The organism is Aeromonas sp. S13(2024) (genome assembly GCF_041402405.1).
GTDB lineage: Bacteria > Pseudomonadota > Gammaproteobacteria > Enterobacterales > Aeromonadaceae > Aeromonas > Aeromonas veronii.
This window is the reverse complement of sequence record NZ_JBGLRA010000014.1, coordinates 1-56622: the sequence shown is the minus strand read 5'-3', so window position 1 is coordinate 56622 and position 56622 is coordinate 1. Positions and strand designations below refer to the sequence as shown.

The following is a 56622-nucleotide window of genomic DNA, read 5'->3' as shown; positions in this document are numbered from 1 at the left end:
TTCATAGGAACTCCTTTCATCCCAAGGGAGGGCAGAACCACGCTACCTTGCAGGCAAGGTCACGCGGGCGAGATAAAAAAGGCCCCGCAGGGCCAACAAGACAGCCGGTAAAGGCCCGGGCCAACCCCGGGCTAAATCCAGATCATCCCGACACAGGCGGCCGTCGCCAGCCCCATGCCGAAATTGAAACGCCGCCAACCCCGGGCGGTGCGGATGATTTGCCGCACCTGGGCACCAAACAACACCCAGAACGCCCCGGTGTAGAGGCCGGTAATAAAGAAGATCACCAGCACCCAGAGCGCGGAGGGCCAGTAAGCCTCCCCCGCCAGAGTGAAACCGCTGATGGCGGAGAGCGCCATCATCCACGCCTTGGGGTTGAGCAGTTGCAGCATGGCCCCCTGATGGGCGGGAATGAGCGGCCGGTTGCCCTCGGCCGGGCCGCTGGCGGTCGCCACCTTCCACGCCAGCCAGAGCAGATACGCCGAACCGATAAGCTTGAGGCCATCGTGCAGCAGCGGCACCTTCTCGAACACCACGCCAAGCCCCAGCGCGGTGGCGAGGATCATCAGATTGATCCCCCCGACCACCCCCACCAGCAGGGGAATCGTGCGGCGAAAACCCTGCGCCGCCCCGGCGCTGGTGAGCAACATATTGTTGGGCCCCGGCGTGCCGCAGGTAACCAGGGCAAACCCCGCCAGGGGCAGTAACCAGTTCAGATCCATCTCAACCTCTTGTCGATGCAGCGCCCCCGTTATGGGGAAAGCCTTCTAATATGCAGAGCCAACCCCGTGGCGACAAGTCAGAAATGCCTCTTTCTCGGCCACCTCCCCCATCGGCGCAACACGGCTCAATACCAGAGCATCACCACGCAGAGCGCCGTCAGCAGACCGAGGGAGCCGTTGAGTCGCCGCCAGCCCCGATCCGAGCTGATCCAGTTGCTCAGCTGATGGCCGAACAGTACCCAGACAAAGCAGACCGGCAGGGCCACCAGCACAAACATGACCATCACCGCCAGCTGACTCGACCAGTAACTGGCGCCGGGCAGGCTGAACAGACTGATGGCGGAGATCCCCATCATCCACGCCTTGGGGTTGAGGAACTGAAAGCCCAGCCCCTCCAGCATGGTTAGCGGACGGGCGCGCCGGGCCGGATCCCCCGGCGCCCCGGCCACCGCGATACGCCACGCCAACCACAGCAGATAGAGGCTGCCGAAGATCTGCAAACCGAGGCGCAGCAGGGGCCAGCGCTCGAACAGCGGATAGAGCCCCAGCGCCAGCACCAGTTGCAGCACCGGCTGCCCCAATCCGACCCCAAGCAGATGTGGCAGGGTGCGCTGCACCCCGAAGTTGGCGCCGGAGGCCGTCAGCATCAGGTTGTTGGGCCCCGGTGTACCGCAGGTGAGTACGGCAAAACCGAACAGGGTGACATACCACTCCATCGTCATATTGTGACTCCTTGCCCGCCACATTGTATCGATACAATGTGTGCTATTTGGTTGTTACCAGGTTGAAATTCACGCTATATTGACAACAAATTTTGATCAATGGATTTATTGTCACCATGACAATCTGGACGCCCGACCTTACGGCCTTCGATGGCCCCCTCTACCTCAAGCTGGTCAAAGCGATCGAACAGGGGATCGTGAATGGCGAGCTGCCACCGCAGACCCGATTGCCTACCCACCGATCCCTGGCGGATCGTCTGGGTGTCACCGTCGGCACCGTCACCCGCGCCTACAGCGAGGCGGAGCGGCGCGGCCTGCTTGCCGCCCGGGTGGGCCACGGCACCTGGGTCAAGGGAGCGAACACGGATCCCGCCAATGAGTGGGTGATCCGCCAGGAGGAGGGGCACCGCATCGAGCTGTGGCAAAACCTGCCGGTACAGCTGGATCGGGCGGCCATCATTCGCCCCATGTTGGGGGAAGTGGCGGACGGGGATCTCAACGCCCTGCTCGGCTACGACAAGGAGGCGGGACGACCGGATCAGCGCCAGCTGTTTGTCGACTGGCTGGCGGAGCAAGGGGTGGCCTGCAGTGAGGATCGCCTGCTGTTCAGCCACGGCGCCCAGCACGGCATCATGCTGGCGCTGCTGGCGACCAATTGCGTGGGGGAGACCATCCTGTGCGAGGGGCTAAGCTATCCCGGTATGCTGGGCAATGCCCGCCAGCTGAAGAATCAGGTGATGGGGCTCGCGATGGACGAGGAGGGGCTGCTGCCCGAGGCGCTGGACGCCGCCTGCCGCACCCGCCGGGCCAAGCAGCTCTACCTCACCCCGACCCTGCAAAACCCTACCACCGCCATCATGAGTCTGGCGCGGCGGGAGGCCATCGTCGCCATCGCCCGTCGCCACGATCTGCTGATCATCGAGGATGACGTCAACGGCCTGCTGCCCCAGCAACCTGTGATCCCTCTGGTCAATCTGGCGCCGGAGCGGGTCATCTATCTGGGCAGTCTGGCCAAGATCGCCTGCGGCGGCCTGCGGGTGGGCTTCGTGCTGACGCCCCCTGCCCTGCGCAGCGCCTTCGCCCAGACCATGCGGCTGTCGAGCTGGATGGTGAGCCCGCTGTTGATCGAGCTCGCCTGCAAAATGGTCAGTCAGCGCCAGATCATGCCGCTGGTCGAGCAGCAGCGGGAGATCCTCAAACGCCGTGGCGAACTGCTGCGCCACCTGCTGCCTGCCGCCCGCTGGCAGCCGGGCAGCATGCACGCCTGGCTGCCGCTGCCTGAGCCCTGGCGCAGCCAGCAGTTTGCCGCTGCCGCCGACGCCCTTGACGTTGGCGTGGCGAGCGGGGAACACTTCGCCGCCGGTCAGTTTGCCGCTCCGCAGGGGGTGCGCCTGAGCCTGAGCCAACCCGCCACCGACGCCCGGGTCGGCGAAGGGCTGGCCCGTCTGGCCCAACTGCTGCAGGGGACGCCCCCCAGCAATCCCCTGCTATAGTCAGGCCAACCGACCTGACCGTCACGCTTCATCGTCATAGCCAAGGAGATGCCGTGCCCCCCATCAGAGCCACCCTGCTGCTTGCCACCCTGTTGTTGGGTGGCTGCGCCTCGTCAACGACCCACCAGCAGCTGGGGGCCGCGCTCAATGGATTGGAAGGGGAGTTGCAACGACTGGAAGAGGAGCTGGCGGCGATGAACGGCCTGCACTATCAAAAGGCGATCGATGCGCCGCTCAGTTTGCGCCGCGCACTCGGGGCGCTGCAGCCCACCCCAGAGGGGCTGGTGCCGGTGGCCAGCAAGCTGGAAGATGGGCCACTCCTTCACTATCAATACCGACTGCCAGCGGGGATGGCGAGCCTGCCCCAGGACAACCTCTGCCAGCGCTACGAGTTCGAGCTGCGTCATCTGGGCCGCCTCGGCAAGCTGGAATTGAGCTGGCTGGGGGAACAGGGCAAGGGGTCGCGGCTGATCCGCCAGAGCGACTGCCCCTTCGGGACGCAGATCCGCCCTCTGCAATAACAGGTTGCCGCCCTGAGAGGTGGCATAACCGATTGAAATAACAGCCCATAGTGCGCCTTCCAGCACACTGCTGGCTACTGTCAGCTTTTCACTCAGCGAGTGCTGTGCCTATGTTCCTCTTGGGTCTACCATAATCAACCTAATGGTTTGCTCACAGGAAGTACCTGCATGACGATACTGCTGCTCGAAGAGGATCCCCTGCTCCGTAGCGCCATCACCCGGGAACTGACCGAACAGGGGGTGCCCGCCGACCGGATCCACTACCATAGCCATCCAAACCACGAGCGCAGTGGTCTGCTGGCCCTGCTGCAACAGCACGCCTTCGACGCCATCATCTGTCAGCAGGACAAGCAGCAGGATCTTGACGGAGCCCGGCTGCTGCACGAAGCGCACTATCTCGGCCTGCTGCAACCCGGTTGCGTATTGCTGCTGCTCGATGCCGATCAGAGCGAGCAGGAGTTTCTCCCCTCGGATCTCTACTTCTCCCTCTATCTGCCCCTCCCCTTCATGACCCAGCAGCTCACCGCGGTGCTCGGCCAGCTGGTGAAGTTAAGCAGCCTGACCCGCACGCTGGCCGCCCCCATTCTGCTGCGGGAGTGGCAACTGGCTACCGCCCTCTGTGAAGACCTGCTGTTTCAACGGGAGAATCGCTCGCTGACCCCCTGGCTGGATCGACTCAAGGGCTACCTGCTGCTGCAATCAGCCGAGCGGATCACTGCCGCCCAGCACTATGCCCTCTGTGCCAACGAATATCAGGCGAGCTGGCCAAGGGCCGGGCTCTTCTACGCCATGCTGGGGCTCGGCAAATTGCAGAGCGCCCAGACCGACTTGCAGCGCCATCAGGCCAGCGTCTCGATGGCCACCCGGCTGGAGCTGCAACTCGCCAGCCAGCTGCATCAGCATCACTGGCTGGCGGCGTGGGAGACCATGGGAGAGCTGCTGCAGATCCGCCCCCATCAGCCGCGCTGGAATCAGCTGGCGATGTTACTCGGGCTGGTGCTGCAAGATGAGGAGAAGGTGCTGGAGCAGGCCAACAGCCTGACCCTGCGCCACTTCAGCGAGCAGCGCGTCCGGCTCGCCATCGACAGCTTCATGCTCAATGCCAGTCTGGCTGTGCTGTGGCACGCCCCCTCCAGCAACCGGATCCGCTCCCTGCAACAGGAGTGGGAGCACCTCAAGCGCACCGTCCACCTGCAACCCCACGAATATGAGCTGCTGCAAGCGTTGATGCTGGGGCTGGATTACCGCTTCGACGAGGCGCTGATCCTGATTGCCAACCACCAGCCGGATGAGGGGAGCGACAACCACCTCACCCTGCTGCTCGGCTTTACGGTCAGCCAGTTCTGCGGTTTGCCCCACCACGCCCAGCGCTACCTGATCCAGCTGACCCAATACCGCGTCAGGGTGGCGCCCCACCCGCTCACCCGCCAACTGTTCCACCATCTGGTGGCCGAGCTGGGCCAGCGCCTGACGGCGAGAGAACAACGGCTGAGCGAACTGCGCCAACTACGCCACAAGTCGATGCAGGCCAGCCAGTATCAGACAGCCCTGCAAGCGGGCTTGCAGCTGCTGGAGGAGTTCCCCGCCCTGCCGGGCGATGCCTGGCAACTGCTGGAGCTGCTGCAACACTGCTGGCCAGCGGGTATGGCCGCTCCCAGGGTGGCACTGCTGGTCGATACCCTGGAGCGGCGCCTCAAGCACAGCCCCGCGTTTCTCGATCAGCATGCCCAGCAGTACCAGCGCACCCTGCTGGAGATCCGTACCCACCTGCAGCCGCACCTCTCCGGTAGCGGCCCCTCCTGTCTTGTCGCAGGGCCGCCCGAGCCGTGAGGATGCTGGCGGCGTGCAAACCGGCATTGTCGGCAAAGCCAATATAGAGAGAGGGGAGCCTTGGCTCCCCTCTCTCTATGTTGGTTCTCTGTCAGCTGATGGCGATGAGCGTTGGCTCAAACCAGCGCGTCACTCTCCAGCGCCGCCTTGAGAAAATCCTTCCAGCTGATGATGCCGACCAATGCGCCATTCTCCAGCACCGGCAGGCAGGAGACCCCCTTCTCCAGCATCAACTTGACGCCATCGCGCACGGTGAGATGGGGGGCGATGGTCACGGGGTGGCGGCTCATGATCTGATGGGCCCGCTTGGTGAGGGTTTCGGTATCGCGGCTCATCTCGGCTTCGGAGTCGAGATAGGGGCTGATGGCGCGGAACAGATCCCGATCCGAGATGACCCCAACCAGCTCACCCTCCTCCAGCACCAGCAGGTGGCGAAAGTGTGCCTGCTCGAAGATATCCTTGATGACACTGAGTCGATCATCCATTGAAACGGTGGCGACCCGGGTCGTCATAATATCCCTGATATGCATGCTAACCTCCCGTAACCAAACTGGTTTCTCTGTTATGGCATGTTTTTGCAGCGCCAGCCAGTGGCCAGCCCTTCGCTACAGTGCAAATCAGCGTCATTTCACGTAAGATCCGCGCCAGTTTTTCTCCTCCATTTTGAGCAAGCAGATCCCACCCATGATAGTTGCCAGTCAAATCGAACTGATCCGCGGCGGCCGCAAGCTGCTGGACAACGCCTCTGCCACCATTCACCCCGGCCACAAGGTGGGTCTGGTGGGTAAAAACGGCTGTGGCAAGTCCACCTTTTTTGCACTGGTACGGGGCGAGCTGGCCATCGACAGCGGCACCTTCAGCCTGCCCGCTGGCTGGCAGATTGCAGGCGTCGCGCAGGAGACCCCGGCGCTGGACTGCTCCGCCCTCGAGTATGTGATCGACGGCGACAAGGAGTTCCGCTCGCTGGAAGCCCAGCTGGTGCAAGCAGAACAGGATGACAATGGTCTGCTGGTGGCCGAGCTGCACGGTCGCCTCGATACCATCGGCGCCTACAGCATTCGCGCCCGCGCCGCCGAACTGCTGCACGGCCTCGGTTTCAGCGACGAGCAACTCGGCTCGCCGGTGCGCAGCTTCTCCGGTGGCTGGCGTATGCGCCTGAACCTCGCACAGGCGCTGCTCTGCCGATCCGATCTGCTGCTGCTGGATGAACCGACCAACCACCTAGATCTCGATGCGGTGATCTGGCTGGAGAAGTGGCTCAAGGGCTATCAGGGCACGTTGGTGCTCATCTCTCACGACCGCGATTTCCTCGATTCGGTCATCAGCCGCATCATCCATATCGAGAACGGCAAGCTCAACGAATACACCGGCGGCTACTCCGACTTCGAACTGCAGCGCGCCGAACAGCTGGCCCAGCAGCAGTCGATGTACGAGAAGCAGCAGCGGGAGATGTCCCACATGCAGGCGTATGTGGACCGCTTCCGCTACAAGGCCTCCAAAGCCCGTCAGGCCCAGAGCCGCCTTAAAGCGATGGAGCGGATGGAGAAGATCCTGCCCGCCCACGCCGACTCCGAGTTCAGCTTCGAGTTTCGCGAGCCGTCTGCCCTGCCGACCCCACTCATCGCCATGGAGAACCTCTCTGCCGGTTACGGCGACAAGGTGATCCTGGAGAAGATCAAACTCAATCTGGTACCAGGTTCCCGTATCGGTCTGCTCGGTCGCAACGGCGCCGGCAAGTCCACCTTTATCAAGATGCTGTCGGGCTCCAACCCGCCGCTCTCCGGCAAGCTCGAAGTGAGCGCCGGGGTGAGCATCGGCTACTTCGCCCAGCATCAGCTGGAGACCCTGCGTCTCGACGATTCCCCGCTCGATCATCTGGCCCGCCTCGCGCCGGACAAGACCGAGCAGGAGCTGCGCAACTATCTGGGCAGCTTCGGTTTTCACGGTGACAAGGCGCTCGACAAGGTAGCCCCCTTCTCCGGTGGCGAAAAAGCACGGCTGGTACTGGCGCTGATCACCTGGCAAAAGCCGAACCTCCTGCTGCTCGATGAACCGACCAACCACCTGGATCTGGAGATGCGCCACGCCCTGACCATGGCGCTGCAAGGCTTCGAAGGGGCCATGGTAGTGGTCTCCCACGACCGTCACCTGCTGCGCACCACCACTGATGACTTCTATCTGGTGCACGGTGGCCGGGTCGAGCCGTTCGACGGCGATCTGGACGACTATCACAAGTGGCTCGGCGAGCAGGAGAAAGAGGCCAACGCCAAACCGGCCGATGGCCCCGTCTCTGCCAACTCGGCGGTGGCGCGCAAGGATCAGAAGCGGCGCGAGGCGGAGTTCCGCCAACAAACCCGTCCCCTGCGCCAGAAGCTGGAAAAGCTCGAAGCGAGCATGGAGAAGCTGCAGGGCAAGCTGGCCGACATCGAAAATCAGCTGGCCGACCCCGCCATCTACGAAGAGAGCGCTAAAACCAAGCTCTCCGAACTGCTCAAATCCCAGGGCCCCCTAAAGGAGCAGCTGGAAGAGGTGGAGCTTGAATGGATGAGCCTCTCCGAAGAGCTGGAAACCATGGAGCAAGCCTTCTTTGCGTGACGAACAGCTGATGGCCAGCGAGCGAGTCGCGGTCCACGAATTGCCGACGCCGATCGGCTTCTGGCACTGGAGCGGCAAAGTCTATGGTGAGCGCAGCCAGGATTGGCTCACCGTGCAGGAGCAGGGGGGCAACGTCAATCTTGCGCTGCTGCTGCACCGGCTCGATCAGCTCGGCATCGTGGTCGATCTCACCGACCTGCAACCGGCGCTGGTGCAGACCGAAGCGGTGCTGACCCCGTGGCGTGCCCTGCGCCAGAGCGCCAAGACGCGACTCGACGAGCAACAGTATCAGTCGATGCTGGCCCACGAGCTGGAGCTGGAGCGGCTGCAACAGGGCGTCCTGTTGCAGACCCTGCGCAGCCTCTCCCTGTTTCGCGGCAACAGCCGCAATTTGTTGAACTATCTATCGTTACTGGGTGCCCAGCAGGGCCCCCTCAGAGATCTAATATGCTGAGCTACCGCCACGCCTTTCACGCCGGCAACCATGCCGACGTGCTGAAACACGCCGTTCAGGCCCTGATCATCGAGTCCCTCAAGAAGAAGGAGAAACCCTTCATCGTGCTGGACACTCATGCCGGTGGCGGTCTTTACGACCTGCGCGGCGACTGGTCCCAGAAAAAGGCCGAGTATGCCGACGGCATCGGCCGCCTGTGGGACGAGCGGGCCCAGTGGTCTGCCATGGCCCCCTATCTTGGCGTTATCGAAGAGATGAACCAGAACGGCGAGCTGCACTACTACCCCGGCTCGCCGGAGCTCTCCCGCCGCCTCACCCGCGAGCAGGACAAGCTGGCGCTGATGGAGCTGCACAACAACGAGGTCGAAGACCTGCGCGCCAACATGGGGTACGACCCCCGCGTGGCCGTACACCACCGTGATGGCTTCGAGGGGCTGATCGCCCTGCTGCCACCGACCCCGCGCCGCGGGCTGGTGCTGATCGATCCGCCCTATGAGCTCAAAGAAGATTACTTCGCGGTGGTCGATACCCTGAAAAAGGCGCAGAAACGCTGGGCGACCGGCATCTACGCCCTCTGGTATCCCATCCTCGGGCAGGAGGCGGACAAATCCCGCGACATGCTGCGCGCCATCAAGCGCGAGAACTTCGGTAACGTGCTGGTGGCCGAGCTGGAAGTGGCCGGTCAGACTGCCAACTGGGGCATGAACGGCTCAGGCATGCTGATCATCAGCCCGCCCTGGATGCTGGACGAGCAGATTGAAGCCTTCCTCAAACCACTCTGTGCCAAGCTGGCGCAGGGCGCCGGCGCCCAGTACAAGGTGGAGTGGCTCAACAAGGCTGAGGATTAATCCCCCGCCCCTACGGCGCTCACCGAGTTCAAACGCAAAAGCCCCATCACGGGGCTTTTGCTATTGGTGCGGCCGGTGTGTGCGGCAGCCTGAACCTGCGAGCCCTATGAACGAACAGGCAGATCCTGTTTCAGCGCAACCAGCAACAGGGCCAGCAGGCCAAAGGGCGGAAACAGACAGAGCAGGGAGCAGATAAGGGTGATCAGCGCCGGATGCTCGCTCTTGCGGCGCGCCAGTCGCCAGGCGATGACGCCGACGATGACCATCAGCAACGCAATGAACTGGCCAAGCAGGGTGGCATTGATATTCATGAAAGATCCTTTTTCATGGGCAAGTGTGAAGAACCTGTACTTTATCGCCTTGGCTGCGATTGGCAACCACTGAACCGCACCGGCCACTCGCCCGTTGATAGGTTCTCTCTATTCCGGCAATAGATGAGAATAGTTTTCATTTAATCTCATTTCGGCGGATACTCTCATCATCAACAGAGGGAGCGCCATCATGAAAAAGACCATCAGCTTTGCCATCCTGCACTTCGGTGTCGCCTTTACCGTGGCCTACCTGCTGACCGGTGAACTGCTGACCGCCAGCCTGATCGCCCTGATCGAGCCCGCCGTCAACACGGTCGCCTTCTACTTTCATGACCTTGGCTGGCACAAGCTCAAGCCAAAGCACAGCCTGCAGGCCAAGACCAGCAGCTTCGCGGTGGTCCACTTCTCGGTGGCCTTCGGGGTTGCCTTCCTGCTGAGCGGCGAGCTGCTCACCGGCGGCGTGATGGCGATGATCGAACCGGCCATCAATACCGTGGTGTTCTTCTTCCACGAGCGGCTGTGGCGCGCCCGCAGTCAGCAACTGGCGCTGGCCTGATCGACCGGGCAACCCGCCTCCCCCTTTATCGCGGCCACAAAAAACCCGACATTCCGGCCAGGAGTGTCGGGTTTTTCCGTTTGGCAGCCATTCAGCAGTGCAAGTGGGCTCGGCTCCCCTGCTGCATTGCCCTGTAGAGTGTGCTGTAGTAGGCAGATATTCCCTCTTATTGCTGGTATCTATCCGATGAACAAGACCTTATTTGCCACCCTGCTGTTTACCCCTCTGCTGGCCAGTGCCGCAACCCCCTCCTTTGACTGCACCAAAGCCTCCGGGTCGGTCGAAACTCTGATCTGCAAGGATGCCGAACTGGCCGCCCTTGATAACGAACTGGCGGCCCTCTACCCCAAGGCGATTGCCGCGCTCTCTCCCGAACAGCTCAAGACCGAGCGTGCCATGCAGCGCGGCTGGATCAAGGGTCGCAACGACTGCTGGAAGGGGCAGGATCTGCGCCAGTGTGTGGAGGATAACTACCTGCTGCGGATCACCGAACTGCAGATCAGCGGCGGCCAGCTGATGGTGCCGGCACCGGTCAACTACCAGTGCGGCAAGAACGTCACTCTCTCCACCTACTTCTATAACGATGCCAAGCTGCCCGCCGCGGTGATCAACCTGAGCGAGGGCGACAAGCAGCAACAAGTGCTCGCCTATGAAGCCCCCAGCGCCAGCGGTGCCCGCTATGAAGGGCAAAATCTCACCTTCTTCACCAAAGGGGACGACGCCACGCTGGAGCGTTACGGCCAGCCAACCCTCACCTGCATGGAAAATCCGACCAAGGGCTGAGGCTCATAGGGGCGGCTCGTCTTGCCGCCCCCCACCTTGACTAGATAGCGATATCCAGCGGTTTTCCTTCCCGCACAATCCGCAACTTGAGCGACCCCGGCTTGCCTGTGCTGAGCAGTTCACGCACCTTGTCGATATCGAGGGGACGATAAGCCACCCCGTTGATCTGTTCCAGAATGTCGCCATTGGCCAGACCATAGGGGGCAAGATCCCGTTCGTCGCTGTAGTAGATCTGCAGATGCTCGCCATCAAAACGCACCCCGATATTGCGCAGGGTTGGCAGCACTTTGCGCGCCAGGCTGTCGGCGTCGTAGCAGAACATCATCCGCCCGGGCATGATCGCAAAGCGATTGAAGCGGTTAACAAAATCCAGACCCAGACCATACTGCTCATTGCTGTTTTCCGACACGCGCAGCTCACCGAGCTGGCGCTCATCAAAGTGCAGGCCGGTGAGGATATGGTCACGCCCCTCCACCATACCGCTGGCATCCACCCCTTTGCGTGGCATCGCATCTTCGCCAGAGATCGCCTTCTGGCTCGCCATAAAGTCGATAAAGGCATGGTCGGCATAGCTCTGATCGGCCCCGGTATCCAGATACATGCGCACGCTGCTCTCGCCGTGGGTCAGATACACTGCCGGTGAGCGGTTGTAGCTATCTTCATAGCCGATGCAACGCTCGAACGTGGCTGCCGACGGTGCCGTCAGCAAAGCAGTTAGCTGATGCTTGTCGCGATCAAACACCCAGTTGAAACGGCGGATGGTGTCGATCCCGAGGATGCCATCGATACGGCTGCCGAGAGACTGGGAGAAAAGATCGAGATCAATAGTTGCCCACAGCTCGCTGTCATCAATGGTGACCGACTCCAGCGAGAAGGGCTGCGGCTCAACAAAGCCAAGCTGCTCGCTGCCCAGCTGGCTCGAAAAGCTGCTCACACTGGCAAAATCAGCCTGATAGGCCCTGGGCAATTCGCTTAAGGTCAGCGCCTTGAAGCGGCTGGCCAGACGACGGTCGATAACGGTGATACTGGCCCCGGTATCGAGCAAAAACTGGTACTGCTCACCAGCTATGGTAACGGGGATCAGGGGCGCACTTTCGTAATGCACTGTCAGCACCGGGCCGGGTGCATTGCGCTTGGTGGATGAATTCGGGGCTGTGCAGCCTTGGACGACGAACAGGACCAACATGGCCAGCGCCACTTTGAACTGAGACTTCATAACTCTCCTTCCCGATAGCAGATGCCCCCGCGACGCCACCACATAATGCTATCTTGTTGATTTATAGATAAATAAGCTATTTAAGCGGGGAGTACGGACAATAACAAAGAGTTTTATGCTGGTTCAAGCCAGATATGACCATTAATATTCTATGGAGATAGTTCAAGAATGGTTGTTCACGCTATCTCGGCGCGTCATCAATCGTGGTTGAGATTTGATTAATTTATTGATCTTGCACAGAAATTCTAAATATTGAGTTTTCTCTCCACAGCGCCATGGTTAATATTGCCATTTGGCAACACTTGCCTCGTCGGAGTCTCCCATGAGCCATGCCAACCCCATCCCGTTGGTGAAACGCAGCAGACTGGAGGCTGAAATTCAGGGGCGGTAGCCATGTCAGAGCTTGCCGCATCACTGTTGTTATACACAGTCGTAATGTCGTAATACTGGAGCAAAAAGAGGAGGTCAAGCGAACGCGTTCAGCTTCAGAGACCAGTAAGTAATAGATTGATTTAAAATATAATTATTGATGCCTTGTATCAGGGCGGCGCGGAATTAGATAGAAGACACTACTAACGCGTTAGTACCGCCTTCCATCTAATCACTGTTAGAACCCTTTCAAAGCAACGGAGTATTTAATGGAAATTGGCATTTTAGATGTCCTACTTAATGGGAATAATGAAATATTCACAGGTGCATTATCGGGAGTCGTTAGTGTCCTCATTGCTTTACCTATGCTCAGGATTATTGAGAGAAGAAAGCTATTTTACTCTGAAGATTCAGGTAGGGATATTGAAGATAGAGATCGACTAAAGATACTTGAAAAAGAGGTAGTTAAACTTAGAAAAGAACTATCAAGTGACCTCCTAAAGAATGCATCTAAGCTCATAGATCAGGAAGTTTCCGCTTATTTATCTGAACACCTTGAGACAATGATAAATAAGCAGTTGAAAGATACTGGCGTTATCGAAAAGCAGTTATTTGAACAATTAGAGAGTCGTGTTAACGAGCGAATTGATAATTTTCTATCTTCAAAGTCAGATGAAGACTTTGCTGCTTCAAAACGAGAAAATCACCTCATTCATAGAAGGGAGTCTGTTGAGAGAGAACTTTATCATACAGTAGAACAAGAGAGAAAAAGTGCTGGCTTGTTGAAAAGTGTAATGATCAATCTATTTGTAATTGTTAACTTTGGATTGATCGCGTTATATCTACTAAAAGGAGCTGACATTTCTCAGTATGGTGCAATCTCATTGTCAGGCCTTTATGTGAGTCTTGCTGGTTTTATTATTTATATTTTCCGTGCTTCAAATTCGAGAACGTCAGTCCTTCTTGCTATAAAAGAAGACCTGAAAAAACAAAATTCAGCAATGGAGTACGTTGAAAACTCTAAGCAGTCAGGTTCATTAACAGCGCACGATATAGAATTTATCCGTATGCTAATGACAAACCATTCTGAAAGGGAGAAAAAAATAGATCACCCCTATGAGATAGTTCTTAAAGGTGTATCTGGTACAAATATCCAATTCAAAGGTGGGAAAATGGCTATCGCGGAGAAATCGGGTTCTAACAAGTAGTTCAAAAGAACATAAAACGCTTGGCTTGCGCTCATTCTTCTTCGCTAATTCTAGCCAAGAATTTTACGACTCTTAGCTAAGAGTTAGGCATATTTGGAGATATTCATAATGATTTATAAATATATTGGGACAAGCAGTCCAGAAGAGTCGATTAAGTTACTAGAATTTTTTGTTAATGATGGGAGTATAATGGCAAGTAATCCTAGAACTTTTAATGATCCATCAGAGTTCAAAGTTAAATATAACTTTGAAGCAGATAAAAAGACGATTCAGGAACGCTACTTTTTTGATAACCCCTCAAAATCTATTCGTGATTTTGAGAGTTGGTATAGCTCTATTGACGAAAAGAGCAAATGGTACACTGGTTATCAAACACGTCACAACCTTTTAAATGCTGCAGGAATAGTTTGTTTTACTACAGAATCTGAAAACTATTTGATGTGGTCACACTATGCAAAATCTCATACAGGTTTTTGCATAGGGTTTGATAATGAAATCTTGGATACGATAGAGGATTCTAATGCCAAGGGACCAGTCGAATATAGTGACGACGTCCCTGAATTTAAGTATTACTCACAGACAGTTGAAGATTTTTATAAAGCCGTGTTTTTTAGCAAGGCGACCTCTTGGGCGTACGAAAAGGAATTTCGAGTTGTAACTGATGGGTATGGTATCAAGAAGTTCAATAAATCATTGGTTAAAGAAATTATCATAGGCTGCAAATCTCCAATTGAGTTAGATCATTACGTTAGACAATATATCAACTCCGAGATTGCTGTTTACCAAATGATTGACTTACCAGATGCATATCAATTAAAAAAAGATAAAATGAAGCATGATCATTATGTAGAAAGGTGTGCGCTTTGATATGCCTAACAAACAATTAGAGAGTGATTCCATACGATTGGCACTTTTGTTTTTGGTTTAGTTTAGTGTTTACGGCTTTCAAATTGAGTGTTGTGGTAGCCCGTTGGTTCGATTAGCGAAGCGTAATCGGACGCTCGCGATAACAATATTTCTTGATAGTACCAATTGTCTTTAGAGACCAACTTTTATACGGACTATTTATCCACCTGTAGCTTTGCTGGTGTAACACTCCTCAAGGAGATTTATGAAGCCTGACTTAACCGGCACTCGGATTGTGCTGCGCACCATTGGCCCGCAGGATGCTGCCGATCTGTTCGAGATTTATGGCAATCCGCTGACCATGGAGTTTGCCTCTGATTCCTGCTTTACCTCTCCCACCATGGTGGCGCAGTTGATGGCGAGCGTGGTGCGGCTGGAGCAAACGGGGGAGTCGCTGGAGTGGGCGATTGTCGAGCGGAAGAGCAATAAGGTGATCGGCACCTGCGGCCTGCACAGTTTCAGTGAGGCGGGCCGCTGCTGCGAAGTGGGTTGCCTGCTCAATGCGGCCTATTGGCGCAGAGGGTTTATGTCGGAAGCGCTGGGATTGCTGTTCGCCCATGCCAGCAAACTGGGAGTCACCTGCCTCACCGCAGATATCGATGCAGATAACGTCCGCTCTATCGCCCTGTTTGAAAAACTGGGCTTCAAGGCGCATGCAGGGCGCTATCAGCGCACGCCCCCCTTTGTCTGACCCGAGACCAGAGCCACAGCCCCCTCACCTCTCAGGCCATTGTGGCAAGGCTCAGGCATAAAAAAACCGGAACCCAAGGGTTCCGGTTTTTTTCATTCCAGCCGAGGCTGGCAAACCAGCAAAATTAAGCCTGGTTTTTAACTTCTTTCAGACCGCGGAAAGGAGCTTTGGCACCCAGAGCTTCTTCGATACGGATCAGCTGGTTGTACTTGGCAACACGGTCAGAACGGCTCATGGAACCGGTCTTGATCTGGCCAGCAGCGGTACCAACAGCCAGGTCGGCGATGGTCGCGTCTTCGGTCTCACCGGAGCGGTGGGAGATGACGGCAGTGTAGCCAGCGTCTTTGGCCATCTTGATGGCAGCCAGAGTTTCGGTCAGGGAACCGATCTGGTTGAACTTGATCAGGATGGAGTTGGCGATGCCGTTGTCGATACCGCGCTTCAGGATCTTGGTGTTGGTTACGAACAGGTCGTCACCCACGATCTGGATTTTCTTGCCCAGTTCAGCAGTCTGGTAGGCGAAACCTTCCCAGTCAGATTCGTCCAGGCCATCTTCGATGGAGACGATCGGGAACTTGGTGGTCAGGTCAGCCAGGAAGTCGGAGAAACCGTTGGAGGTGAAGACACGACCTTCGCCTTTCAGGTTGTACTCTTTCTTCTCTGCGTCGTAGAACTCGGAAGCAGCGCAGTCCATAGCCAGGGTGATGTCGGTGCCCAGTTTGTAACCGGCAGCGGCAACGGCTTCAGCGATAACTTCCAGCGCTTCGGCGTTGGATTTCAGGTTCGGAGCGAAACCACCTTCGTCACCAACTGCAGTGTTGTAGCCCTTGGACTTCAGCACTTTGGCCAGGTTGTGGAACACTTCTGCGCCCATGCGAACGGCTTCTTTCAGGGTCTTGGCGCCAACCGGCTGGATCATGAACTCCTGGATGTCGACGTTGTTGTCGGCGTGCTCACCACCGTTGATGATGTTCATCATCGGCAGCGGCATGGAGTAAACACCCGGGGTGCCGTTCAGCTCGGCGATGTGGGCGTACAGCGGCATGCCTTTGGCAGCAGCGGCAGCTTTGGCGTTAGCCAGGGAAACAGCCAGGATGGCGTTGGCGCCGAACTTGGATTTGTTCTCGGTACCGTCGAGGTCGATCATGATCTGGTCAACGGTGGCCTGGTCCTTGGCATCTTTACCCAGCAGAGCTTGAGCGATCGGGCCGTTTACGGCTTCGATGGCTTTCAGCACGCCTTTACCCAGGAAACGGCTCTTGTCGCCGTCACGCAGTTCCAGCGCTTCGCGGGAACCGGTGGACGCGCCAGACGGAGCGGCTGCCATACCAACAAAACCACCTTCCAGGTGAACTTCGGCCTCAACGGTCGGGTTACCACGGGAGTCGATGATTTCACGACCGATCACTTTAACGATCTTGGACATGTGTATTTCCTCAGGTTTCGTAAAAAAACAACAAAAATATGCCAAAAAAAGCGGCTGTGGCACAGTGCCCCAACCGCATTTATTTTCAATTACTTCAAATTACGCTTCTGATACTCGCCTGCCGCCTTCACAAAACCGGCGAACAGAGCGTGGCCATCACGGGGAGTAGAGGTGAACTCCGGGTGGAACTGCGCAGCCACGAACCAGGGGTGATCCGGGATCTCGATGATTTCCACCAACTTCTTGTCGGCGGAAAGACCGGTCACTTTCAGACCTGCCGCTTCAATCTGCGGCAGCAGCTTGTTGTTTACTTCGTAACGGTGACGGTGACGCTCGTAAATGGTCGGGCTGCCGTACATCTGACGCACCTTGGAATCTTCGACCAGGTGGCAGAGCTGGGAACCCAGACGCATGGTACCGCCCAGATCAGACTTCTCGGTACGGGTCTCGATGTTGCCCTCTTCATCCACCCACTCGGTGATGAGGCCGACAACCGGGTATGCGCAATCTTTCTTGAATTCGGAGGAGTGAGCCCCTTCCATGCCCGCCACGTTGCGAGCGAATTCGATCATGGCAACCTGCATGCCGAGGCAGATACCCAAGTAGGGGATCTTGTTCTCGCGGGCATACTGGGCAGCCAGAATTTTGCCTTCCACACCGCGCTCACCGAAGCCACCCGGCACCAGGATCGCGTCCAGACCTTCCAGCAGCTCGGCGCCACGGGTCTCGATATCCTGAGAGTCGATGTACTTGATGTTGACGGAGTGACGGGTCTTGAGACCACCGTGCTTGAGCGCCTCGTTGACGGACTTGTAAGCGTCCGGCAGGGAGACGTACTTGCCGACCATACCGATGGTTACTTCACCAGTCGGGTTGGCCTCTTCGTAGATAACCTGTTCCCACTCGGACAAGTCAGCCTCTTTGCACTCCAGACCGAAACGCTCGGTGAAGTAGGAGTCCAGGTTCTGGGATTTCAGCAGCGCCGGGATCTTGTAGATGGAGTCGACGTCTTTCATGGAGATGACGGCGCGCTCGGGCACGTTGCAGAACAGGGCGATCTTGGCGCGCTCATTGGCCGGAATGGCACGGTCGGAGCGGCAGATCAGCACATCCGGCTGGATACCGATGGAGAGCAGCTCTTTAACGGAGTGCTGGGTCGGCTTGGTCTTCACTTCACCGGCAGCAGCCAGGTAAGGAACCAGCGTCAGGTGCATGAACATGGCGTTGTTGCGGCCCACTTCGGCAGCCAGCTGACGAATGGCTTCGAGGAACGGCAGGGACTCGATGTCACCTACGGTACCGCCCACTTCGACGATGGCAACCTGATGGCCTTCGGCACCGGCAATCACCCGCTCCTTGATGGCGTTGGTGATGTGCGGGATAACCTGAATGGTGGCGCCCAGATAGTCACCACGACGCTCTTTACGCAGTACGTCGGCGTAGATACGGCCGGTGGTAAAGTTGTTGCGACGGGTCATCTTGGTGCGGATGAAACGCTCGTAGTGGCCCAAATCCAGATCGGTTTCGGCCCCGTCCTCGGTTACGAACACTTCACCATGCTGGGTCGGGCTCATGGTGCCCGGATCCACGTTGATGTACGGGTCCAGTTTCATGATGGTCACATCCAGACCACGGGCTTCCAGAATGGCTGCCAGAGAAGCTGCGGCAATGCCTTTGCCGAGGGATGAAACAACGCCACCAGTAACAAAAATATATTTGGTCGTCATGCTGAACCTGAAAGAAGTTTAGGGAATTTTAAGGGGTGCTTCGGGGATGAAGCAGGACGGGGAAACAGTATACCAAAAACCCCTCTCCCAAACAATGAGCAAAAATCTATCAGGCTCACCGCCCCCCCATCTTGCGCCAAATCAACTTTGCTCGGTTTCCTTCGCCTTATCCCAGGCGGCATCGAGCTTTTCGAGGGTGCAATCGGTCATTTTCAAGCCTTCTGCGGCGATTATCTGCTCAACCTGACGAAAACGACGTTCGAACTTGGCGTTGGCACCGCGCAGCACCTGCTCCGGATCCTTGCCCAGATGACGCACCAGATTGACGGTGGCAAACAGCAGATCGCCGAGCTCGTCGCTCACCCGCGCCTCGTCCACATCGGCCATCAATGCCTCTTCCATTACCTCGTCGATCTCTTCGTGGATCTTGTCCACCACAGGCCCTAACGTCTTCCAGTCAAAACCGACAGTGGCGCAGCGTTTCTGAATTTTGGCGGCGCGGGTCAGGGCAGGCAACGCCTGCGGGATGTCGTCCAGCACGCTCTCTTTGTCGAGGGCCGCCCGCTCTTTGGCTTTTTCCGCTTCCCAGTTCGCTTTTACCGCCTGCTCGTTGGCAAGGTCTGCATCGGAAAAAACGTGGGGATGACGGCGAATGAGCTTCTCGCTCACCGTATCGACGATATCGGCAAAGTCAAACAGCCCACGCTCCTTGCCAAGCTGGGCGTAAAACACCACCTGAAACAGCAAATCCCCCAGCTCCCCTTTCAGCCCCTGCCAATCTTCGGTCTCGATGGCATCGGCCACTTCGTAGGCCTCTTCCAGGGTGTGCGGCACTATGGTCTGGAAGTCCTGTTTCAGATCCCAGGGGCAGCCGTTTTGCGGATCGCGCAGGCGAGCCATGATGTCGAGCAGTTGGGGCAGATCGTAACGTTGGGACATGGGATATTCGCTTTCAATTCGTTAAAAAAGGGTCGTAAATGCAGACCGGCCACTGGGGCCGGTCGGTTCGATATCAAAGCCGCTTGGCGCTGATCACGTCGTTAAGCTGACTGAGCTTGGCCAACGCCCGGTTGAAGGCGTTGATGTTGTAAATCTCCAGCTCCATGTCGATCTCCGCAGTCTGCTCACGCACGTTGGAGCGCGAGCGCACCCCCATCACATTGATCTTCTCGTTGGCCAGCACTGTGGTGATATCGCGCAGCAGGCCGGAGCGATCGTTGGAGATGATCCGGATGGTGAGGCCGTAACCGCCGGAGTAGTTCTCCCCCCACACCGCATCGATCAGCCGCTCGGGGTTGCGACGTGACAGCTCCTTGAGCTGCTCGCAATCTTCCCGGTGAATGGACACCCCGCGCCCCATGGTGATAAAGCCCTGAATGGAGTCCCCAGGGATCGGCTGACAGCAACGGGCGATATGGGTCATCAAATTGCCGACCCCTTCCACCACTATGTGGTCTTTGGGCTTGTGGCGCATCGGCGCATTGGCCTTCTGCTCCAGCTTCTCCAACAGGCGGCGATCTTCCTCTTCCGCCGTCGGCTTGTTGTAGCAGGTGTCGAGATAATTGAGCACCTGGTTGATGCGGATATCGCCGCTGCCGATACCGGCCAGCAGATCGTCGGTGCTCTCCAGATTGAAGCGGCGCAGCATGTTGCCCTTGTCGATCTTGGACATGCTGAGGTTGTGGCGATCCAGCTCCTTCTCGAACAGCTCGCGACCGGCCACGATATTCTTGTCCCGATCCAGTTTTCTGAACCAGGTCGCCACCTTGGCCCGCGCCCGGCTGGAGCGCAGGAAGCCGGCGTTGGGGTTCATCCAGTCGCGGCTCGGGTTCGGCTCTTTCTGGGTGATCACCTCCACCTGATCGCCGGTCTGTAGCGCGTAGGTGAACGGCACGATGCGGCCATCAATCTTGGCGCCGATGCAGCGGTGGCCGATCATGCTGTGGACGTGATAGGCAAAATCGAGCGGGGTAGCGCCTGCCGGCAGGTCGATGACATCCCCTTTCGGGGTGAAGACGTAGACTCTGTCCTCGAACACCTGACTGCGCAGATCTTCCAGCAGGGAGCCGCTCTCGGAGAGATCTTCCTGCCAGGCGAGCAGCTTGCGCAGCCACTCGATCTTGTCTTCGAAGGTGTTGGCCTTGCCGCCAGCCTGCGCCCCTTCCTTGTAACGCCAGTGCGCCGCGACGCCGAGCTCGGCATCCTGATGCATCTGGTCGGTACGGATCTGGATCTCGACGGTCTTGCCCTCAGGCCCCACCACTACGGTGTGGATCGACTGATAGCCGTTGGGTTTGGGGTTGGCGACATAGTCGTCAAACTCGCGAGGAATGTGGTGGAACTGGGTATGGACGATACCGAGCGCCGCATAGCAATCCTGCAGCCGCTTGGTCACTACCCGCACCGCGCGCACGTCGAACAACTCGTTGAACTCGAGGTGCTTCTTCTGCATCTTGCGCCAGATGCTGTAGATATGTTTCGGCCGACCGTACACCTCGGCGTCAACTCCCGCCTCTTTCAGGCCATTACGCAGGGATTGCACAAACTCGCGGATGTAGTGCTCGCGGTCGAGCCGCTTCTCGTCGAGCTGCTTGGCGATCTGCTTGTATGTATCCGGGTGCAGGTAACGGAAGGCGAGATCTTCCAGCTCCCACTTGAGCTGGCCGATGCCCAGACGGTTGGCGAGCGGCGCATAGATGTTGGTGATCTCCTGGGCCATCAGCACCCGGGTCTCTTCATCTGCTGTCTTCGCTTCCCGCAGGCAGGCGATCCGCTCCGCCAGCTTGATCACCACGGCGCGCACATCCTCGACCATGGCAAGCAACATGCGACGCACGTTGTCGACCTGCTCCGGCGAGGTTTCACTGCGATGGAGGGTTTGCAGGGAGCGGATGGCCTCCATCTCCAGCACCCCTTCCACCAGCTTGGCGATCTTGGAGCCAAAGTCCTCGTCCATCCGCTCCTGGCTGATGAGACCGGCTTCGACGAAGGGGTAAATGATGGCCGCTTTGAGGGTACCGATATCCATGCTGAGCATCTGCAGGATGCCCACCATTTCGATGCCGCGCACCAGCAGCTTGCTGGTCAGCGCCTCGTCACCGAGCGTCAGACAATACTGGTAGACGGTTCGCAGCTGATCCTTTTCACTGTCACTCAAGGAGAGCGAGCTGACCCACTCTTCCAGGGTGAAGTTGTCTTTCAAATGAATATCGCGAACCGCAACCATGGTATCAATCCTTTAAATTATCGGGCCGAAAGCTGTCACTTTCTCCCCTCATGAGATTGCCTCAAATGGGGATATCCAGCGCACTTTTCAAGGCATATTGTCCAGAAAGACAATAGAGCGCGCCAACAGGCCCTGCCGAACGACGAGGGTCTAGATTACCCCAATCACACCAGCTCAAACAGCCGCAGACATGCCAGATTACATATCCGCATCGCCGAACTGATGAGTCATTTACTCCCGTTCAAACAGCGCCATGGACTCCAGATGACCGGTGTGAGGGAACATGTCGAGCATGCCGAGGCGCACCAGACGGTAACCCCCTTTCACCAGCACCTGACTGTCCCGCGCCAGGGTGACCGGGTTACAGGAGACGTAGACCACCCGCTTGGGTGAAAGTTTCACGACGTGTCCCATCACTTCCAGCGCGCCTGGGCGAGCCGGATCCAACAGCACCAGATCAAACCCTTCCCGCGCCCAGGACATGCCGACGATGTCATCGCTCAGGTCGGCTTTGTAGAAACGGGCATTGGTGATGCCGTTGCGACGGGCGTTCTCTTCGGCCCGCTGCACCATGGCCAGTTCACCTTCCACACCCACCACTTCGCGAGCCTGACGGGCCAGCGGCAGGGTGAAGTTGCCGATACCGCAGAAGAGATCGAGCACCTTGTCATCCTTGCTCGCCCCGAGCCATGTCAGCGCCTGCTCAACCATGCTCTGGTTGATGGGGCCGTTGACCTGAATGAAATCACCGGGAGCAAATGCAAGAGACAGGCCATCCAGCGAGTAGGATGGGGAAAAATGTTGCTGCAGCGCTTCGATGCGATCATCCGCCGCCTGCAGATAGAGGTCGATCCCCTGCGCTTTTGCAAACTCCACCAGCAGGGCGCGATCCGCCTCATTGGGACGGCCGGTGTGACGCAGCAGCATCATGATCCCCTGCTCGGCCTGGATAAGCTCCGCATGACCCAGCTCGCGCTGGCTCTTGAGGCGATTGAGGCACTCACGCAGCGGGGCAATCAGCGCAGAGAGCGGCTCGGCCAGCACAGGGCAACTGTCGATCTCCACCAGATCGTTGCTGTTGCGGCGGCGGAAACCGACCCGGGTGCAGCGACCATTCTTGTCAAATTTGATGGCCAGACGACAGACCCGGCGGTAGGCGCGATCTTCACCGGTCAGTACCGGCTCCAGCGCCGGCGCCTTGATGTTGCCCAACCGCTCGAACAGGCTGACCAGTCCCGCCGCCTTGGCGGCTTGCTGATCGGCAACCGACATGTGCTGGGCACTGCAACCGCCGCACTCGCGATAGTGGCCGCAAAAGGGAGCGATACGATTAGCCGCCGGGGTCACCACCTGTTGCAAGGCGGCGTGACCATACTGCTTTTTCTCTTCGGTGATGCGTGCCTTGACGGTCTCGCCGGGCAGCGCCCCTTCGACGAAGATCGCCTTGCCCTGATGGCGACCGATACCGACGCAGTGGTGATCGAGGGTGTCTATCGTAAATTCAATGCGTTGGAGCTGGGTGGACTTCTTTTGGGGCTTGAAAAACTGGGCCATAAAACTTGGTGCCTATAGGTGGCTATGTCATGATTGTGGAATCTGCTGCCGGGTATTGTCCCACAAGAATAATAGTATGACCAAATACGGCCACAGAGCCCGTGTATTGCCATCAACCCTATCGCCAACCCTGTTCACTGGTGGCCTGTTCGTATGACCAAATATGGCCTGAGAGCACGCGTTCTCGCCTTCACCATCCTGCCAACCCTGATCATCGGTGGCCTGATGGCCGGTTACTTCACCTTCCACCGCTACCAGCAGCTGGAAAACAACCTCATTGATCAGGGGATCAACATTATCGAACCGCTGGCGATCGCCAGTGAATACGGGATGACCCAGCACAGCCGAGAATCCCTCAAGCGGCTCATTGGCCTGACCCATCGCAAGAACTCCCCCTTTATCAAGTCCATCGCGGTTTTCACCCAGGACAACCAGCTGTTCGTCACCTCGAACTACCACCGGGATTTCACCCGGCTCAGGCTGCCCGATGGCGAGCCAATTCCGGATCTGACCAGCGTGACGTTTCAGGGGGATGACATCATTTTGCGCACCCCGATCCAGGCTGAAACCAGTCTGGATGGCTTCCCGCTACCCAGCGATGTAGAGCCGCCGATGATCGGCTACATCTCGATGCAGATGGCGACCGACAGGGCCATGTTGCTGCAGTACCGCGACACCTTCTTTGCGGTGATCATGGTGCTCATCGGGGTGGCCTTCAGTACCCTGTTTGGCTTCCGGCTGGTCAAGAGCGTGACCCAGCCCATCACCAACATGGTGCAGGCGGTGCACAAGATCCGGGAGGGGCGGCTCGATACCCGGGTCAGCGGCCAGCTCACCGGCGAGCTGGATATGCTGAAAAATGGCATCAACGCCATGGCCAAGGCGCTCTCCGAATATCACGAAGAGATGCAGCAGAATATCGATCAGGCCACCTCTGACTTGCGTGAAACCCTGGAGCAGATCGAGATCCAGAACGTCGAACTAGACATGGCCAAGAAACGGGCGCAGGAGGCGGCGCGGGTCAAGTCGGAGTTTCTGGCCAACATGTCCCACGAGCTGCGCACTCCGCTCAACGGGGTCATCGGTTTTACCCGCCAGCTGCTGAAAACCAGCCTGACCCCGAGCCAGACCGACTACATGCAGACTATCGAGAAGTCGGCGCGCAACCTGCTTGGCATCATCAACGACATCCTCGACTTCTCGAAGCTGGAAGCGGGCAAGCTGCAGCTGGAGCATATCCCGTTCAGCCTGCGCGACACCCTCAACGAGACCATGCACCTGCTCGGCCCCAGCGCCCACGACAAGCAGCTGGAGCTCTCCCTGCGGGTGGATGCCAATGTGCCGGACTACCTCACCGGCGACCCCATGCGTCTGCAACAGGTGCTGACCAACCTCACCGGCAACGCCATCAAGTTCACCGAGCAAGGCAACGTGGATGTCCATATCGAGCAGACCGGCAGTGGCAACCACAAGGTGAGGCTCAACGTCCAGATCCGCGATACCGGCATCGGCATCTCCCAAGAGCAGCAACATCAGCTGTTCCAGGCTTTCAATCAGGCCGACTCCTCCATCTCCCGCCGTTATGGCGGCACAGGCCTGGGCCTCGTTATCACCCAGAAGCTGGTGCAGCAGATGGGCGGCCAGATCCGCTTTGAATCGGAGCTCGGCAAGGGCTCCATCTTCTCGTTCAGTCTGGATGTGGAGGTCTCACCCCTGCCCCAGACCGATCAACTGCCGCTGGATCGGATCCGTGGCAAACGGCTCTGGCTGCTGGAACCGGATCCCTTCGCGCAAGCCTCTCTGCTCGCCCTGCTGGCGGAATGGCACCTCGACGTGCACCCACTGACCAGCGATGATCCCTGGCCAGAGATGAGCGAGCAGGAGATGGTGATCATCGGCAGCAGCACCCTGCATACGCCGCAGCAAGTGCTCGGCCGTCTCGACAGACTGAATGGCCAGCAGCAGAACACCATAGTGCTACTCAGCAGCCACGAGCCGGCGCTCTATGAAGCGATGCTGGCCCATGGCGCCCAGCACTGTCTCTCCAAACCGGTCAACCACCGCAAGCTGCTGCACGCCCTGCTATCGCCGGAATCGAGCCGCCAGAAGCTGCCCGCGCAACCTGCGCCGCGCCAGTTGCAGCCAATCAAGGTGCTGGCGGTGGATGACAACGCCGCCAACCTCAAGTTGATCGCCGCCATGCTCAAGGAGATGGTGAGTCAGGTGGTGGTGTGCAAAAACGGCAAGGAGGCGGTCAAGCAGGCCCAGAGCCAGCCGTTCGACATCATCTTCATGGATATCCAGATGCCGATCATGGATGGCATCAGTGCCACCCAGGCGATCCGCAACCAGTCCCTCAACACCACCACCCCGATCGTGGCGGTGACCGCCCACGCCATCCCCGGAGAACGGGAGCGGCTGATCAGGCAGGGGATGGACGACTACCTGGCCAAGCCCATCGACGAGAGCATGCTGGCCCAGCTCATCACCGACTTTGCCCATCGCCGTCACCAGAATAATGGTGCCCAACAGATCGACTGGGCACTGGCGGTGCGGCAGGCGGCGGGGAAAGAGCATCTCGCCAGAGAGATGCTGACCATGCTGCTGGCCAGTTTCGAGGAGGTGGAACCTGTGCTGGATAGCGCGCTGGCGGGCGAAATTGAAGATAGCGAGGTGCTGGCCCAGCTCCATCGCCTCAACGGTGGCTGTGCCTATTCCGGGGTGCCGGGGCTGCAACGGCTGCTCTCCCAGCTGGAGCAACAGCTGCGTGACGGCGTGCCGGTGAGCGAGCTGGAACCCGAGCTGCTGGAGCTGCAAGATGCGCTGGAACTGGTGCGCCAGGAGGCGCCCCGCTATCTCGGCAAGGCTTGATGAGCTTGACCTGAACTGTATCGGCCCCCGCTTTTTCTGACGCGAGGGCCGCCAGATGGTAAAGTTGCGCCGTTTACACAGGAGTCAGCATGACCAACAACGATATTCTGCGCCGTCTGCGCTACGCCCTCACCATCAGCAACGACCAGATGGTCGAGATGTTTGCCAAGGGCAACCTGACAGTCACTCACGCCCAGCTGCACAGCTGGTTGATGAAAGAGGCGGCGGAAGGTGAAGAGCAAGAGGCAGGCTATGTCGCCTGTCCCGACTCGGCCCTGAGCCAGTTCCTCGACGGTTTCATCATCGCCCGCCGCGGCGTGCGGGAAGATGCACCGGCCCAGGTGATCCCGAACCGGATCAACAACAACATGATCCTGCGCAAGCTGCGCATCGGTCTCAACTTCAAGGAAGAGGACATGCTCGGCACCCTCAAGCTCGCCGACTTCAACCTCTCCAAGTCCGAGCTCAGCGCCCTGTTCCGCTCCAAGGATCACAAGCACTATCAGGATTGCGGGGATCAGATCCTGCGCAACTTCCTGATCGGTCTCACGGCCAAATACCGCGGCTGACTAGCCGCGCGACTGACCAGACAGGGCCTTCGACATGTGCCAGCGACTCACTCCTCCCACGCTAAGCAGCTTGGCTGCAGCAGGGGGATGGCGCTGGCGCTGTTTTCTTCCCCTCTTCTTTCTGCCACTGGTTCTGCTGCTGGGTAGTTGTACTCCGTCCGAATATCAGCTCTCAACCCGCTATCAGAGCGCCAACCAGAACGAGCGGATCGCCTTTCTGATCCTCCACTACACCGACGAAGACGATGCCAATTCCCTGCGCCTCTTGACCGAGCCGGAGCACAAGGTGAGCGCCCACTACCTGATCCCCCGCGACAGCCAGGAGGCCCCGCTACCGGTCTATCAGCTGGTGCCGGACAACGCGCGCGCCTGGCATGCGGGACGCAGCCGCTGGCACCAATATACCGGGCTCAATGCAAGCTCCCTTGGCATCGAGATCGTCAACCTCGGCTATCCAGCAGAAGATGAGCCGCTGGCCCCCCATGCCCGCCGCTGGCAACCCTATACCCCGCAGCAGATAGCTGCCGTCGGCGCCCTCAGCCGGGAGCTGGCCGCCCGCTACCAGATTCCACCGACCCAGGTGCTGGGCCACAGTGATGTCGCCCCCGAGCGCAAGCAGGATCCCGGTCCCCACTTCCCCTGGCGCCAGCTCTATCTGACGTACGGAGTCGGCGCCTGGCCCGATGAAGATCGGGTGGCCGAGATATTGGCCAGCCCTTTGCCCGACTGGGATGCGGCCATGTGGCAGCAGCAGCTGGCCAGCTATGGCTATGGCCTGTCCCGGAGCAGCCAGTGGGATGAGCAGAGCCGCGCCGTCATGGGCGCCTTTCAGCTCCACTTTCGCGCCAGCAAGGTCGATAGCAAACCGGACCGCGAGTGTCAGGCCATCCTGATGGCGCTGATCGAAAAATACTTCCCCTAATCCTCATCCATTGCCCCCGTTGCTGCGTACTGTTTGATAGCCGTTAGCTATCAAACAGTTAGGCACAAGCAATTGTCCCTGCATTTTGCAAGGCGTTACTCTGACTGCGTTCCGAAAGAGAATTTCAAACCGATTTCCAAATCTGGAGGTGAATGATGAAAAGCCCGATTGGTCTTGATACTGCTCAATCACAAGCCCTGGCAGCCGAGTTGAACAAATTGCTGGCCAGCTACCAGATCCTCTACATGAACGTGCGCGGCTTCCACTGGAATATCCGTGGCAACCAGTTCTTCGAACTGCACCTGAAATTTGAAGAGATTTACAACGACCTGCTGCTGAAAGTCGATGCGCTGGCCGAGCGGATCCTGACCCTGGATGGCGTGCCGATGCACAGCTTCAGCGACTATCTGAAAGTCTCTGCCATCCCCGAGCAAAAAGGGCTGCACGATGGCCGCGCCTGTGTCGAATCCTTGCTGGATAGCTTCCGCGAACTGCTGGTCGCCCAGCGCCGTATTCTGGGCCAAGCCGCCGAAGCCGGTGATGAGGGCACGGCCTCCATCCTCTCCGACTATGTGCAGCAGCAGGAAAAACTGGTCTGGATGCTGCGCGCTTATCTGGCCTGATAGTGAACCAAGCCGACTACAGCGTACGTATGCCGGCTTGAGTAAGTACTGGGCCGAAAGATCCTGACCAGACCACGGCCCAATCCGTCTGATTGTTATGTTCTGTTGCAAACCTGAGTTGTCTCTCCTTTTATCCACCCGCTTGCCGCCCTGTTTGGGCGGCTTTTTTTGTTTTTGATCTGCATCAAGGGAAACTTAATTGGCAAATTGAATGCCTATTAAGTTTTTCGCGAGAGGAATAGAATCGCCACAAAACAGACAACTGAAATGTCCAATTAGGAGAGGCATGATGTTTTGTGTGCAATGTGAACAGACAATTCGTACCCCGGCTGGCAACGGCTGTGCCTACGCACAAGGTATGTGCGGCAAGACGGCGGAAACCTCGGATCTGCAGGATGTGCTGATCTACACCCTGCAGGGGCTCAGCGCCTGGGCGCTGGCCGCCCGCGAGCAGGGCATCATGGATCGCGAGGTCGATGCTTTCGTGCCCAAGGCCTTCTTCGCCACCCTCACCAACGTCAACTTCGACTCGAATCGCATCGTGGCCTACGTCAATCAGGCCCTCGCCTATCGCCAGCAGTTAGCCGATCGTCTGACCGCCATGGCGGTGCAGGTCAACGACTTGCCACAGTCCGCTTACTTCGAACCCGGTGCCGAACTGCTGGAACAACTTGCCCATGCCGCACCAGCCGCCCCCAATCGGGGCAAGAGCGAGGTGAACGAAGACATCATGGGGCTGCGCCTGCTCTGCCTCTACGGCCTCAAGGGCGCCGCCGCCTACATGGAGCACGCCCGGGTGCTGGATCAGCAGAGTGACGAGGTGGCCGCCGAATTCCACCGCATCATGAGCTGGCTAAGCACAGACCCGAGCGAAATGGGTCGGCTGTTCAGTTGCGCCATGGAGATCGGTCAGCTCAACTTCAAAATCATGGAGATGCTGGATCTCGGTGAAACCCGCGCTTTCGGCCACCCGGAACCCACCCAGGTACGCGTAACCCCCATCTCCGGCAAGTGCATTCTGGTCTCCGGCCACGACATGATGGATCTCAAACTCATTCTGGAGCAGACCAAGGGGACCGGCATTCATGTCTACACCCACGGCGAGATGCTGCCCGCACTAGCCTATCCCTTCTTCAAGCAGTACCCCCATCTGGTGGGCAACTACGGCTCCGCTTGGCAAAACCAGCAGAAGGAGTTTGCCAACTTCCCGGGCGCCGTGGTGATGACCTCCAACTGCATCATCGACCCGAATGTGGGCAACTACTCGGATCGCATCTTCACCCGCTCCATCGTCGGCTGGCCGGGCGTCACTCATCTGGAGGGGGACGATTTCTCCGCCGTGATCGCCAAGGCCCAAGCGCTGGAAGGCTTCAAGCACACCGAGCTCGAGCACTTCATCACCATCGGCTTTGCCCGCAACGCCCTGATGCAGGCTGCGCCCGCAGTGATTGAGAAGGTCAAAGCCGGGGAGATCAGCCACTTCTTCCTGGTGGGTGGCTGTGACGGCGACAAGGCCGAGCGCGCCTATTTCACCGAGTTTGCCAAAGCGGCGCCGCGCGACAGCCTGCTGCTCACGCTGGGCTGCGGCAAGTACAAGTTCAACAAGCTCGACTTTGGCGACATCGGCGGCATTCCGCGTCTGCTGGACGTGGGTCAGTGCAACGATGCCTACTCCGCCATCCAGTTGGCGCTGGCACTCTCCGAGGCGTTCGAGTGCGGGGTCAACGATCTGCCGCTGACGCTTGTGCTCTCCTGGTTCGAGCAAAAAGCCATCGTCATTCTGCTCACCCTGCTCTCCCTCGGGGTGAAGGACATTCGTACCGGGCCGACCGCCCCCGCCTTCCTCACCCCGGCTCTGCTCAAGGTGCTGGAGGAGCAGTTTGGCCTGAAAGGGACCACCACGGCCGAGGCTGACTTGACCGAGATCCTGACGGCCTGATCGGCACCTCATGTTGTAAGCGTTTGGCGAGCCGCCCGGCTCGCCTTTTTTCTGGATCCGGCTTTTTCACCAGACGTTTTTCGAACCGTTTCAAACCTAAGGAGCCTTGTGATGACCTCTCTCACGCTCACCTGCATTGGCCGCCAACAGAACACCCACGACGTCGTGAGCTGGCAGCTGGCGCCGCTTTCCGGCAGCCACCCTCCCGTACTGGCTGGTCAGTGCATCACCCTGCACACCGAGATTGACGGCCAGCCGGAGTGCCGCGCCTATACCCTCTCCTCCAGCCCGCAGGATTCATGCTGGCAGGTCACCATCAAGGATGTGGGACGGGTCTCCCACCATCTGCATCAGACCTTGCAAGTGGGAGACAAGATCCGGGTGGATGGTCCGTCCGGCGATTTCAACCTGACCGCCCTGCCTTGCGAACGGCCACTGCTGCTCAGTGCCGGCTCCGGCATCACCCCCATGTGGGCCATGTTGCGAGACGAGCTCGCCAAACGACCGGATGCCGATATCCGCTTTATCCATAGCGCCCGCTCGCCAGCAGATGTGATCTTCGCAGATGAGTTGGCAGCCTTGGCCAAGGCCCATGCAGGTATTCGCCATGCCCTGATACTGGAAGAGGCGCCAATGGCTCATCCCTGGGTGGGCCGACTCACCCCTGACATGCTGAGGGAATTGGCCCCGGATCTGCGCGAACGCCATGTCTATCTCTGCGGCCCCGCACCCTATATGGCGGCGGTCAGCACCATGCTGGCAGAGCTGGGATTGCCGCCGGAGCAACTGCATCAGGAGTCCTTCGGTCTTCCTCCCGCAGAGCCCATCAAGACCACCAGCGACCACTTCTGGCTGACCCTGAAAAAGAGCGGAAAAAAGGTGAAAATCCTGCCGGGTCAGACCCTGCTGGCGGCTCTGGAGGCTGCGGGCGAAACCATGATGGCTGCTTGCCGCGCCGGGGTATGTGGCAGCTGTCGTTGCACCACCACAGGTGACATCGAGCGCCAGAGCGTGATGACCCTGAGTGCGCAGGATCTGGAGAGCGGCGTGGCGCTGGCCTGCTCCTGCACCGCGAAAGGGGATATCGGACTCGATTATTGAGGCGTGGTGAAGCCTTTTGTGAGGTGCGGTGAAGGCGTCATAGGTATCCCAACCTTTTCCCAAGTAGACAGGGGCGCTAGACTCTGCCCCAGTTTCACCAGAACACGGGATAAAAAATGACAATACTGGTCACAGGGGGCGCCGGCTATATCGGCTCCCACACCCTGGTTGAGCTGCTCGGCGTGGGGCAGCAGGTCGTGGTACTCGACAACCTCTCCAACTCCTCACCGGAGTCACTCAAGCGGGTCGAGCAGATCACCGGCAAACCGGTCACCTTCGTCGAAGGGGATGTGCTGGACAGAGCCTGCCTGCAGCAGCTGTTCGCCAACCACCAGATCGAATCGGTCATTCACTTCGCCGGTCTCAAGGCGGTCGGGGAGTCGAGCCAGATCCCGCTCACCTACTACCAGAACAACATCAGCGGCACTCTGGTGCTGTGCGAAGAGATGGCCAAGGCTGGCGTTTTCCGGCTGGTATTCAGCTCCTCGGCCACCGTCTATGGCGATCCCGCCTCGGTACCGCTGCGGGAAGATTTCCCCACCAGCGCCACCAACCCCTACGGCCGCTCCAAGTTGATGGTGGAGGAGATCCTGCGCGATCTCGCCAAATCCGATCCCCGCTGGGCTATCGTACTGCTGCGTTACTTCAACCCGGTCGGCGCCCACGAGAGCGGCCTGATTGGTGAAGATCCCAACGGTATCCCCAACAACCTGCTGCCCTATATCAGTCAGGTCGGCGTGGGCAAGCTCAAGGAGCTGGGGGTATTTGGCAACGACTACCCGACCCCGGATGGCACCGGCGTACGTGACTACATCCATGTGGTGGATCTCGCCATCGGCCACCTGAAAGCACTGGCGCGCATCAAGAGCGACACCGGCGTCTTCACCTACAACCTGGGCACAGGTCAAGGCTACTCGGTACTGGAGATGGTCAAGGCGTTTGAAGCGGCCAGCGGCCGACCCATTCCCTACCAGATCAAACCCCGTCGCCCGGGCGACATCGCCGAGTGCTGGGCAGAGCCAACGCTGGCCCGTGCCGAGCTGGGTTGGCAGGCTGAGCGCGGTCTGGAGCAGATGATGGTCGATACCTGGCGCTGGCAAAGCAACAACCCGAACGGCTATCAAGGCTGATCTCTCGCGGGTGGATAACAAAACGCCCCGACATTTTCATGTCGGGGCGTTTTATTTTGCGACATTCAATCAGTGGGTCTGACTGCGCAGCAGCGGCACACGGGCCAATCGGGGGGCGATGCGGTTTATCAGCCGATCCGCCAGCGGGGTCAGCAGCAACCAGGGCAGACAGAGGGTCGCCAGCCCCAGCGCGCCGACGTAGACATCGGTAAACCAGTGGGCGCCAACCAGAATGCGCGGCGCGGAAAAGATCGGCACCATCAGCAATGCGGTAATACCCGCCCAGCGCGGCAGATAGCGCAAGGCGTAGCCCGCGAAGACCATCAGGAACAGGGCGTGATCGCCGGGGAAACTATCGCCAGAAGAGTCCTTGGTCGGAATAGCACTGATCTGGGTCACCCGCAGCGCATCGGCCACCATCAGGGTCGGGCTGGGTCGCTCCACCGGCAATCGGTGACCAAGCTGGTTGATCACCAGTGCACTTAGCAGCATCACTATGCCCATCGCCACCAGCTGGCGACGACCCGCCAGATCCCGTGCAAAGAAGCAGCGGACCAGAATCAGCCCCATACAGGCCAACACCGCCAGATCGAACAGCCGGTTATTGGTGATGGCCACCAGATCGGCCCACAGAGCCGACTGCCCGAGCCAGCCGTTGACGGTATGAAAAATCGCGAGGTCCCACTGATCCCAGGGACCATGAGCGGGCAGCGCAGCCCAACTGATGGCCACCAGACCACCGACCAGATAGCAAAGCAGGAACTTGCCCATGGGGACTCTCCTTTGGAAAAGGGCGATATCGTAAAACTGTAGAGTGCGTCACAAAACCGAAGAATTGTAAGAAAGTGCGACACAATATCAAGTCTCAAATAAAGCCTACCAGCCCATTCCAATCTCGCATATCCCAACAGCGCCAAGATTTCTGCCTCCGGTGCTGCATCTGTGGGCCTCTCACCATGAGTGCGGCTTGTGCCACCACCGCAACACCCCCTAGAATGCGCACTTCCCTTTACTGCGAAAGGAAGCGGTATGCATATTCACATTCTCGGGATCTGCGGCACCTTTATGGGTGGTCTGGCGGTGTTGGCAAAACAGCTTGGTTACCGGGTGACCGGTTCGGATGCCAACGTCTATCCCCCCATGAGTACCCAGCTCGAGCAACAGGGCATCGAACTGACCGAAGGCTATGACCCCTCCCAACTCGATCCGGCCCCGGATCTGGTGGTGATTGGCAACGCCATGAGCCGCGGCAACCCCTGTGTTGAATATGTGCTGGACCGCAATCTGCCCTACATCTCCGGCCCCCAGTGGCTGCTGGAGCACGTGCTGCAAGATCGCTGGGTGCTGGCCGTCGCCGGCACCCACGGCAAGACCACCACCGCCAGCATGCTGGCCTGGGTGCTGGAGTACGCCAAGCTGGAGCCCGGATTCCTTATTGGCGGCGTGCCGGGCAACTTCCCGGTTTCCGCCCGTCTCGGCTCTGCCCCCTTCTTTGTCATCGAAGCGGACGAGTATGACTGCGCCTTCTTCGACAAACGCTCCAAGTTCGTCCACTACCACCCGCGCACCTTGGTGATGAACAACCTGGAGTTCGACCACGCGGACATCTTCCCGGATCTCGCCGCGATCCAGCGCCAGTTCCACCACCTGATGCGCACCGTGCCGAGCAACGGCCGGGTGCTGTTCCCGCAAGCCGATGACAACCTCACCGCCGTGCGCAAGATGGGCTGCTGGAGCGAAGTGGAGCTGGTAGGTCAGGACGACGCCAAGTGGAAGGCGGTCAAGCTGGCCGATGACGGCTCCGCCTTCGAGGTGTGGCTGGATGGCGAAAAGCAGGGTGAGGTGCACTGGGAGTGCATCGGCGAGCACAACGTCAACAATGGTCTGATGGCCATCGCCGCCGCTCGCCATGCCGGAGTCATGGTGGAGCATGGCATCGCCGCCCTCTGCCAGTTCAAATCCCCCAAACGGCGGATGGAGCTCAAGGGCGAAGTGGCGGGCATCAGCGTCTATGACGACTTCGCCCACCACCCCACCGCCATCGAGACCACCCTCGGCGGCCTGCGCGCCAAGGTAGGCAGCTCACGTATTCTGGCGGTGCTGGAGCCTCGCTCCAACACCATGAAGCTGGGGGTTCACAAGGAGGAGCTGGCTGGCTGCTTCGATGGCGCCGACGAGGTGTTCTTCTTCCAGCCCCCCAACATCGGCTGGGATCTCGGCGAGGTGACAGCCCATATGACCCGTCCGGCCAAGGTATTCAACGATCTGGAGACCTTGATCAACCGGTTGGTGGCCGAGAGCCGCGATGGCGACCATATTCTGATCATGAGCAACGGCGGCTTCGGTGGCATTCATGACAAGCTGATCGCCCGCCTCAAGGATTACCACGGCGAACTATGAACAAAACGATCACCCTGGCGCTGACCGGTGCCTCCGGCGCCCCCTACGCCCTGCGCCTGCTCCAGTGTCTGGTGCAAGCGGACTATCGGGTCTACCTGCTCGCCTCCTCGGCGGCACGAGTGGTACTCAAGACCGAGCAGCAACAGGATTGGCCCGGCTCGCCGAAAGAGCTCTCTGCCTATCTTTGCCGCCAATATGGCGCCAAGGAGGGGCAGATTGTCGCCTGCGGCAAGGAGGAGTGGTTCTCGCCAGTCGCCTCCGGTTCGGCAGCCCCCAAACAGATGGTGGTCTGCCCCTGCTCCATGGGCACCGTCTCGGCCATTGCCAACGGTACCTCCGACAACCTGCTGGAGCGGGCGGCGGATGTGGTGATCAAGGAGCGCGGCCAGCTGATCTTGGTGCCCCGCGAAACCCCCTTCTCGGCGATCCATCTGGAGAACATGCTGAAACTGGCACGGCTCGGGGTGATCATCATGCCCGCTGCGCCCGGTTTCTATCATGAGCCTAAAAGCATCGCTGATCTGGTGGACTTTATGGTCGCCCGCATCCTCGATCATCTCGGTGTCGAGCATGAGCTGACCCACCGCTGGGGCTATGGCCACCATTGAGGTGACCGCCACATTCGGCCATTAAAAAACGGCGCCACTCAATGAGTGACGCCGTTTTTTCGTTAAGTCGTGTTAGCGAGCCTGAATTGGCGCCGTCACGTACTTGAACAGGAAATCAGTCACCTCTTGGCGCGCCGGGCGCTGAGGTTGATTGATCATCTGCATCATCACATAGCCAAAACCGGTCAAAGAGCGGGCCAGATCCTGTGCTGACAGCACGCTGGTGATCTCCCCTGCATCCATGGCGGTTTGCAGCTCGCTGGCGATCAGCTCAAGGCAGTGATCGAGCAGCCGGGTATAGCGGGGCCATACCTCTTCCCGAACCGATGAGCTCCACTCCAGCCAGATACCGGCATAATCCGGTTGATCGTAGGCGGCATCGACAGAGAGGCGTACATGACGCTGGATCTTGTCGAAAATGGAGCCCTGGTCACCGTATGCCTGCGACAGCATCTGGTTCACAAAGCGTTCGATCTCGGCTAGCACCTCATCTACCAACTCCTCGCGGGTGTTGAAATAGTTGAAGACGGTAGCCACAGAGACCTTGGCCTGTTCGGCTATCTCGGCGTGACCTGCACGGCCAATGCCGCGACGGGAGAACACCTCGATGGCACATTCCATCAATTGGGAGCGACGAGCTTCCGGCGACAGCCGGGTACGACGTCTTATTTCTGCGCGTGGTTCCATAGTTTTTATCATCTAATAGTTATTGATTATGGTGTTTATAGTATTTTAACTAATCATGCCTGAGTGCCTGCTAACTCTATCAATTAAAATAAGCCGATAAAAGCACCACGTATCTCTAGCACCCTTCAACATGAGTGGTAGAATCATCGGTTTTGATATTCATGAACGGCCAAATCCCCTTTGGCCTTATGGGAGTAAGTGATGAAACACACCGTCGAGGTGATGATCTCCGAGGCTGAAGTAGCCGCCCGGATCGCCAAATTGGGTGAAGAGATCACCGCCCGCTATCAGGGTTCTGACGAAGTCGTGATGATTGCGCTGCTGCGCGGTTCCTGCATCTTCCTGGCCGACCTCTGCCGCCAGTGCCAGCTGCCCATCACCCTGGACTTCATGACCGCCTCCAGCTACGGCTCCGGCATGCACAGCACCCGTGACGTCCGCATCCTCAAAGACCTGGACGACGACATCAAGGGCAAGGATGTGGTGATCGTGGAAGACATCATCGACACCGGTTACACCCTCAACAAGGTGCGCGAGATCCTCTCCCTGCGCGAGCCGAAATCCCTGGCCATCTGCACCCTGCTGGACAAACCCTCCCGCCGCGAAGTGCAGGTGCCGGTCGACTGGATTGGCTTCGCCATTCCGGACGAATTCGTGGTCGGCTGTGGCATCGACTACGCCCAGAAGTACCGCAACCTGCCGTTTATCGGCAAAGTGGTACCCCAGGAGTAAGCCAGGTTCAGGAATATCACGGGTGAAGCGGCCTTGCGCCCTTTACTCTGTGCAGGCGGCCTTGGCCGCCTTTTCTGTATCGAGCCGGATTCAACCATCACAGAGGTTGCAATGAACGCACTGGAAATCAGCGGCCTGAAAAAGACCTATCAGGGGGGCGTTGAAGCCCTTAAAGGCATCGATCTTACCGTCAGGCAGGGGGATTTCTTCGCCCTGCTCGGCCCGAACGGCGCGGGCAAATCCACCACCATCGGCGTCATCAGCTCGCTGGTGAACAAGAGCGCCGGCAAGGTGAAGGTGTTTGGCTACGACATCGACAGCGATCTCGAACAGGCCAAGGCCCAGCTCGGGCTGGTGCCGCAGGAGTTCAACTTCAGCCAGTTCGAGAAGGTGATCCAGATTGTCACCCATCAGGCCGGTTTCTACGGCGTGCCCAAGGCGGAAGCCAAGATCCGCGCCGAGAAGTACCTGCGCCAGCTCGATCTGTGGGAGAAGCGCGACATGCCTGCCCGCACCCTCTCCGGCGGCATGAAGCGCCGCCTGATGATCGCCCGCGCCCTGATGCACGAGCCCAAGCTGCTGATCCTCGATGAACCGACCGCCGGGGTCGATATCGAGATCCGCCGCTCCATGTGGACCTTCCTCAAGGATCTCAACGAGCAGGGCGTCACCATTATTCTCACCACCCACTATCTGGAAGAGGCCGAAATGCTCTGCCGCAACATCGGCATCATCGACAAGGGTCGGCTGATCGAGAACACCAGCATGAAGAATCTGCTGGGCAAGCTGGGTCGCGAGACCTTCCTGCTCGACCTTGCGCCAGGTTCTGCCGTACCCGAGGTGCCGGAGTTCAACGGCCGGATGCAGGATGAACGTACCCTTGAGGTGGATCTCGACAAGAGCCAGTCACTCAACAGCCTGTTCGAGCAGTTGTCGAAGCAGCAGGTGCAGGTCGTGAGCATGCGCAACAAGGCCAACCGGCTGGAAGAGCTGTTCGTCAATCTGGTCGAAGAGGGGAGAAAAGCATGAATCTGGCCATCTACTACATCGCCTTCAAGAGCATTCTGGCCAAGGAGGTGAGCCGCTTCACCCGGATCTGGATCCAGACCCTGGTGCCACCGGCCATCACCATGAGCCTCTACTTCGTCATCTTCGGCAACCTGATCGGTTCGCGCATCGGTGACATGGGCGGTTTCACCTACATGGAGTTCATCGTGCCCGGCCTCATCATGATGTCGGTGATCACCAACTCCTACTCCAACGTCGCCTCCTCCTTCTTCAGCGCCAAGTTCCAGCGCAATATCGAGGAGATGCTGGTGGCGCCGGTGCCCAACTACGTCATCATCGCCGGTTACGTGGGCGGAGGCGTGGCACGCGGCCTCTGTGTCGGCCTTATCGTCACCCTGGTGTCGCTGTTCTTCGTGCCGCTGCAGATCCACCACCTGTTCAGCGTCTGCGTGACCGTGCTGCTGACCGCCATCCTCTTCTCGCTGGGTGGCCTTATCAACGCGGTGTTTGCCAAGACCTTCGACGACATCAGCATCATCCCCACCTTCGTGCTGACGCCGCTCACCTATCTGGGCGGGGTGTTCTACTCCATCAGCCTGCTGCCCCCCTTCTGGCAGGGTGTTTCCCAGGTGAACCCCATCATCTACATGGTGAACGCGTTCCGTTACGGTTTCCTCGGTATCTCCGACGTGCCACTCGGCACCGCCTACCTCATCATCATCGGCTTTATCGTGGCCCTCTACGGTATCGCCTGGTGGCTTATCTCCCGTGGCACCGGCCTGCGCCACTAATGACCAGAACGGGCACCTCGCGGTGCCCGTTTTTTATTCCCCCTCTAGCCCCTCCAACCTGCTAGCCCCCTTCTCAATAACCTGCCTGTCATTAAGGATTTACCTGACACCTTGTGATCCACCGCAATTTTCGAATTACCCCCAAAGGTATAATTCTCGCGGTTGGATGTGCCGTCACGGATGGCACCTCCGTCTCTTCATTTCTCTCATCAGGGCAGGATCGCCTATGTCACTTATCACCGAGTTGCCAGCCATTTTCGATAGTTTTTCAGATGCCCGTCGTCAGGGCTTTCTGGCTGTAATGGCACTCAAGGAGCGACAGATCCCCCTAGTAGGCACCTACTGCACCTTTATGCCGCAAGAGGTGGCGATGGCCGCTGGCGCCGTGGTGGTATCGCTCTGCTCAACCAGCGACGAGACCATCGAGGAGGCCGAGAAAGACCTGCCTCGCAACCTCTGCCCGCTAATCAAGAGCAGCTACGGTTTTGGCAAGACCGACAAGTGCCCCTACTTCTACTTCTCCGATCTGGTGGTGGGGGAAACCACCTGCGACGGCAAGAAGAAGATGTACGAGTACATGGCCGAGTTCAAACCGGTGCATGTGATGCAGTTGCCCAACCGCGCCGATGACGAAGCCTCCCGCAACCTGTGGCGCAGCGAAATCGTCCGCTTCAAGGAGTTGCTGGAGCAGCAGTTCGGCAAGCCCATCAGCGAGCAGGCATTGCGAGACGCCATCGTGCTGAAAAACCGCGAGCGCCGCGCGCTGGCCGATTTCTACCGGCTGGGCCAGCTCAATCCGCCGGCACTCAGCGGTACCGACCTGCTCAAGGTGGTCTATGGTGCCACCTTCCGCTTCGACAAGGAGCAGCTCATCAGCGAGCTGCAGGAGATGACCCGCCGCATCAAGGTAGAGTATGCCGAGGGCAAGCGGCTCGATGCCCGCCCGCGCATCCTCATCACCGGCTGCCCCATCGGCGGCGCGGCCGACAAGGTGGTGCGCCTTATCGAGGAGCACGGCGGCTGGGTGGTGGGTTACGAGAACTGCACCGGCGCCAAGGCAACCGAGCAGAGCGTCAGCGAAGAGGGCGACCCGTTCGATGCGCTGACCGACAAGTATCTGGCCATCGGCTGCTCCTGCATCTCCCCCAACCACCAGCGCATGAATCTGCTGAGCCAGATGGTGGAGGAGTATCAGGCGGACGGAGTGATCGATGTGATCCTGCAGGCTTGCCACACCTATGCGGTGGAGTCGCTCGCCATCAAGCGCCATGTGCGCGAACGCCACGGCATCCCCTACATGGCAGTCGAGACCGACTACTCCAGCGCCGACAAGGGACAACTGGCCACCCGGCTGGCCGCCTTTATCGAGATGCTGTAAGGAGGCGCCGTGTCACTCTCCATCGGGATTGACTCGGGCTCCACCGCGACCAAGGGGATCCTGTTCGACAGCCGGGATGGCGGGCGTATCGTCCGCCGTTTTCTGGTGCCGACCCCCTTTCGTCCGCTGGCTGCCATCGAGCAAGGCTGGGAGGAGCTCTCGGCCGATTTGCCAGAGCGCCCCCACCTGACCCTGACCGGCTATGGCCGGGATCTGGCGTCGTTCGCCGATCGCCGGGTTACCGAGATCTCCTGCCACGGGCTGGGGGCTCGCCTGCTCTGCCCGTCGGTACACACCGTCATCGACATCGGCGGGCAGGACAGCAAGGTGATCCAGCTCGATAGCGACGGCAACCTCACCGATTTTCTGATGAACGACAAGTGCGCCGCCGGCACCGGTCGCTTTCTCGAGGTGATCACCCGCACTCTGGGAGCTCGGGTAGAGCAGCTTGACAAACTGCTGCAAGGGGCCGAGCCCCACGTCATCAGCAGCATGTGTACCGTGTTTGCCGAATCGGAGGCGATCAGCCTGCGCTCGGCGGGCATTCCGGCCGAGTCAATCCTAGCCGGTATCGTCCGCTCCATGGCCCGGCGCAGTGCCAACTTTATCGGCCGCCTCGGCGCCCGACCGAGCGTACTCTTTACCGGCGGCGTCAGCCACTGCGCCACCTTCCGCCACTATCTGGCCGAAGGGTTGGGCTGCGAAGTGGCCACCCACCCGGATGCCCAGTTTGCCGGTGCGCTGGGGGCTGCCCTGTTCGGCGCGCGCGCCAGCACAGGAGGCAAATCATGAATCAGGAGTTTCTCTACCTGTTCCACTCTACCCTCGGCACGGTCAGACTGCGCAAGCGGCTGGAGCAGCACGGTCAGTCGTTTCGGGTCTGCGATGTGCCGCGCCTGCTCAGCGCCGGCTGTGGCCTCGCCATTCGCCTCCACTGCCCGCCAGATGAGTGGCAACAGTGGTGTCAGAACGGTGAAACCGCCGCCGTCTTTCGCTGCGAAGCGGACGGCGACTATCAGGAGCTGGCCCGCTATCCGGCCGATAGTCAGGACATGGCGAAGCAAACGCCTGTGGCTGGCAGTCGGAGTCATGGATGATAAAGATCTATCCCATGGCCGTTTATCTGCGCATGCTGGCCAATCTGGTACTGGGGGGATTCTTCCTCGCCTCCGCCGGGTTCAAGCTGGCCTCCCCCGCCCTGTTCATCGATCAGATCGGCGCCTTTGGCCTGATCTGGCCGTCACTGATCCCGTTCGCGGCCTGGGGGCTGATCGCGCTGGAGCTCTGCACAGGGCTTGCGGTCATCGCCAACCGGCGCTGGGGATTGTGGCTGGTGATCGGGCTGCTCGCCCTGTTTATTCCGGTGTTGGGCTATGGCGTTGCCATCGGGCTCGACATCTCTTGCGGCTGTCTGGGCAGGGCTGACCTCAGCTCATTGCCGGAGGCCATTGTGCGGGATCTGCTGCTACTGACGCTTGCGGGCGCCCTGCTGCGAACTTCCCGCCCCGTTTTTCCCGTTCTAAAGGAGTAGTGACATGATGACATTGCGATCCCGCACCCTGCTGGCCTCGCTGATCGCCGCCAGCTTTGCCCTCGGCGGCTGTGGCGATAACCAGTTCGAGCAGGAGGTGAAGCTGGAGCAGTCGGCGGTGCAGTTGGCACAGGAGGCGCAGCAGGGGGGCTATCAGCTGCTGACCGTGGCCGAGCTGAAGACCCGGATGGACAAGGGTGAGGAGCTGGTGATCATCGACACCATGCCCTATGAGGACTCCTACAAGAAAGAGCACATCCCGGGCGCCAAGAACTTTGTCTTCGTGAAGGAGGCCAAGTCCGGCGACAACTGGAGCGAGATCGTCGAGGGAAGCGGCACGGCGGAACAGTTCCAGGCACTGTTGGGTGAAGACAAGTCCCGTCCTGTGGTGATCTACTGCGGCTTCGTCAAGTGCGGCCGCAGCCACAACGCAGCCGCCTGGGCGGTGACTCAGGGCTATCAGCAGGTCTATCGGGTGCCGGGCGGCATCTTCGCCTGGAAAGGCGCCGGTTACCCCGTCTCTGCCGAGTAACCGCGTCTGCCCACAAGGCAACACAGCCGATATGAAAGAAGCCCGCAACTGCGGGCTTCTTTCATATTACGTGGCACTCAGGGTTAGCTGGCGGCCTGCTCCTGCGGCTGCTCCGCTTGGGCCAGCTGTTGCTTGCCCAGCAACCGCTTGGTGATCATCGCCGCCATGATGGAGCCGTTGACGTTGAGAGCTGTGCGGCCCATATCCACCAGTGGCTCGATGGCGATCATCACCCCCACCAGCGCGATGGGGAAGTTTAGGGTGGAGAGCACGATCAGCGCGGCGAAGGTGCCGCCACCGCCGACGCCGGCCACCCCGATGGAGCCCAGCGCAATCACCGGCAGCAGAGTCAGCAGGAACAGGGGATCAAACGGGTTGATACCGAGCATGGGAGCAATCATCGCCACCATCATGGCCGGATAGATGCCGGCGCAGCCGTTCTGGCCGAGGTTGGCACCGAACGAGGCGGCAAAGTTGGCGATGCTGGCGGGCACCCCAAGGCGCTGCTGGGTCTCGATGCTGAGGGGGATGGAGGCGGCGCTGCTGCGGGAGACAAAAGCGAAGGTGAGCACACCCCACACTTCCCGCAGATAGTGCAGCGGGTTCTGGCCGATCAGCAGCAGGATCACCATGTGTACCGCAAACATCGCCAGAATGGCGACGTAGCAGACCAGAATAAAGCCGAGCAAGCTGAGGATCTCGCTCAGCGGATAGTGGGCCACCACCCGGGCGATCAGCGCCATCACGCCATAAGGGGTGAGCGCAATCACCACCCGCACCATCTTCATCACCCACAACTGCAGGGTGTCGATGGCCACGGCGGCGCGGGCACCCGCCTGCGGATGCTCCGCCTTCAACTGCAGCAGGGCAACCCCGGCCAGCACGGTAAAGATCACCACCCCGATCACCGAGAGACCGCGGCTACCCGCCATATCGGCGGCAAAGTTGGTGGGCACCAGCGAGAGCAGCAGGGCCGGCAGAGTCTGGGCACTGTCGATGGTGCTCATGCTCTGTTGCAGCGCAGCGCTGTCACTACCGTGGCTCAACAGCCCCTCGGCAGTGAGACCGCTCAGATGGGTCACCGTCATCCCCACTACACCGGCGATCATCACCAGGGTCAGCATGGAGCCGATCAGCACGGCGCTGATCTTGCCGAGGGACTGGGCCTGCTCCAGCTTGTTAATGGCGGAGAGGATGGAGGTAAACACCAGCGGCATCATCATCACCTTGAGCAGGCTGACATAGCCACCGCCGATGATATTGACCCACTCCAGGGTCTGCTGAACGCCGGCATCATCAGCGCCCCAGCCCAGTTGCAGCGCCAGTCCGAACAGGGCGCCAAGCAGCAGACCCGCAAGCACCTTGCGCGAGAGCGGCAACCCGGTGGGTAACCGGGTGAGAGCAAAACAGAGCAGACAGAAAACAAGCGATGCAATAAGGACAAACATCATAAATACCTGTAGCGGCCATCAGGCCGAAAGTGGATAGAAACGAAGGGAAATGCGGGCTGGGCCGCAGAACAAAACGCCGGAATGCAGGAGAGTGCAGGCGTGAAAAAGCAGCGGACGCCCGAGGGGGCGTCCGCTGGCAATCGGGGGAATTACTTCTTTACGGGGGCGTCGTACTGTTCGGGTTCGTCGCTATAGACGCAGACATTCCACTTCGCGGCCAAACCATCTTCCGCCAGACAGTAACGCTCGAAGAACGCCTTGATTTCGGCGCGCTGGCAGTGGGCTTCAAAGGCCGCCATATCTTGCCAAATCTCGTTGAATACGATGGGGAAACTCTCCCCCTCGGCAAACGGACTCGCGATGTGGCGGGTCACCCGATATTGCAGGCAACCATCCTCACGCAGGGTATTGGGCTCGAGCGCCTGCAGCACCTGAAACAGGGCCTGCTCCTGACCGGGTTTGGGCAGGAATTGGGCAATGCAGTAAACCTTCTTGGACATGGGGTCCTCCTGGTTGTGGCGGGCTCAGGCTTGCTGCAGCGTGACCACTTGATTGTCGATAAGGCGGGCCTTGCCAAGATAAGCGGCCATCAGGATCACCAGCTGCGCGCTCTCGTCAGTGGCGGATCCGAGGGTGGCGGCATCGACGATGTCGATGGCATCGGTACGAAAACCGGCGTTGTCGAGGCGTTGGCTGGCCTGCGCCACCAAGGAGGGCAGGTGGTGGTCACCCGCTTCAATCTGCTCGGCGATCCAGTTCATGGTGCGCGCCAGCTCGGGGGCAATGGCCCGCTCGGCGGCAGTCAGGTAGCCGTTACGCGAAGAGAGCGCCAGCCCGTCTTCGGCCCGCACGGTGGGCACGCCGACAATCTCGATGGGCATCGCCATGTCGGCCACCATCTTTCGAATAAGCGCCAACTGCTGGTAATCCTTCTGGCCAAAGCAGGCCACATCCGGCTGTACCAGATTGAACAGCTTGGTGACGACGGTACTGACCCCGCGGAAGTGACCCGGACGCAGCGCCCCCTCCAGCAGATTGGAGAGACCCGGCACCTCGACGAAGGTTTGGCTCGCCAGCCCCTGCGGATACATGATCTCCGCCGTCGGGGTGAATACCATGTCGACGCCAGCCACTTCCAGCGCGGCGCAATCCTGCTCCAGAGTGCGCGGGTAGTTGGCAAGATCCTCGGCCTTGTCGAACTGCATCGGGTTGACGAAGATGCTGACCACCACTTTCTCGGCATGGCTGTGCGCCTCTTTCACCAGCGTCAGGTGGCCCTGATGCAGATTGCCCATGGTGGGCACGAATGCGATGGCACGCCCTTCACGGCGCCATTGGCTGATCTGCTCACGCAGAACGACGGGATTATTTACGACCAACATCAGCAGTTCACCTTCCGATAAATCAAAAAGAGAGACGGGTTGCATCCACCGGTAGCGCTCGGGCGGGATGGGGCACGAACATGGCTATCAGCAGTTCACCTTTAGATGAATCAATAAGATACGGATTAGCTATACGGATTAACTGTGCGAGGCTGAGAAGCAGAGACGGGGGCCGCAGCCCCCATCATGCAACCGCCAGGATCAGTTGAAGCAGTGCTCCGGGCCGGGGAAGCTCCCCTCGCTCACCTGCTGCACATAGAGGCGGATGGCGGCACGCACATCGCCGGTCTCGGCCAGGAAGTTCTTGGTGAACTTGGGCACATAGCCGGAGGTGACGCCAAAGGCATCGTGCATCACCAAAATCTGACCGTCGGTCGCGGGGCCGGCACCAATGCCGATCACCGGGATGCGAAGCGCCTTGGTGATGCGCTCGGCCAACGCAGTGGGCACACACTCGAGCACCAGCAGCTGGATACCGGCCGCTTGCAGTTCGAGGGCCTGACGGTAAATTTCCTGGGCCTGAAACTCATCGCGCCCCTGCACCTTGAAGCCACCAAAGACATGAACGGATTGCGGAGTGAGGCCGAGGTGACCGCACACCGGCACCCCGTTGCGGGTAAGGTGGCGGATGGAGTCACAGAGCCAGTCGCCCCCTTCCATCTTCACCATGCGGGCACCGGCCGCCATCAGGCGGGCAGCGTTCTGGTAAGTCTGCTCGGGGGTGGCGTAGCTCATGAACGGCATGTCGGCGACCACCAGTGCTTTGCTGGCACCGCGCGCCACACAGCGGGTGTGATAGACCATCTCATCCATGTTGACCGCCAGGGTATCCTGGCCCCCTTGCAGCACCATGCCCAGTGAATCGCCGATGAGCAGCACGTGGGCCCCCTCGTCGTCGAACAGCTTGGCAAAGGTGGCATCATAGGCGGTGATGGCGGTGAACTTTTGACCCTCCTGCTTCATCTTCAGCAGGCTGGCGGTGGTGATCTTGCTCATAGAGGCTCCTGTACGTCTGCACGCAGAGCAATGATGGCCAAATCATTGTGCGGGCAGCGGGCAACCAGTCGGGCGAGCGGGGTGCCGCAGGGCAGCACCAGAGCAGGCGCAATTTCGGCAAGGGGCAGCAGCACGAACTCCCGCTCCTTCATGCCGTAGTGGGGTACGATCAGGCGCTCATGGTTGATCACCTGATCCCCATAGAGCAGCAGATCGAGATCCAGAGTTCTCGGCCCCCACCGCTCATCTTTGCGCACACGTCCCTGTTCCAGCTCGATTTTTTGTAATTGATCCAGCAGCGCAAGGGGCGCGAGCCGGGTATTGAGCCGGGCCACGGCATTGACGTAGTCCGGTTGGTCAGCAGGCCCCATGGGGCGGCTGCTGTAAAACGACGAGGCCTCCACCAGCACAGATTCCGGCAACCTTGCCAACGCGGCAACGGCGCGACGAGCCTGACCCAGCGGATCAGACAGGTTGGAACCAATGGCGATGAAGACCTCGGTCATCACGTCTGTTGTCACTCGGCCACTTTCGGTTTGCGGCGACGGGGGCGACGGCGGTTGCGGCTGTTGCTGCTGCGCTTCTCGCCATCGTGGCTGCGAGCCTCGCCGCGCTCACCGCTTGCCGGGCGACGGGTCGCTTCACGCTGCAGTTGCGGGCGCACATCCGGATTGGAGGCAACATAGCGCTCCCACCAGCTGGCCAGCTCGCCGAGACCGCGCTCGACCCGGTTGCGCAGCAACAGGAAGTCGAACGCCGCGCGGAACTTAGGATGCTCCATGGCGCGCTCGGGGTGCTTGCCCTGACGACGGGTCAGACGCTGTTGCAGTGCCCAGATGTCGCGGACATCTGTGGTGAAACGGCGGGGAACGGCGATGATCCGCACCTGATTGTCCAGCACCTCGTTGATCGCCAGCATGAAGGCGTCATACCAGGGCAGGCCGCTCTCGTTCTCCAGCACCCGACCACGGGCCTCGACGCAGCCCCACAGCAGGGTGGCGTAGAGGAAGGCGGGGGTGACGCGCTTATCTTCACGAACGCGGGTGTCGGTGTCGATCAGTGCCTGCTCGATAAACTGCTCGTAGGGCGAGTTGCCGTGCGGGGTAAACAGCGCAGCCACTTGTGGGAAGAGCTGTTGGAACAGGCCATACTCACGCAGCAGCTTGTAGGTCGCCAGACCGTCGCCAGCCAGGAACAGCTTGAGGGTCTCCTCAAACAGGCGGGCTGCAGGGATGTCTTGCAGCAGAGGCGCCAGCTCCTTGATGGGGGCAGCGGTACGCGGACTGATGGTCATATCCAGCTTGGCGGCGAAGCGCACGGCGCGCAGCATCCGCACCGGATCTTCACGATAACGGGTCTCGGGATCGCCGATCAGCTCAAGCTTGCGCTCGGCCAGATCTTCCAGACCCCCTTCGAAATCGTGCAGGGTGAAATCTTTGGCGCTGTAGTAGAGGGCGTTGACGGTAAAGTCGCGGCGCTCGGCATCCTCTTCGATGGTGCCGTAGACGTTGTCGCGCAGCAGCATGCCTTCATCAGACTGGGCCGACACATGTTTGCTGGTATTGACCTGATGGTGGTGACCCCGGAAGGTGGCCACTTCGATCACGTCACGACCAAAGACAATGTGGGCCAGGCGGAAACGACGGCCAATCAGGCGGCAGTTGCTGAACAGCGCCTTGATCTGCTCCGGCGTCGCATCGGTTGCGATGTCGAAATCCTTGGGCGTCTTCCCGAGCAGCAGATCCCGGACTCCGCCGCCGACCAGGTAGGCTTCGTAGCCGCCCTTGTTCAGGCGATAGAGCACCTTGAGTGCATTCTCGCTGATCTCTTTGCGCGAAATAGGGTGCTGATCACGGCTTAAGGTACGACGTTGACCGGCGACACGGGCTGGAATGGGGGATTCCACCGACTGCTCGCCGTCTTCCTTGCCGAGCACCTTGCGGCAAAAGTTTGCGATCTGGGAAAAAATGGTACACCTCTTCATGACTTCTAAATTGACGGGAGGCCAAAAAATAGCGGCCTATCATAGCTCACGCCTAACCAAATGAAAAACCGTGCTGACAATTGATCCCGCATGAAACCGTCTGCCAGCGAAAATAGCGGTCAATCTGCACATAGCTCAGGCCTGCACAAATGAAAAACCATGTGGCTACTTCAGCTCATTTGAATCAAACCGAGCCAAAAAATAGCGGTCTAACTGCGCATAGCTCACGCCTGACCAAATGAAAAACCGTGCTGACAATTGATCCCGTTTGAAACGGATCATCCCGATAAAATCACAATCAACAGCGGCAATTTACGCTCAATCAAACAAAAATCACCTGGTCGACTCAGCAATCCGCGAGCGGGATCTTCTCGCTGGCGGGCACCCGTTCGAGCAGCCAGTTGGCGATGCCCCACCGGATGATCTCGTCGATCCGGCTTGCCATCAGCTCGGGCGGCGGGCACTGGCCGAGGAAGTGCAGTGCCTGCCACAGGGCCGGTCGCACCTCATCAAGCGCCAGTGCCGGCGCATGGTTCTGCTTGGAGAGCTTGTTGCCATCTGCCAGCACCGCCAGCGGCAGGTGCACCCAGTCGGGCACCGGAGCCCCCAGGGTCTGATAAAGGGCAATCTGGCGCACCGTGGGCTCCAGCAGATCGGCGCCGCGCACTATCTCGGTGATACCGCTGTCCATATCATCCACCACCACCGCCAGGTTGTAGGCGTAGAGCCCGTCGCGGCGACGGATAATAAAATCCTCCTCGGCGAGCGCCGCCGGGACCGCGATATGGCCCTGCAAACGATCGTCGAAGTGGTAGACCGGATGGTGCTGGCGCAGCCGGGCGGCGCAACCTTCGGCCGCAAGCCCGAGGGTGCGGCAGTGGCCGCTGTAGAGACCGCCCGCGGCCATGATTTCGCGCCGGGTGCAGCGGCACCAGTAGAGGTCCCCCGCCCGATAGAGCTGGTCGATGATCTCGTCATAACGGCCGTGGCGCACGCTCTGGAACATCACCTCCCCATCCCACTCGAGGCCATATGCCTCAAGGGTCTTGAGGATCAGGGCCGCAGCCCCCGCCATCTCCCGCGGCGGATCGATATCCTCGATGCGCACCAGCCAGCGTCCCTGCTGCGCTCTGGCCTGCAAAAAGCTGCCGAGGGCGGCGATCAGCGAACCGAAATGAAGCGGGCCTGAGGGTGAGGGGGCAAAGCGGCCGACATAGGGACGTGCAAAGGGTGAGGACGGGGGATTCACTGGCATGACTGTTCGGGTAAGCGATTCATTGAGGCTGCATTCTGGGGCGCGACCGCCAAAAGCTCAATAAAAAAGGGAGCCCGCGAGCTCCCTTTTTCATATACCAGAGGGTCGGGATCAACCGGCCATCTGTTTTTCCTTGATCTCGGCCAGCGTCTTGCAATCGACACAGAGGTCGGCAGTCGGACGGGCTTCCAGACGACGGATACCGATCTCGATACCGCAGTGTTCGCAGTAACCGAAATCATCGTCTTCAAGCAGCTGCAAGGTCTTCTCGATCTTCTTGATCAGCTTGCGTTCACGGTCGCGGGTACGCAGTTCAAGAGCGAACTCTTCTTCTTGCGCGGCACGATCCACGGGATCCGGGAAGTTGGCAGCCTCGTCTTTCATATGGTCGACGGTACGATCAACTTCCTGCATCAGTTGGTTGCGCCAGGCACCCAGGATCTTGCGAAAATGCGCCTTTTGTTGGTCATTCATGTACTCCTCACCCGGCTTTTCCTGGTAAGGCGCGACACCCGCAATGGCCAGGGGGCCCAGAGATTTCCTGTTTTCGCCTGTTGGCATGCCCTGTCTCCTAATTCAGCACGCTACCCGTGCCATCCATAAATTGAGGGCGACATCTATAGCAGAAGGGTAACGGGTAAGCAAACGAGCCGTACCAATAATGTTACCCACTCCAATATTTATGCACTCCCCTCGGGTAACAGGTGACCAGATTCAAACGGGATAAACCCTTGAGCCACCATGCCTTGCACCCCAACATGGGGCCGATAGCATAAAATTTCAACCCCCGCCGCGATTGCCTGCTCAATTAGCAGACTATAGTGCGGATCTATATGGGTTGCAGGGCGCATCCGGCTTATTCCGGAGTGCAACACCATAAAGAGCAGCACTGCCCTGTGGCCCGCCGCTTTCATCGCCATCAACTCGCGCAAATGCTTGGCACCACGGGCGGTGACCGCATCGGGGAAGTAGCCCATGCCAGCCTCCTCCCGCTCGTCGAGCAGGGTGACCGATTTTACCTCGATGTAACAATTGCCCTTCTCGTCATCTTCCAGCAACAGATCGATGCGACTGTTCTCTTCGCCATACTTCACCTCGGTGCGCAACCGGCTGTAACCCGCCAGCGGAGCAATGGCCTCCTGCTCGATCAGCTCCCGGGCAATCTGGTTGGCGCGCGCCGTGTTGACGCAGATAAAGTGGCCCGCCGGGCTCTCGGCGATCTCCCAGCTGTTGGGCAGCTTGCGCTTGGGGTTATCGGAGGTGGAGTACCAGACCCGGGTGCCCGGATCGGCACAACCGGTCATGGCACCGGTATTGGCGCAGTGGATAGTGATGACCTCGCCGTTATCGAGTTGCACATCGGTCAGAAAGCGCTTGTAGCGGGCCACCAGCTGGCCCGATTGCAGGGGGGGATCAAAGATCACGGGTTAGCCCTCCGCGCATCTTCTTTTACCCGGGCACGCAGCGGCCAGCAGGCAAGCGGCTCATAGCGCACCCCGTCCGGAGTCGAGATGGATTGATAGAGGCAGAACTCATCTGCCTGCAGCAGAAAATTTGGGGCAGGCAGGATGGCAGGCGCCTCACCCGCCTTGCGCGACAGGGTGACATGGGGGCGATAACCCTGCTCGCCATTGCCAAGACGCAACTTCTCACCGTGGCGTCGCAGCGCCTTTGCCAGCACGGTCAGCTCGTTGGGCCACTCCTTCGGGCCAATCCAGGCAGCCTTGGCCCGGCTGAACCAGCCGGTCTCATCCAGCCTGATGGAGAGCGGCGGACAGTGCTGACGCTCCACGGCGGCGATCAGGCGGCGGGTGGTCAACTCGTCCGCCTCCCCCAGAAAGGCGAGGGTCAGGTGGAGGTTGGCTTGCGGCACCGGCTGACCGGGCCAGGGCAGCTGATCGCGCCAGGCGATGAGCTCGGGGGCGAGCTCCTTGACGGGCAGGGCAAAGAAGAGTTTGGCCATGTGGTGATAATGCCTTTTTCACGCTCATTGGATGAGCCCATTCTATGGCAGCCATCCGGCCATGTCTCGCCAGCCTCCCGCCCGAGTGGCCATCGCCTCACATCCACTCACGGTGGCGCGGGTGGCTGTGGCAGAATAGGCGCCGTTTTACCGGTTGCTACAGAAGGTGCTCATCGCTTTGTCCCAGCTCCCCATCGTTTCGGTATTGCCCGAACTCTTTGCCGCCCTCGACAGCCACACCAGCGTGATCCTGCAGGCGCCACCCGGCGCGGGCAAATCGACCCTGCTGCCGCTGGAGCTGGTGCGTCAGAACCGGCTGCCCGGCCGCATCATCATGCTGGAACCAAGGCGCCTGGCTGCGCGCAATATCGCCACGTTTCTGGCCCGTCAGCTGGGGGAGAAGGTGGGCGAGCGCATCGGCCTGCGGGTGCGTGGCGAGAGCCGCACCAGCGCAGCGACCCGGCTCGAGATCGTCACCGAAGGGGTGCTGACCCGGATGTTACAGCAAGACCCGGAGCTGACTGGCGTCTCGCTGGTGATCTTCGATGAGTTCCACGAACGCAGTCTGCACGCCGATACCGCGCTGGCCTTCGCCATCGAGAGCCAGCAGGGATTGCGCGATGACCTCAAGCTCCTGGTGATGTCCGCAACCCTGGATGGCATGGCACTCGAGACCTTGCTGCCGGATGCCCCAGTGGTTCGCTCCGAGGGGCGTGGTTTTCCCATCGACTATCACTACCGCCCCGCCAATCGCCAGCAGTGGCTGGAGCCGCAGGTCGGTGCCGTGGTGCTCGAAGCGCTGGCCGCCCACCGCGGCAGCCTGCTGGTCTTTCTGCCGGGACAGGGTGAGATCGAGCGACTGGCGCAATGGTTGGCAGACAAACTGCCGGACGACATGACCCTCGCCCCCCTCTACGGCCGCCTCGACATGGCGGCGCAGCAGGCAGCCATCGAACCGGCACCTGCGGGCCACCGTAAGCTGGTGCTCACCACCAATGTGGCGGAGACCTCCCTCACCATCGAGGGGATCTCGGTGGTGATCGACAGTGGGCTGGAACGACGGGCCTCCTATGATCTGAAAAGCGGTGTCACCCGACTGGAAACACGCCAGATAGCCAAATCCTCCGCCACCCAGCGGGCAGGCCGTGCTGGCCGTCTCGGCCCCGGCGTCTGCTACCGGCTCTGGAGCAGCGAGGTGCAGGAGCGGCTCGCCGAGCAGAGCCCGCCAGATATTCTCACTCAGGAGCTGACCGGCCTGCTGCTGGATGCCGCCCAGTGGGGGGCAAAAGTGGAAGATCTGCCGCTGCTCGACATGCCGCCGCCGGCGGCCGTCGCCAGCTCCCAGCGGCTGCTGGTGGCCCTCGGCGCCATGAAGCCGGAGGGTGAGCAACAACTTACCCCGGCTGGTCGTGCCATGGCGGCCTTCGGTACCCATCCCCGTCTCGCCCGCATGCTGCTGCGCGCCCGCGAGCTGGAAGCTGAAGGTCTGACAGGGATTGTCGCCGATGCCGCATATCTGGTGGCGTTGCAGGAAGAAGATCTGCGAGGATCGGAGCGCCTCTCTGTGCTGTTCCACCGCCGTCAAAACGCCCTGCGCCAGGGCGCGGCCCGCTGGTTTGAACGGCTTGGCGTACGCCCTGCCACTGCGCAGGGTCAGTGGCTGGGGCTACTCTGCGCCCTCGCCTGGCCGGATCGCATCGGCAAACTGCGCAGCGGCAGTCGCTATCAACTCAGTGGTGGGGTGAGCTGCGATCTGGTAGAAGGTCATCCCTGTCAGGGACAAGGGGCCCTTATCGCCATCGAGATGGGGCAGAACGATCGCGGTAGCCGCATCTTTATCGTCGAACCGGTCGATCTTGACGAGCTGGTACGCCTGCTGCCGGAACTGGTAAGCGAACGACAGTGGTTCGACTGGGATGAACGGGAAGAGCGGGTGCGCGCCGAACGCCAGCAGGTGATCGGCGAGCTGGTGCTGAGCCAGCGACCGCTGACCGAACTCTCTGACGAGCAGAAAGGACGCTGCCTGCTGCAAGGCATTCGCCGCAAGGGGCTGCATGTGCTGCCGTGGGACGAGAGCAGCGAAGGGGTGCTGGCCCGTCTGCGCTGCGCCCGTGAGTGGCTGCCTGATGAGGAGTGGCCAGCCATGGATGACGACAGCCTGCTGGCCACCCTCGAACAGTGGTTGCTGCCAGCGGTGAGCGGCATGACCCGGCTGGAGCAGCTGAAGAGGCTCAATATGAGCGACATCCTGCGCCAATCCCTGCCCTGGCCGTTGCCCAAACGGCTCGACGAGGCGCTGCCAAGCCACTTTGCGGCACCGACCGGCAGCCGGGTGCGGATCCGCTATCAACCGGGGCAGGCACCGGTGATCCCGGTGCGCATTCAGGAGATGTTCGGTCAAGGTTCGACCCCCTGCGTGGCCGATGGCCGGGTGCCGCTGGTGGTGGAGCTGCTCTCCCCCGCCCAGCGACCGCTGCAGATCACCGCCGATCTGGCTGCCTTCTGGGCAGGCTCTTACGAGCAGGTGAAAAAAGAGATGAAGGGGCGCTATCCCCGCCACTACTGGCCGGATAATCCGCTGGAAGCGATGCCGACCAAAGTCACCAAAAAGAAGATGGGCATCTAGGTTCGATGGGTTAATCCCGCTCGAACGTTCGCGAATGCGACATAACAAGTAGAAAGGAAAGCAAAGAGGATTTATGGCAACCCAACGACGCAAGCGTGCCCTCAAGAAGGCAGCGCCCAAACGCACCATCTGGCGCAAGCTGTTCTGGCTTGGCTTCAAGCTCTCCCTGGTGGTTGCGGCCTTTATGGTGGTGTTTGGCATCTACCTCGATACCAAGGTGCGCGAGCGCTTCGATGGCGAGAAGTGGCAGCTGCCGGTGATGGTCTACAGCCGCCCGCTGGAGCTCTACCCCAGCCAGCGCCTGTCGCGGGACCAGATGCTGCGCGAGCTCAACATGCTGAGCTACAAGCAGGTGCGCCAGCCTCACACGCCGGGTGAATACACCATCAACGGCAACCGCATCGAGCTGATTCGCCGTCCGTTCGAGTTCTATGATGGCGCCGACGGTGCCCGTGGCCTGCGCCTCACCTTCAACGGCCCGCGCCTTGAGGGGATCCAGTCGCTGGAGAACCAGCGCCAGCTCGGTTACGCCCAGATGGACCCGGTGCTGCTCGATCGCCTCAATACCGAAGATCGGGAAGATCGCCTGCTGGTGCGTATCGCCGAAGTGCCCGACAGCCTGCTGGTGACCCTGCTCACCACCGAAGATCGCGACTTCTACCAGCATGGCGGCGTCTCGCCGGTGGCCATCATGCGCGCCATGTTCGCCAACCTGATCGCGGGTCGTACCGTGCAGGGGGGCAGTACCCTGACCCAGCAGCTGGCCAAGAACTTCTTTCTGACCCGTGAGCGCAGCCTGTGGCGAAAACTGCAGGAAGCCTACATGGCGGTGCTGATCGACTATCGCTACAGCAAGGACGAGATCATGGAGTCCTACCTCAACGAGGTCTATCTGGGGCAGAACTTCTCGCAAGGGGTCTACGGTTTCGGCCTCGCCTCCTACTTCTACTTCGGCATTCCGGTCAACGAGCTGGATATCGATCAGGTCGCCCTGCTGGTCGGTCTGGTGAAAGGCCCCTCCTATTACGATCCATGGCGCTTCCCGGAGCGGGCCAAGACCCGCCGTGATCTGGTGCTGAAGCTGCTGATGGATCACGGCAGCCTGACCCAGGCCGAGTATGAACTGGCCAGCCGCCAACCCCTCGGCATCATCGCCCGTGGCCAGATGAGTTATGGCCGCACCCCGGCCTTTATGGGACTGCTCAAGCGAGAGATCCAGAGCCGCTTCGGCGCCGATCTGCTCAAGCAGTCCGGCCTCAAGATCTTCACCAGTCTCGACCCCATCGCCCAGCACGCGGCCGAGCGGGCGGTCGAATCGGGCCTCGCCGATATAGAAAAGCTGCGCGGCAAGAAGAAGCTGGAGGCGGCCATGGTGGTCTCCGACTGGCATAAGGGCGAAGTCGTCGCGCTGGTGGGTGGCCGCGATCCCCGCTACGCCGGGTTCAACCGGGCGCTGGATGCCCGCCGCCAGATCGGCTCGCTAGTGAAACCGGCGGTCTACCTCACCGGTCTCTCCAACGGCCTGACCCTGGCGACCCCACTCAAAGATCAGCCGATCCGTATTCGCGGTCAGGATGGCCAGGTCTGGACACCGCAAAACTACGATCGCAAGTTCCGCCAGAGCGTGCCGCTGATGGATGCGCTGGCCAGCTCCCTCAACGTGCCGACCGTCAATCTGGGTCTGCAAGTGGGGCTGGAGAAGGTAGTCGACACCCTGCACAAGCTGGGAGTCCAGCAGGAGATCCAGCCCTACCCGTCGCTGGTGCTGGGGGCGGTGGCCCTCTCCCCGCTGGAGGTGAACCAGATGTATCTTCCCATCGCCAATCAGGGACTGACCCAGCCGCTGTCGGCCATTCGCGCCGTGGTGAACGGGGATGGCAGCCTGCTCTATCAGCATGATCAGACCGCCAAGCGGGTCACCGACCAGCAAGCAAGCTGGCTGACCCTGTTCGCCATGACCAAGACGGTGAGTCAGGGCACAGCCCGCGCGCTCAGTGCCAAGTTCCCCGGCGCCACCATGGCGGCCAAGACAGGTACCACCAACGAGCTGCGCGACTCCTGGTTTGCCGGGATGGACAACAACGAACTGGTCAGTATCTGGGTCGGTCGCGACGACAACACCCCGGCGGGCTTGACCGGTGCCAGCGGTGCCCTGCAGCTCTTTAGCGGCTACATGAGCCAGCGCGGCGTCAACAGTCTGGGACTGAAGATGCCGGAAGGGGTGACCTGGGCCAACTTCTCCCGCGCCAGCGGCACCCGCGTCACCAGCGACTGCCCGGGCAGCCTGCAGGTGCCGGCCAAAGCCTCCACCATGGGCTCCCCGGCCGGTTGCGCCAGCAGTGCGACGCCACGCAGTGCGCTGGATGACTGGTTCGGCGGTTTCTTCAACTAGATCTACGACACGGGCAGCGCAGGCTGCCCGTTCACTATGCTGCTGACAAGGAAACACCATGACCTTTCCGCTGTTTGAGGCCATCCACCATGTGGCCATCATCGCCAGCGATTACCCACGCTCGCGCCACTTCTACCACGAGGTGCTGGGGCTGCCCATCATCGCCGAGACCCTGCGCGAGGCGCGCCAGTCGTGGAAACTGGATCTGGCCCTGCCGGACGGCAGCCAGCTGGAGCTGTTCAGCTTCCCCTCGCCTCCCGAGCGCCCCTCCCGCCCCGAGGCGTGCGGCCTGCGCCATCTCGCCTTTCGGGTCAGCGACCTTGACCGGGTCATCGCCCACCTACTGACCCATCGGGTCGAGGTAGAGCCGGTACGGGTGGACGAGCTGACCGGCAAACGCTTTACCTTCTTCGCCGACCCCGACGGCCTGCCGCTGGAGCTCTACGAAGCGCCGCGCTGAGCCTGAGTCGGTCAAGCAGTCGGTGTCTAGTCCTGAAATAGGTTTACACATTTTCAACTAGCATTTCTCTACTCAGAACCCCCTATGTACCGCATCGGGGGTTCTGTATTTCAACGCATGATGCGGCCGCTCC

At 59.7% G+C, this 56622-nt stretch carries 54 protein-coding genes (1 of these 54 only partly in view); 31 read left to right on the top strand and 23 right to left on the bottom strand.

Annotation, left to right across the window (positions count from 1 at the left end; genetic code table 11):
* The 3 genes from ACB042_RS16785 to ACB042_RS16775 all read right to left on the bottom strand — a co-directional run.
* Window positions 1-5 carry the 5' end (the start) of an aspartate/glutamate racemase family protein gene (locus tag ACB042_RS16785; protein ID WP_150996143.1) on the bottom strand. 694 nt of this gene lie to the left of the window's left edge, so only the first 5 of its 699 coding nucleotides appear in the window; it begins with the start codon at window positions 3-5; its stop codon lies beyond the left edge, outside the window.
* 126 nt (window positions 6-131) lie between these two features.
* Window positions 132-722 carry a LysE family translocator gene (locus ACB042_RS16780; protein WP_371178763.1) on the bottom strand — a complete coding sequence of 197 codons (591 nt, stop codon included), beginning with the start codon at window positions 720-722 and terminating at the stop codon, window positions 132-134.
* Between the two features lie 125 nt (window positions 723-847).
* On the bottom strand, window positions 848-1444 hold the full coding sequence (locus ACB042_RS16775) for a LysE family translocator (protein WP_371178762.1): 597 nt from the start codon (window positions 1442-1444) through the stop codon (window positions 848-850).
* Between the two features lie 116 nt (window positions 1445-1560).
* Here ACB042_RS16775 and ACB042_RS16770 point away from each other — a divergent pair, with 116 nt between their 5' ends.
* From ACB042_RS16770 to ACB042_RS16760, 3 genes are all read left to right on the top strand, one after another.
* Complete coding sequence (locus tag ACB042_RS16770) at window positions 1561-2937, top strand: PLP-dependent aminotransferase family protein (protein WP_371178761.1); 1377 nt, start codon at window positions 1561-1563, stop codon at window positions 2935-2937.
* Between the two features lie 53 nt (window positions 2938-2990).
* Window positions 2991-3458: a hypothetical protein gene (locus tag ACB042_RS16765; protein WP_371178760.1), complete on the top strand. Its 468-nt coding sequence runs from the start codon at window positions 2991-2993 to the stop codon at window positions 3456-3458.
* 168 nt (window positions 3459-3626) lie between these two features.
* The gene (locus ACB042_RS16760; protein ID WP_371178759.1) at window positions 3627-5288 is read left to right on the top strand and encodes a hypothetical protein; all 1662 of its coding nucleotides are present in this window, start codon (window positions 3627-3629) and stop codon (window positions 5286-5288) included.
* Window positions 5289-5404: 116 nt separating this feature from the next.
* Here the strand turns inward: ACB042_RS16760 and ACB042_RS16755 are convergent, their stop codons facing one another.
* On the bottom strand, window positions 5405-5818 hold the full coding sequence (locus ACB042_RS16755; RefSeq protein WP_021229522.1) for a CBS domain-containing protein: 414 nt from the start codon (window positions 5816-5818) through the stop codon (window positions 5405-5407).
* Window positions 5819-5972: 154 nt separating this feature from the next.
* Between ACB042_RS16755 and ACB042_RS16750 the strand changes: the two genes are divergently transcribed.
* From ACB042_RS16750 to ACB042_RS16740, 3 genes are read left to right on the top strand one after another with little or no spacing between them, the layout of a single operon-like run.
* Entirely contained in the window at window positions 5973-7883 is a 1911-nt protein-coding gene (locus tag ACB042_RS16750) for an ABC transporter ATP-binding protein (RefSeq protein ID WP_258720777.1), read from the top strand.
* Window positions 7876-8337: a DUF2390 domain-containing protein gene (locus tag ACB042_RS16745; RefSeq protein ID WP_005343337.1), complete on the top strand. Its 462-nt coding sequence runs from the start codon at window positions 7876-7878 to the stop codon at window positions 8335-8337. The genes ACB042_RS16750 and ACB042_RS16745 overlap by 8 nt, the downstream gene beginning before the upstream one ends.
* The gene (locus ACB042_RS16740; RefSeq protein WP_371178758.1) at window positions 8331-9185 is read left to right on the top strand and encodes a 23S rRNA (adenine(2030)-N(6))-methyltransferase RlmJ; all 855 of its coding nucleotides are present in this window, start codon (window positions 8331-8333) and stop codon (window positions 9183-9185) included. The genes ACB042_RS16745 and ACB042_RS16740 overlap by 7 nt, the downstream gene beginning before the upstream one ends.
* A 104-nt stretch (window positions 9186-9289) precedes the next feature.
* On the opposite strand, the gene ACB042_RS16735 is transcribed toward ACB042_RS16740, so the two are convergent.
* On the bottom strand, window positions 9290-9496 hold the full coding sequence (locus tag ACB042_RS16735; protein ID WP_021229528.1) for a hypothetical protein: 207 nt from the start codon (window positions 9494-9496) through the stop codon (window positions 9290-9292).
* 190 nt (window positions 9497-9686) lie between these two features.
* Here ACB042_RS16735 and ACB042_RS16730 point away from each other — a divergent pair, with 190 nt between their 5' ends.
* Window positions 9687-10052, top strand: a complete 366-nt coding sequence (locus ACB042_RS16730; RefSeq protein WP_005343334.1) for a DUF2061 domain-containing protein — start codon at window positions 9687-9689, stop codon at window positions 10050-10052.
* 186 nt (window positions 10053-10238) lie between these two features.
* Entirely contained in the window at window positions 10239-10835 is a 597-nt protein-coding gene (locus tag ACB042_RS16725; protein WP_371178757.1) for an MliC family protein, read from the top strand.
* Between the two features lie 40 nt (window positions 10836-10875).
* On the opposite strand, the gene ACB042_RS16720 is transcribed toward ACB042_RS16725, so the two are convergent.
* Entirely contained in the window at window positions 10876-12051 is a 1176-nt protein-coding gene (locus ACB042_RS16720) for an aspartyl protease family protein (protein WP_371178756.1), read from the bottom strand.
* Window positions 12052-12689: 638 nt separating this feature from the next.
* Between ACB042_RS16720 and ACB042_RS16715 the strand changes: the two genes are divergently transcribed.
* The 3 genes from ACB042_RS16715 (at window position 12690) to ACB042_RS16705 (ending at window position 15225) form a co-directional block, all read left to right on the top strand.
* Window positions 12690-13628 carry a hypothetical protein gene (locus ACB042_RS16715; protein ID WP_167571209.1) on the top strand — a complete coding sequence of 313 codons (939 nt, stop codon included), beginning with the start codon at window positions 12690-12692 and terminating at the stop codon, window positions 13626-13628.
* 108 nt (window positions 13629-13736) lie between these two features.
* Window positions 13737-14495 (top strand): DUF2971 domain-containing protein, encoded by a 759-nt coding sequence (locus ACB042_RS16710; RefSeq protein WP_167571210.1) that lies wholly within the window; start codon window positions 13737-13739, stop codon window positions 14493-14495.
* Window positions 14496-14739: 244 nt separating this feature from the next.
* The gene (locus ACB042_RS16705) at window positions 14740-15225 is read left to right on the top strand and encodes a GNAT family N-acetyltransferase (RefSeq protein ID WP_371178755.1); all 486 of its coding nucleotides are present in this window, start codon (window positions 14740-14742) and stop codon (window positions 15223-15225) included.
* A gap of 124 nt (window positions 15226-15349) precedes the next feature.
* Here the strand turns inward: ACB042_RS16705 and eno are convergent, their stop codons facing one another.
* The 5 genes from eno to rlmD form a co-directional block, all read right to left on the bottom strand.
* A complete protein-coding gene (eno, locus tag ACB042_RS16700) occupies window positions 15350-16651 on the bottom strand; it encodes a phosphopyruvate hydratase (RefSeq protein WP_005335583.1) in 1302 nt (433 codons plus the stop codon).
* Window positions 16652-16740: 89 nt separating this feature from the next.
* Window positions 16741-18378: a glutamine hydrolyzing CTP synthase gene (gene pyrG / locus ACB042_RS16695; protein WP_005343329.1), complete on the bottom strand. Its 1638-nt coding sequence runs from the start codon at window positions 18376-18378 to the stop codon at window positions 16741-16743.
* Between the two features lie 141 nt (window positions 18379-18519).
* Window positions 18520-19317 (bottom strand): nucleoside triphosphate pyrophosphohydrolase, encoded by a 798-nt coding sequence (mazG, locus tag ACB042_RS16690; protein WP_042079921.1) that lies wholly within the window; start codon window positions 19315-19317, stop codon window positions 18520-18522.
* Window positions 19318-19390: 73 nt separating this feature from the next.
* The gene (gene relA, locus ACB042_RS16685) at window positions 19391-21604 is read right to left on the bottom strand and encodes a GTP diphosphokinase (protein ID WP_371178754.1); all 2214 of its coding nucleotides are present in this window, start codon (window positions 21602-21604) and stop codon (window positions 19391-19393) included.
* A 231-nt stretch (window positions 21605-21835) separates the two neighbouring features.
* Window positions 21836-23158: a 23S rRNA (uracil(1939)-C(5))-methyltransferase RlmD gene (gene rlmD, locus ACB042_RS16680; RefSeq protein WP_204382620.1), complete on the bottom strand. Its 1323-nt coding sequence runs from the start codon at window positions 23156-23158 to the stop codon at window positions 21836-21838.
* Window positions 23159-23311: 153 nt separating this feature from the next.
* On the opposite strand from rlmD, the gene barA reads away from it, so the two are divergent.
* The 7 genes from barA to galE all read left to right on the top strand — a co-directional run bounded on the left by barA (window position 23312) and on the right by galE (window position 32313).
* Complete coding sequence (gene barA / locus ACB042_RS16675) at window positions 23312-26029, top strand: two-component sensor histidine kinase BarA (RefSeq protein WP_157161994.1); 2718 nt, start codon at window positions 23312-23314, stop codon at window positions 26027-26029.
* A gap of 89 nt (window positions 26030-26118) precedes the next feature.
* Window positions 26119-26598, top strand: coding sequence for a DUF1456 family protein (locus tag ACB042_RS16670; protein ID WP_005335594.1), 480 nt, complete (start codon window positions 26119-26121; stop codon window positions 26596-26598).
* Between the two features lie 34 nt (window positions 26599-26632).
* Window positions 26633-27520 (top strand): N-acetylmuramoyl-L-alanine amidase, encoded by an 888-nt coding sequence (locus ACB042_RS16665; RefSeq protein ID WP_371178753.1) that lies wholly within the window; start codon window positions 26633-26635, stop codon window positions 27518-27520.
* A 155-nt stretch (window positions 27521-27675) separates the two neighbouring features.
* A complete protein-coding gene (locus ACB042_RS16660; RefSeq protein ID WP_005362843.1) occupies window positions 27676-28143 on the top strand; it encodes a Dps family protein in 468 nt (155 codons plus the stop codon).
* Between the two features lie 289 nt (window positions 28144-28432).
* Entirely contained in the window at window positions 28433-30082 is a 1650-nt protein-coding gene (gene hcp, locus ACB042_RS16655; RefSeq protein ID WP_157162438.1) for a hydroxylamine reductase, read from the top strand.
* Between the two features lie 111 nt (window positions 30083-30193).
* Window positions 30194-31183 carry an FAD-binding oxidoreductase gene (locus tag ACB042_RS16650; protein WP_371178752.1) on the top strand — a complete coding sequence of 330 codons (990 nt, stop codon included), beginning with the start codon at window positions 30194-30196 and terminating at the stop codon, window positions 31181-31183.
* A 116-nt stretch (window positions 31184-31299) separates the two neighbouring features.
* On the top strand, window positions 31300-32313 hold the full coding sequence (gene galE, locus ACB042_RS16645; RefSeq protein ID WP_128834111.1) for a UDP-glucose 4-epimerase GalE: 1014 nt from the start codon (window positions 31300-31302) through the stop codon (window positions 32311-32313).
* 69 nt (window positions 32314-32382) lie between these two features.
* Here the strand turns inward: galE and ACB042_RS16640 are convergent, their stop codons facing one another.
* Window positions 32383-33084 carry a phosphatase PAP2 family protein gene (locus ACB042_RS16640; protein ID WP_371178751.1) on the bottom strand — a complete coding sequence of 234 codons (702 nt, stop codon included), beginning with the start codon at window positions 33082-33084 and terminating at the stop codon, window positions 32383-32385.
* Window positions 33085-33342: 258 nt separating this feature from the next.
* On the opposite strand from ACB042_RS16640, the gene mpl reads away from it, so the two are divergent.
* Together mpl and ACB042_RS16630 are read left to right on the top strand one after the other, a co-directional pair.
* Window positions 33343-34713: a UDP-N-acetylmuramate:L-alanyl-gamma-D-glutamyl-meso-diaminopimelate ligase gene (gene mpl, locus ACB042_RS16635; protein WP_005362853.1), complete on the top strand. Its 1371-nt coding sequence runs from the start codon at window positions 33343-33345 to the stop codon at window positions 34711-34713.
* Window positions 34710-35321, top strand: a complete 612-nt coding sequence (locus ACB042_RS16630) for a flavin prenyltransferase UbiX (protein WP_157161989.1) — start codon at window positions 34710-34712, stop codon at window positions 35319-35321. The genes mpl and ACB042_RS16630 overlap by 4 nt, the downstream gene beginning before the upstream one ends.
* A gap of 72 nt (window positions 35322-35393) precedes the next feature.
* On the opposite strand, the gene ACB042_RS16625 is transcribed toward ACB042_RS16630, so the two are convergent.
* Window positions 35394-36008 (bottom strand): TetR/AcrR family transcriptional regulator, encoded by a 615-nt coding sequence (locus tag ACB042_RS16625; RefSeq protein WP_042079938.1) that lies wholly within the window; start codon window positions 36006-36008, stop codon window positions 35394-35396.
* A gap of 201 nt (window positions 36009-36209) precedes the next feature.
* Here ACB042_RS16625 and hpt point away from each other — a divergent pair, with 201 nt between their 5' ends.
* The 8 genes from hpt (at window position 36210) to ACB042_RS16585 (ending at window position 41980) form a co-directional block, all read left to right on the top strand.
* Window positions 36210-36740: a hypoxanthine phosphoribosyltransferase gene (gene hpt / locus ACB042_RS16620; protein WP_005335618.1), complete on the top strand. Its 531-nt coding sequence runs from the start codon at window positions 36210-36212 to the stop codon at window positions 36738-36740.
* Between the two features lie 111 nt (window positions 36741-36851).
* Window positions 36852-37769: an ABC transporter ATP-binding protein gene (locus ACB042_RS16615; protein WP_042052377.1), complete on the top strand. Its 918-nt coding sequence runs from the start codon at window positions 36852-36854 to the stop codon at window positions 37767-37769.
* Window positions 37766-38539 (top strand): ABC transporter permease, encoded by a 774-nt coding sequence (locus ACB042_RS16610; protein WP_005362866.1) that lies wholly within the window; start codon window positions 37766-37768, stop codon window positions 38537-38539. Before ACB042_RS16615 ends, ACB042_RS16610 begins: the two co-directional genes overlap by 4 nt.
* Before the next feature lie 226 nt (window positions 38540-38765).
* Window positions 38766-39917 (top strand): double-cubane-cluster-containing anaerobic reductase, encoded by a 1152-nt coding sequence (locus ACB042_RS16605; RefSeq protein WP_371178750.1) that lies wholly within the window; start codon window positions 38766-38768, stop codon window positions 39915-39917.
* 9 nt (window positions 39918-39926) lie between these two features.
* Window positions 39927-40709 carry an acyl-CoA dehydratase activase gene (locus ACB042_RS16600; protein WP_371178749.1) on the top strand — a complete coding sequence of 261 codons (783 nt, stop codon included), beginning with the start codon at window positions 39927-39929 and terminating at the stop codon, window positions 40707-40709.
* Window positions 40706-41014: a DUF3343 domain-containing protein gene (locus tag ACB042_RS16595; protein ID WP_279505869.1), complete on the top strand. Its 309-nt coding sequence runs from the start codon at window positions 40706-40708 to the stop codon at window positions 41012-41014. The genes ACB042_RS16600 and ACB042_RS16595 overlap by 4 nt, the downstream gene beginning before the upstream one ends.
* Window positions 41011-41448, top strand: coding sequence for a MauE/DoxX family redox-associated membrane protein (locus tag ACB042_RS16590; RefSeq protein ID WP_371178748.1), 438 nt, complete (start codon window positions 41011-41013; stop codon window positions 41446-41448). Before ACB042_RS16595 ends, ACB042_RS16590 begins: the two co-directional genes overlap by 4 nt.
* A gap of 4 nt (window positions 41449-41452) precedes the next feature.
* A complete protein-coding gene (locus ACB042_RS16585) occupies window positions 41453-41980 on the top strand; it encodes a rhodanese-like domain-containing protein (RefSeq protein ID WP_047437813.1) in 528 nt (175 codons plus the stop codon).
* Between the two features lie 83 nt (window positions 41981-42063).
* On the opposite strand, the gene ACB042_RS16580 is transcribed toward ACB042_RS16585, so the two are convergent.
* From ACB042_RS16580 to thpR, 10 genes are all read right to left on the bottom strand, one after another.
* Window positions 42064-43431 (bottom strand): cation:dicarboxylate symporter family transporter, encoded by a 1368-nt coding sequence (locus ACB042_RS16580; protein WP_371178747.1) that lies wholly within the window; start codon window positions 43429-43431, stop codon window positions 42064-42066.
* 149 nt (window positions 43432-43580) lie between these two features.
* Window positions 43581-43931 carry a putative quinol monooxygenase gene (locus tag ACB042_RS16575; RefSeq protein ID WP_005354654.1) on the bottom strand — a complete coding sequence of 117 codons (351 nt, stop codon included), beginning with the start codon at window positions 43929-43931 and terminating at the stop codon, window positions 43581-43583.
* A gap of 24 nt (window positions 43932-43955) precedes the next feature.
* Window positions 43956-44813 carry a pantoate--beta-alanine ligase gene (panC, locus tag ACB042_RS16570; RefSeq protein WP_371178746.1) on the bottom strand — a complete coding sequence of 286 codons (858 nt, stop codon included), beginning with the start codon at window positions 44811-44813 and terminating at the stop codon, window positions 43956-43958.
* Between the two features lie 201 nt (window positions 44814-45014).
* Window positions 45015-45809 (bottom strand): 3-methyl-2-oxobutanoate hydroxymethyltransferase, encoded by a 795-nt coding sequence (gene panB / locus ACB042_RS16565; RefSeq protein WP_005335640.1) that lies wholly within the window; start codon window positions 45807-45809, stop codon window positions 45015-45017.
* Complete coding sequence (gene folK, locus ACB042_RS16560; RefSeq protein ID WP_113739794.1) at window positions 45806-46315, bottom strand: 2-amino-4-hydroxy-6-hydroxymethyldihydropteridine diphosphokinase; 510 nt, start codon at window positions 46313-46315, stop codon at window positions 45806-45808. The genes panB and folK overlap by 4 nt, the downstream gene beginning before the upstream one ends.
* Before the next feature lie 11 nt (window positions 46316-46326).
* Window positions 46327-47793, bottom strand: a complete 1467-nt coding sequence (gene pcnB / locus ACB042_RS16555; protein ID WP_005335642.1) for a polynucleotide adenylyltransferase PcnB — start codon at window positions 47791-47793, stop codon at window positions 46327-46329.
* A gap of 346 nt (window positions 47794-48139) precedes the next feature.
* Window positions 48140-49048 carry a tRNA glutamyl-Q(34) synthetase GluQRS gene (gluQRS, locus tag ACB042_RS16550; protein WP_113739795.1) on the bottom strand — a complete coding sequence of 303 codons (909 nt, stop codon included), beginning with the start codon at window positions 49046-49048 and terminating at the stop codon, window positions 48140-48142.
* 111 nt (window positions 49049-49159) lie between these two features.
* The gene (gene dksA, locus ACB042_RS16545; protein ID WP_005335644.1) at window positions 49160-49609 is read right to left on the bottom strand and encodes an RNA polymerase-binding protein DksA; all 450 of its coding nucleotides are present in this window, start codon (window positions 49607-49609) and stop codon (window positions 49160-49162) included.
* A gap of 119 nt (window positions 49610-49728) precedes the next feature.
* The gene (gene sfsA, locus ACB042_RS16540) at window positions 49729-50472 is read right to left on the bottom strand and encodes a DNA/RNA nuclease SfsA (protein WP_019444756.1); all 744 of its coding nucleotides are present in this window, start codon (window positions 50470-50472) and stop codon (window positions 49729-49731) included.
* Entirely contained in the window at window positions 50469-51011 is a 543-nt protein-coding gene (gene thpR, locus ACB042_RS16535; protein WP_064335479.1) for an RNA 2',3'-cyclic phosphodiesterase, read from the bottom strand. The genes sfsA and thpR overlap by 4 nt, the downstream gene beginning before the upstream one ends.
* Before the next feature lie 178 nt (window positions 51012-51189).
* Here thpR and hrpB point away from each other — a divergent pair, with 178 nt between their 5' ends.
* The 3 genes from hrpB to ACB042_RS16520 all read left to right on the top strand — a co-directional run bounded on the left by hrpB (window position 51190) and on the right by ACB042_RS16520 (window position 56489).
* Complete coding sequence (gene hrpB, locus ACB042_RS16530; protein WP_371178744.1) at window positions 51190-53637, top strand: ATP-dependent helicase HrpB; 2448 nt, start codon at window positions 51190-51192, stop codon at window positions 53635-53637.
* Window positions 53638-53710: 73 nt separating this feature from the next.
* Window positions 53711-56029, top strand: a complete 2319-nt coding sequence (mrcB, locus tag ACB042_RS16525; protein ID WP_371178743.1) for a penicillin-binding protein 1B — start codon at window positions 53711-53713, stop codon at window positions 56027-56029.
* Window positions 56030-56087: 58 nt separating this feature from the next.
* Complete coding sequence (locus ACB042_RS16520; protein WP_139443326.1) at window positions 56088-56489, top strand: VOC family protein; 402 nt, start codon at window positions 56088-56090, stop codon at window positions 56487-56489.
* Window positions 56490-56622 lie beyond the last annotated feature (133 nt).

Excerpts from the sequence above, each read along its gene's own strand:
- ACB042_RS16590 (WP_371178748.1), top strand. The coding sequence starts at position 41,011 with ATGATAAAGATCTATCCCATGGCCGTTTATCTGCGCATGCTGGCCAAT.
- thpR (WP_064335479.1), bottom strand. The coding sequence starts at position 51,011 with ATGGCCAAACTCTTCTTTGCCCTGCCCGTCAAGGAGCTCGCCCCCGAG.
- ACB042_RS16580 (WP_371178747.1), bottom strand. The coding sequence starts at position 43,431 with ATGATGTTTGTCCTTATTGCATCGCTTGTTTTCTGTCTGCTCTGTTTT.
- ACB042_RS16725 (WP_371178757.1), top strand. The coding sequence starts at position 10,239 with ATGAACAAGACCTTATTTGCCACCCTGCTGTTTACCCCTCTGCTGGCC.
- rlmD (WP_204382620.1), bottom strand. The coding sequence starts at position 23,158 with ATGGCCCAGTTTTTCAAGCCCCAAAAGAAGTCCACCCAGCTCCAACGC.
- ACB042_RS16575 (WP_005354654.1), bottom strand. The coding sequence starts at position 43,931 with ATGTCCAAGAAGGTTTACTGCATTGCCCAATTCCTGCCCAAACCCGGT.
- ACB042_RS16610 (WP_005362866.1), top strand. The coding sequence starts at position 37,766 with ATGAATCTGGCCATCTACTACATCGCCTTCAAGAGCATTCTGGCCAAG.
- ACB042_RS16520 (WP_139443326.1), top strand. The coding sequence starts at position 56,088 with ATGACCTTTCCGCTGTTTGAGGCCATCCACCATGTGGCCATCATCGCC.
- ACB042_RS16630 (WP_157161989.1), top strand. The coding sequence starts at position 34,710 with ATGAACAAAACGATCACCCTGGCGCTGACCGGTGCCTCCGGCGCCCCC.
- ACB042_RS16660 (WP_005362843.1), top strand. The coding sequence starts at position 27,676 with ATGAAAAGCCCGATTGGTCTTGATACTGCTCAATCACAAGCCCTGGCA.
- ACB042_RS16770 (WP_371178761.1), top strand. The coding sequence starts at position 1,561 with ATGACAATCTGGACGCCCGACCTTACGGCCTTCGATGGCCCCCTCTAC.
- pyrG (WP_005343329.1), bottom strand. The coding sequence starts at position 18,378 with ATGACGACCAAATATATTTTTGTTACTGGTGGCGTTGTTTCATCCCTC.
- ACB042_RS16730 (WP_005343334.1), top strand. The coding sequence starts at position 9,687 with ATGAAAAAGACCATCAGCTTTGCCATCCTGCACTTCGGTGTCGCCTTT.
- ACB042_RS16755 (WP_021229522.1), bottom strand. The coding sequence starts at position 5,818 with ATGCATATCAGGGATATTATGACGACCCGGGTCGCCACCGTTTCAATG.
- ACB042_RS16720 (WP_371178756.1), bottom strand. The coding sequence starts at position 12,051 with ATGAAGTCTCAGTTCAAAGTGGCGCTGGCCATGTTGGTCCTGTTCGTC.
- ACB042_RS16780 (WP_371178763.1), bottom strand. The coding sequence starts at position 722 with ATGGATCTGAACTGGTTACTGCCCCTGGCGGGGTTTGCCCTGGTTACC.
- hcp (WP_157162438.1), top strand. The coding sequence starts at position 28,433 with ATGTTTTGTGTGCAATGTGAACAGACAATTCGTACCCCGGCTGGCAAC.
- ACB042_RS16625 (WP_042079938.1), bottom strand. The coding sequence starts at position 36,008 with ATGGAACCACGCGCAGAAATAAGACGTCGTACCCGGCTGTCGCCGGAA.
- mrcB (WP_371178743.1), top strand. The coding sequence starts at position 53,711 with ATGGCAACCCAACGACGCAAGCGTGCCCTCAAGAAGGCAGCGCCCAAA.
- ACB042_RS16595 (WP_279505869.1), top strand. The coding sequence starts at position 40,706 with ATGAATCAGGAGTTTCTCTACCTGTTCCACTCTACCCTCGGCACGGTC.
- gluQRS (WP_113739795.1), bottom strand. The coding sequence starts at position 49,048 with ATGCCAGTGAATCCCCCGTCCTCACCCTTTGCACGTCCCTATGTCGGC.
- barA (WP_157161994.1), top strand. The coding sequence starts at position 23,312 with ATGACCAAATATGGCCTGAGAGCACGCGTTCTCGCCTTCACCATCCTG.
- panB (WP_005335640.1), bottom strand. The coding sequence starts at position 45,809 with ATGAGCAAGATCACCACCGCCAGCCTGCTGAAGATGAAGCAGGAGGGT.
- relA (WP_371178754.1), bottom strand. The coding sequence starts at position 21,604 with ATGGTTGCGGTTCGCGATATTCATTTGAAAGACAACTTCACCCTGGAA.
- ACB042_RS16735 (WP_021229528.1), bottom strand. The coding sequence starts at position 9,496 with ATGAATATCAATGCCACCCTGCTTGGCCAGTTCATTGCGTTGCTGATG.
- ACB042_RS16750 (WP_258720777.1), top strand. The coding sequence starts at position 5,973 with ATGATAGTTGCCAGTCAAATCGAACTGATCCGCGGCGGCCGCAAGCTG.
- ACB042_RS16640 (WP_371178751.1), bottom strand. The coding sequence starts at position 33,084 with ATGGGCAAGTTCCTGCTTTGCTATCTGGTCGGTGGTCTGGTGGCCATC.
- ACB042_RS16760 (WP_371178759.1), top strand. The coding sequence starts at position 3,627 with ATGACGATACTGCTGCTCGAAGAGGATCCCCTGCTCCGTAGCGCCATC.
- ACB042_RS16670 (WP_005335594.1), top strand. The coding sequence starts at position 26,119 with ATGACCAACAACGATATTCTGCGCCGTCTGCGCTACGCCCTCACCATC.
- ACB042_RS16710 (WP_167571210.1), top strand. The coding sequence starts at position 13,737 with ATGATTTATAAATATATTGGGACAAGCAGTCCAGAAGAGTCGATTAAG.
- pcnB (WP_005335642.1), bottom strand. The coding sequence starts at position 47,793 with ATGAAGAGGTGTACCATTTTTTCCCAGATCGCAAACTTTTGCCGCAAG.
- ACB042_RS16705 (WP_371178755.1), top strand. The coding sequence starts at position 14,740 with ATGAAGCCTGACTTAACCGGCACTCGGATTGTGCTGCGCACCATTGGC.
- ACB042_RS16585 (WP_047437813.1), top strand. The coding sequence starts at position 41,453 with ATGATGACATTGCGATCCCGCACCCTGCTGGCCTCGCTGATCGCCGCC.
- eno (WP_005335583.1), bottom strand. The coding sequence starts at position 16,651 with ATGTCCAAGATCGTTAAAGTGATCGGTCGTGAAATCATCGACTCCCGT.
- ACB042_RS16775 (WP_371178762.1), bottom strand. The coding sequence starts at position 1,444 with ATGACGATGGAGTGGTATGTCACCCTGTTCGGTTTTGCCGTACTCACC.
- hpt (WP_005335618.1), top strand. The coding sequence starts at position 36,210 with ATGAAACACACCGTCGAGGTGATGATCTCCGAGGCTGAAGTAGCCGCC.
- mpl (WP_005362853.1), top strand. The coding sequence starts at position 33,343 with ATGCATATTCACATTCTCGGGATCTGCGGCACCTTTATGGGTGGTCTG.
- ACB042_RS16615 (WP_042052377.1), top strand. The coding sequence starts at position 36,852 with ATGAACGCACTGGAAATCAGCGGCCTGAAAAAGACCTATCAGGGGGGC.
- panC (WP_371178746.1), bottom strand. The coding sequence starts at position 44,813 with ATGTTGGTCGTAAATAATCCCGTCGTTCTGCGTGAGCAGATCAGCCAA.
- ACB042_RS16740 (WP_371178758.1), top strand. The coding sequence starts at position 8,331 with ATGCTGAGCTACCGCCACGCCTTTCACGCCGGCAACCATGCCGACGTG.
- ACB042_RS16715 (WP_167571209.1), top strand. The coding sequence starts at position 12,690 with ATGGAAATTGGCATTTTAGATGTCCTACTTAATGGGAATAATGAAATA.
- folK (WP_113739794.1), bottom strand. The coding sequence starts at position 46,315 with ATGACCGAGGTCTTCATCGCCATTGGTTCCAACCTGTCTGATCCGCTG.
- ACB042_RS16665 (WP_371178753.1), top strand. The coding sequence starts at position 26,633 with ATGTGCCAGCGACTCACTCCTCCCACGCTAAGCAGCTTGGCTGCAGCA.
- dksA (WP_005335644.1), bottom strand. The coding sequence starts at position 49,609 with ATGCCAACAGGCGAAAACAGGAAATCTCTGGGCCCCCTGGCCATTGCG.
- mazG (WP_042079921.1), bottom strand. The coding sequence starts at position 19,317 with ATGTCCCAACGTTACGATCTGCCCCAACTGCTCGACATCATGGCTCGC.
- ACB042_RS16605 (WP_371178750.1), top strand. The coding sequence starts at position 38,766 with ATGTCACTTATCACCGAGTTGCCAGCCATTTTCGATAGTTTTTCAGAT.
- galE (WP_128834111.1), top strand. The coding sequence starts at position 31,300 with ATGACAATACTGGTCACAGGGGGCGCCGGCTATATCGGCTCCCACACC.
- ACB042_RS16650 (WP_371178752.1), top strand. The coding sequence starts at position 30,194 with ATGACCTCTCTCACGCTCACCTGCATTGGCCGCCAACAGAACACCCAC.